Source organism: Gelidibacter maritimus (genome assembly GCF_014062315.1).
In the GTDB taxonomy this organism is placed as follows: Bacteria; Bacteroidota; Bacteroidia; order Flavobacteriales; family Flavobacteriaceae; genus Gelidibacter; species Gelidibacter maritimus.
In genome coordinates this window covers 1-57,671 of record NZ_JACGLT010000020.1, presented here as the reverse complement: position 1 = coordinate 57,671, position 57,671 = coordinate 1, and the positions used below count along the sequence as shown (strand labels likewise).

The window sequence follows — 57,671 nt, the reverse complement described above, 5'->3', positions numbered from 1 at the left end:
GGTATTACTGCTAATGACCAAGATTTCTAACTTAGTAAGTTTTTCTACAGACATTGGAATAGTGCCACTCAAATTATTATTATACAACTCCAAGGTTTTCAAATTTGATAGATCTCCTATCTTATTAGGAATTTGGCCTGACAATTCATTCATAAACAGTTTTAAGGTTTCCAATGACGACAGGGTTGTCAATTCAGTAGGAATATGACCTTGAAGTTTATTAAATGCCAAATTGATTTCCTTTAAACTTGTCAATTTCCCGAGGTTTGATGGAATTGTTCCAGAAATCGAGTTTCTAAATAAACTTAAATGTTCAAGATGAATTAAGTCGCCTAATTCATTTGGCAAAGTCCCTTCTAAATTATTAAAGTCCAAATTAAGCGAAACCACCTTGTCGTCAACAACTTTCACGCCGTACCATGTCTCTACAGGCGTCGTGAGATCCCAAGACTGAAGCCAAGCATGGCCTTTTGTAGCATTGGAAAGCTCTATAAGCGCATTTTTTTCTTTGGGAGAAACTTGACCAAATGCGAAGACGGTCATTAATAATAACGAGAAAGTAAGTTTGATAGTTTTCATAAAAATAAATTTGGTTGGCGCATTTACACGACGAATGTATAATATTATCGATGAAAAACCAATTATTTTCGATGAACTACATAATTTGAAAAGACCCCACATTGCAAAAGTCTAATAACCAATCCGTTATAGGTCTGTAAGGTTTTTTAAAAGTTAAGAGTATTAAAAATAAAAAAAGACGAAAAAATTTAAAATATCATCCCCTGAATTATTCCTTTTTAGATGCAGGTGGATATCCTGATAAGACCTTTTCAACCACGGCTCTAAATTGAGATTCTTTTACTTCTGGTTTGGCGTTTGGTCGGTATCCACTTTCACTAATCGCTTGCCAAAACAGTCCGGATCTATTTGCATCAACAAATTCGAACACAATTTCTCTGTTGACCTTTGCCTGTCCAACGGGAACACCTATGGAAATCCCACCGCCTACATTGCCACCGCCACCACCAACACCTACGCCCATATTACTGCGTTGCGCTTCTTGATAGGTGCTACTATTGATATTAATCAAAAAATCGGGGGAATCAGACAAACTCAAGCCTTTGGCGTGCAAACCGGCGTCTAAAGCATCCAAAAGTCTTTTTGAATCCAGTTCGCTCATTCCCATATTCATATCATTATAGTAATTATAAGATTTATAGACGTTGAAATCTGTGCCTCTTTCATAATCATAGTTGACGCGAACAGGCGCACAGGAGAAAATAATTAAGAAGAGCCCCAATAGAAGGAGTAATTTTTTCATGACTTTCTTTTATTTTAAAGGTAATAAAAAATGTGCCTCTTTAACATATCCCAAGGGTAAAAGACCTGAAATCGCAAGAGGCACTTTATATAAATTCCAATACTATGGCTCTATTTACTCGGCGGCATGGTAGGCCTTACCTCTATTTTACTTGGTAAGGTGCGTTCGTTCATTTTTAAAAGATCAACTATCAGTTCACCAATATCTTCACTTTGGATTTTCCAGGCATCACTTGGGTTTGGCTCATTGCCATTGAAATATGTTGACACTGAACCTGGCATAATCGTACTGACTTTGACATTATGTTGTCTTAAATCTAACATGACCGACTGTGTGAAACCCGTAACTCCAAATTTGCTGGCATTATATGCTGAACCACCTGCAAAAAAGTTGGTTCCCGCCAAACTGGAAATACTAATAAAATAGCCTTTGGATTTTTTTAGTGCATCAACGCTTGATTTAATTGTGTAGAACACTCCTGACAGATTTGTATCTATCGTTTCTTGCCATTGCTCTGGAGTCAGGTCTTCAATAGACGCAAAATGCCCCAATCCTGCATTAGCCACCACAATATCCAACTGTCCAAATTCAGACAAGACTTGTCTTACCGCATTTTGTTGGCTTTCATAGTTTCTGACATCAGCCTCAACACCAAATGCTTTTGCAGTTGTTTTACAATTCTTTGTTAGTTTTTCAGCTGCATCCTTAGCGCTTGCTTCATTTCTACTTGTTATGGCCACATTAACGCCTTCATTCAATAAACTCATTGCTACACCGTAACCAATTCCTTTACTGCCACCTGTGATTAAGGCAACTTTATCATTTAAATTTTTCATTCTATATCGTTTTTATCCAAAGTTACGAAACGAAAAATCCAAGACTACATAAGAATTATTAAAATTGTATTAAATGTCTGGCTATAGTAACCAATTTTAAATCTGCAGTAAATAGTATACCAGAAGTAAGGATGTAAAATGAAGATGGAAATGGATGTAATACGAAACACCTTGATTATTCAAAATATCGCTATGACATAAAATCAAAAACCTCAGAATCAACAAACCCAAAAATAGAAATAGAACTACCTAAATACAAAACAGATCTTAAGACCATTTAAGCGTCACCCTAAACATGCAGCATCTTCCAAAGTCTGTCCTTCAATTCAATAATTCCCTTTTGGGCCACAGCGGAGAAAAACATATAATCTATAGGTAGAGTTTTATCGAGTTCAGCCTTTAGTTCGGCTTCAAGCTCAGCATCAAGGAGGTCACTTTTTGAAATGGCAATCAAGCGTTCTTTATCCAACATTTCGGGGTTGTAACGACGTAATTCGTCCAATAAAATTTCATATTGCTCAAGGATATCATTAGCATCTGCTGGAATTAAAAACAAGAGAATTGAATTTCGTTCAATATGCCTTAAAAAATAGTGCCCAAGGCCCCTTCCCTCTGCGGCGCCTTCAATAATACCAGGGATATCGGCCATGACAAAAGTCTGAAAATCGCGATACTCCACAATACCTAAATTCGGCTTAAGTGTTGTGAATTCATAATCGGCAATTTTCGGTTTTGCCGATGTGATCACCGACAATAAAGTTGATTTTCCAGCATTTGGAAAGCCTACCAAACCAACATCGGCAAGAATTTTAAGCTCCAAAAGAATATCACGTTCCTGTAGCGGAATACCTGGCTGTGCATAACGTGGTGTTTGATTTGTGGAGCTTCGGAAATGCCAATTTCCAAGACCGCCCTTTCCACCTTCTACAATTATTTTTTCTTCGCCGTGTTCAGTAATTTCAAAAATAACTTCATTGGTTTCGGCGTCTTTAACCACAGTCCCCAATGGCACTTCTACATAAACATCTGCACCATCAGCACCGGTACTTCTTGAGGCACTGCCATGCCCCCCATGTTCAGCCCGAATATGCTTTTTAAACTTTAAATGAAACAAGGTCCACAGGTTTTGATTGCCTCTCATAATTACATGACCACCACGACCACCATCACCACCATCAGGACCACCTTTGGTGATATATTTTTCGCGATGCAAATGCATGGAACCTTTCCCTCCGTTTCCAGATTGAACGTTCATTTTTATATAATCAACAAAATTTCCTTCGGTCATATTCCCTTCCCAAGACAATGGGAGTCTTTTTAATTAACATCAAATATCTACAAGCGTCCAGTAAGAAATAGCTTAGCATTTTACACTAATAAAATCCAAAGCTCTGGAGCAGCCTGCTCAGCTATCTATAAAGCATCGATCACCTTGTTCAGGCGCTCTGTAATTTCTGAGATATTTCCAACGCCATCCACGCCGCAATATTTTTCCTGAGCCATATAATACTCTTTTAAAATAGCGGTCTTGTTATAGTATTCCGCAATACGGTTTCGGATAATTTGCTCATCAGCGTCGTCAGCTCTTCCACTCGTTTTACCACGACCCAAAAGGCGCTGGACTAAAACCTCATCATCCACCTCAAGAGCAATCATAGCGTCAATCTGCGAATCCTTACTTTCCATCAACTCATCTAAAGCCTGGGCTTGAGCCGTAGTCCTAGGAAAACCATCAAAAATAAAACCATTGGCATCGGCATTTTTCTCAACCTCAGCATTTAGCATATCAATAGTTACTTTGTCCGGAACCAATTGGCCTTTATCCATAAAGGATTTGGCCAGCATCCCCAAAGCGGTTTTGTTTTTGATATTATACCTAAACACATCACCAGTAGAAATATGCACTAGATTATAGGTCTCCTTTAAAAAATCAGCCTGTGTTCCTTTCCCTGCACCTGGAGGACCAAATAGCACAAAATTAGTCATATGTTGAGTCGTTTTTAGTTGATATACTTCTGGCAAATCCCTTCCCAATCCGTCATAATCCAGTCCATATCCAACAATGAACTTTTTAGGGACATCAATACCTATATAATGTAGTTTAAAATCCTTTTTGTAAGCTTCCGGCTTATGAAACAGCGTTGCAATTTTTAATTCCTTGACCTTTTCATTTTTAAAAATACGATGAACCTCCTCTAAAGTGTTTCCTGTATCAATAATATCCTCAAGTATCACAACGGTTCTGCCCGTCAAATCTTGAGTCAATCCAATCAGGCGTTCAATATCTTCCGTTGATTTGACACCTTCATAGGAAGCTAATTTTATAAAGGTAACTTCACAAGGTTTAGGATATTTTTTTACAAAATCACTCACAAACATGAAGGAGCCGTTCATAACCCCAACAAACACGGGAATTTCATCTTTGATATCATTCGCTACCTCGTCTACCATTCTTTGAACGGCGGTATCAATCTCCTTCTCAGATATAAAAGGTTTAAAATATAAATCGTGAAGCTTAATCAATGCCATTGGTTTTTAAAAGATGCAAATATACGCTTTTGATTTAAAATTTACTCTTGAAATTTCAGGATTTCCTTGACATCTTTCAGAGTTTAAGCGTATTTTTGCTGTATTAACGACCTAAATTTAACAGATTTCTCCCGCAATCACCTTAAACATGAATTATTTTTCTTCAAACTTTAAACTCGGTATTTTAGGCGGAGGCCAATTGGGCAAAATGCTACTTACAGAAACTCGAAAATTCGATATTTACACCTGCGTCCTTGACCCCAGTGCCGAAGCACCTTCTAAAATTGCCTGTAATGAATTTACCCAAGGCGATTTGATGGACTATGAAACCGTTGTCAATTTTGGAAAAGATGTTGACGTACTCACCATTGAAATTGAAAATGTCAATGTCAATGCTTTAGAAACTTTAGAAAAACAAGGGGTTAAAGTATTTCCGTCGTCCAAAACGTTAAAAATCATTCAAAATAAGGCGAAACAGAAGTTGTTTTATGTGGACAATAATATTCCAACAGCCAATTTTACTCGATTTGCCTACCTCTCACAAATTGAAGATGCCATTGATAACGGCGGACTCCATTTACCTTTTGTTTGGAAAGCTGCACAGTTTGGATATGATGGCAACGGCGTTAAAGTGGTGCGAAGCAAAGCTGATTTAACCGACCTACAAGACGGCGAATGCATTGCTGAAACCCTAATTCCGTTTAAAAACGAACTTGCGGTTATTGTCAGCAGAAATGTAAAGGGCGAAGTAAGCACCTATCCCGTGGTAGAAATGGAGTTTCACCCAGAAGCCAACCAAGTGGAATATGTTATCTGCCCAGCAAGAATAGGCACTAAAATCGCCCATAAGGCGCAGGACATTGCTTTAGAGGTTTCAAAGGCCTTTAATCACGTAGGACTACTGGCCGTTGAGATGTTTCAAACCCAGGATGACCAAATATTGGTAAACGAAGTGGCACCAAGACCGCACAATTCTGGGCATCATACGATAGAATCCAGTTTCACTTCACAGTTTGAGCAACATTTAAGAAGCATTTTGGATCTCCCATTAGGAAAAACGGACAATAAAGTTGCAGCAGTGATGGTCAATTTAGTGGGCGCCGAAGGCCATTCTGGCGATGTCATTTATGAAAACATAGAAGATATCATGGCGATGGACGGGGTAACACCGCATATTTACGGCAAGAGACAAACCAGACCATTTCGAAAAATGGGCCACGTAACAATTGTCAATGAGGATTTGAATGAAGCGCGACAAATTGCGGAGGATGTAAAGAATTTAATAAAAGTGATTAGTTAATTAAGAATCTTGGGGGTATTAAAACCCACTGTGAGAATTAATTCATAACAAATTAATAATTAGCTTTCTCTTATTATCAGAGAACTAAAAAATTTGCAGTTTATAAAATTATGAGCAAAATAGGAATCATCATGGGAAGCAAAAGCGATTTGCCAGTAATGCAAGACGCGATCGACATATTGAAACAGTTCAATATTACAGTTGAAGTTGATATTGTCTCCGCCCACAGAACACCAGAAAAACTATTCGATTACGGCAAAAATGCCCATACAAGAGGATTTTCAGTAATTATTGCCGGTGCCGGAGGTGCCGCACATTTACCAGGAATGATTGCTTCATTATCGCCATTGCCAGTTATTGGAGTTCCGGTGAAAAGCTCCAATTCCATTGACGGATGGGATTCTGTGCTTTCTATTCTTCAAATGCCAGGCGGGGTTCCAGTGGCAACAGTAGCCTTAAACGGAGCGAAAAATGCTGGTATTCTGGCAGCCCAAATTATTGGTAGTTCCGACGCTCAGGTTCAAGAAAAAATTATTGCTTATAAAGAAGATCTAAAAACGAAGGTTATTGCTTCTTCTCAAGATTTGACATAGAAAACCCCGACATAAGTCAGGGATTTCGTGCTATTAATCAACTATAAAAGGGTTTATCTAAACTTCTTTACAATTGCAATGCAAAGATAAATATATTCTGAATACAGAAATGCAAAAAGTAAGTTAATTGTCAGATCTACAGTAATATATTAACAAATTTATACTACATAGTTTTTAAAACAGAACTTTATCCAATGAATATTCTAAATACATATTTCAACACCACTTATAATACAGCACCTTTTTCTAAAATTAAAGACACTGATTTCTTACCGGCGTTCAAAGCTGCAATTGCCGACGCCAAATTGGAAATTGAAGCAATCACCAACACAGAGGATGAACCATCTTTTGAGAATACGATTGAAGCTTTAGAGTTTACCGGTCAACAATTAGATCGGATTTCCAGTATTTTTTTCAATCTGAATTCTGCGGAAACAACTGATATCATTCAGAAAATTGCGCAAGAAGTTTCTCCTTTAATCACTGAATTCAGTAACGACATTACTTTAAATGAAGCACTATTCAAAAAGGTAAAAGCGATTTATGATCGGAAAGACACCTTAAGTCTAACAGTTGAACAGCGGACGCTTTTGGACAAAAAATATAAAGCTTTTGCACGAAATGGCGCCAATCTTCCCGAAGAAAAAAAGAATAAACTTAGAGCTATTGATAAAGAGTTAAGCCAACTTCAATTGACTTTTGGTGAAAATGTATTGGCCGAAACCAATAACTTCGAAATGCTGATCACTAATCAAGAAGAACTTGCCGGTCTGCCGGAAGGCGAATTGGAAGCGGCCAAGCAATTGGCAGAGAGCAAGGGCAAAGATGGCTGGTTGTTTACATTGGATTACCCAAGCTACATCCCCTTTATGACCTATGCGGACAACAGAGCGCTCAGAAAAAAATTAGCCATTGCTGCAGGGAAAAAAGCCTTTAAAGGTGATGCTTTGGACAATCAAAATAATGTTTTACAAATTGCAAAATTACGATTTGAACGCGCCCAACTTTTAGGCTATAAAACCCATGCGCACTTTGTTCTCGAGGAACGCATGGCCAAAACGCCTCAAAAAGTAGAAGACTTTTTGGAAGAGTTGTTGGTGAAAGCAAAACCAGCGGCAATCCGTGAATTTAAAGAGCTTCAAGAATTTGCTAATAAGTTAGATGGCATTGACCAATTACAAAAATGGGATTCAGCTTATTATTCTGAAAAACTAAAACAAAACCGTTTTGATTTGGATGATGAAAAACTAAAACCCTATTTCAAACTTGAAAATGTTATTAATGGCGCTTTTAAGGTGGCTCAAAAATTATTTGGATTGGAGTTTGAAGAAATTACGACCATCGATAAATACCACGAAGAGGTTTTAACCTATAAAGTAACTGATAGCAACGGCGAATTGGTAGCCATTTTTTACGCCGATTTTTTCCCAAGACCAGGAAAGCGTAATGGTGCATGGATGACCAGCTACAAACCTCAATTTATTAAAGGGGACAAAAATGAACGCCCGCACATTTCCATTGTCTGTAATTTCACAAAGCCTACCAAAACCAAACCCTCATTACTGACTTTTAATGAAGTTACCACCTTGTTTCACGAATTTGGACACGCCCTACATGGCATGCTGGCCAATACAACCTATCCAAGTTTATCGGGAACCAGCGTGTTTTGGGATTTTGTGGAATTGCCAAGTCAAGTATTTGAAAACTGGTGCTATGAAAAAGAAGCTTTGGAATTGTTCGCTACGCATTATAAAACTGGCGAATTGATCCCTATGGATTTGGTTCAAAAAATAAAGGATTCCGCGGCCTTCCACGAAGGGATGCAAACCTTACGTCAGTTAAGTTTCGGACTCTTGGATATGAGCTGGCATGGCATCGATCCAACTTCAATTACTGATGTCAAAGCGCATGAATTAGAAGCCTTTGAAGGCAGTCAATTATTTCCGGATGTGAAAGAAAATTGCATGAGCACCTCCTTTTCCCACATTTTTCAAGGCGGTTATTCCTCTGGTTATTACAGTTATAAATGGGCCGAGGTTTTGGACGCCGATGCGTTTGAGTTTTTCAAGGAAAAAGGTATTTTTGATAAGGAAGTCGCTACTAAATTTATGGAAAATGTACTTTCACAAGGTGGTATTGAAGATCCAATGGTACTTTATAAACGCTTTAGAGGGAAAGAACCTCAACCTGATGCTTTATTGAAACGTGCGGGATTAATGCCGTCGAATTAGCTAACCGCAGCTAAATTTAATTAGCGTAACGCACGGGGTTGTTGTGGACCACCTGAACAATGGAAATCACAAACGCTAAACACCAATGGCATCTTATGGTTTGTAATTTAATATTTATAGTTTTTTATCCACTAGCCAATGAACATAAAATGTCAATAGCGTTTTAATTTAATTCCCAAACACTTTTATTGCGATGGCACCAAACCTTGTACACCATCTCCAACCTCAATACACGGGAAATTGTACTTCGGACATCTATAGTATTCGGTAAGTACGGAGACGCTCTCATCTCCTTAAAAAAATTGGAGAGTTTCGGGCAGGGGCAGCAACAATAGGAACGGAAACTGAACTTATACTTGAAAATAGTAACGTAATTCAAGAATGATTTCTGGAAAATGGTTTCAAATTTAAATATAAGAACATCCAAAACGCTTTGGTTAATTTGACCGACTATTAAAATTTATTTACTTAATTTTGATATAAATTGCTATACAACAGATGTCAAATCATCAAATCAACCCTAATAGGTGGATTGAACTTTATTCGGATTATCTCTTCAATTACACGATCAGCCGGGTCAATGACCGTGAAATTGCTAAAGACATCATCCAAGACACCTTTTTTGCCGGTTTAAAGTCGATGAAAAATTTCAAAGGCGAAGCGAGCGAACGCACTTGGCTCATTTCTATTTTAAAACGGAAAATCATCGATTATTATCGTAAAATTAATTCCAAGAAAGGTCAGGCCGAAGTCCGGATGACATATAATACCGATGAAAATGAAGGGGATTGGCTTGAAGAACGCGTAGAAGATATGACTTATTTAAATGCTCAAGACATATTAGAAAACACAGAGCTTGGTGATGCTATTTACGATTGTATGAGTAAACTGTCAGACAGACAAGCCACGGTATTTAAAATGAAAACCATTTTAAATTACGAAACAGAAACAATTTGTAATGAACTCAACATCACTGCGTCTAATCTATGGGTCATAATTCATCGTGCACGTATAGCATTGGCAGAATGCATGGAGAAAAATTGGTTTAAATCATAGCAATGTTAAGATTATTTATTATTTCAAAAGAAGAGGCCTTTCATATCTGTGACAAGTCGCAATATCATGAATCGACCTTATGGGAGAAAGTCAAATTAAGCTTCAGGTATCTTTGGTGCCGCGCCACACGATTATATGTCAACAGAAACACAAAATTGACAAAGACCTTAAAATCTTCCAAATTGACATGTTTAGAACACAGCGAACGTAAACTTATGGAAGATCGTTTAAACGAACAGTTAAAAAACCAAGTGTAGAACCAGCCAAATTATCGGCACACTTTCCACCCAAAAAGAACTGTAATAATCGCTCTTTTTTTTATCGGCAAAAACTATACACAACAAGGTTATTAATGTAATCGTCAAGGTTAGCAGAATCAGCTTCTGACTCAATTGATTCTTCAAAAATTCTATACCAAAGAAAACCACGCCCCCCACAACACCCATAATTTTTGTGTTTTTGACGCCCATTTTCTGAGGAATTGTAGCCAACTTTAAGCTGTCATATTGTAAATCTCTTATTTCAAAAGGCAGCATCAAAAGCATGACCAATAAAAATCGTTGTATTGCGGTAAGCCAAACATCCCAAGTAAATACTCCATTCTTATCAAGTACAGGGAGTAAAACCGTAACCCCAGCCCAAACTAAAGCTATCACATACACTTTAATACCACCAATATTTCTTAAGTTTTTTTGTTGATCCAGAAAAAACCGTTTCGGCAAAAATGGAATGGCGTAAAAAAATGTGACTACTCCAAAAACAAGAATATAAATGATTGTTTCTGGCGTTAATTGCCACATAAAGTAAAGCATCAAAAGGAAACACATCAAGGAAAAAACTTGAATAATTTTCAACCTTCCCGCCAGTCTCCGATGGTGAAACTTTGCCATTCCAAAATACTTGACAAAATTATATCCTGTGATCGTGGAAAAAAAGACAAAGCAAAACAAAGGCCAATCTGTGGGTAAACCGAGTTCCAATAGGGTCACATAAGTCATTGAGAACACAGCCAAAGCCACGTGTATGCTACTATTGATATAAAAATCAAACAATTGCCTAACCTGCTTCATATTACAAAAATAGACAATGTGTTAATAAGACTTTGTATTGGTTGAAAACTTTAGGTTTCCTTAACTAAAAATGGTCAATATTTGCGTAAATTCGCGGTTGTAAAAAAGCGCCTAAATTCTAAGAGAATATAGTGCATAATAAATTGACTTTCACGCGCACGTGTGAATCTAACACAACACTATCTTAATGAACACAAACAGTTTTGCTCTTCGCCATATTGGTCCAGACGAAAATGACCAAAATTCAATGCTTAAAGCCATTGGAGTGGACAGTTTAGATCAACTGATCTCTGAAACAGTTCCCGACAATATCCGATTGAAAAACGGATTGAAGCTGGATCCACCAATGTCTGAGTATGAATACAACAACCATATTCATGAGCTTTCAAAAAAGAATAAAATCTTTAAATCATATATTGGCTTAGGCTACCATCCTACCATTGTCCCTGCGGTTATTCAGCGTAACGTTTTGGAAAACCCAGGTTGGTACACAGCATATACGCCATATCAAGCAGAAATTGCACAAGGAAGATTAGAGGCGCTCTTAAACTTCCAGACCATGGTCACCGATTTGACCGGTATGGAAATTGCCAACGCGTCTTTACTTGATGAAAGTACAGCTGCCGCAGAAGCAATGAGCCTTCTATTTGCAGTGCGTGAACGTGATCAAAAGAAAAATAAGGTCAATAAGTTTTTTGTTTCTGACGCTATCTTACCACAGACCTTGTCTTTATTACAAACCAGATCTGCGCCTATTGGTATTGAGCTGGTCATCGGAAATGAAGATGAATTTAGTTTTTCATCAGAGTTTTTTGGTGCGATTTTACAGTATCCTGGGAAAGACGGTTTGGTAAGTGACATTAAATCATTCATAGAAAAAGCAAATGCAAATCAAATAAAAGTAGCGGTGGCTGCGGATATTCTAAGTTTGGTGAAATTGGAAGCTCCAGGTAAATTTGGGGCTGATGTGGTGGTTGGAACTACCCAACGCTTCGGAATCCCAATGGGATATGGAGGTCCACATGCAGCGTATTTTGCAACAAAGGAAGACTATAAACGTGATTTGCCAGGACGGATTATTGGGGTAACCAAAGATATGAATGGTAATAGGGCATTACGCATGGCCTTACAAACCCGTGAACAACATATTAAACGCGATAGAGCCACCTCTAATATATGTACAGCACAAGTACTCTTAGCGGTAATGGCGGCAATGTACGCTGTTTACCATGGCCCGAAAGGCTTACAGTTTATTGCCTCTAAGGTTCACAATACAGCGTCAAGCGTGGCAAAAGCATTGAGCCAATTGGGCTACAAGCAAAAAAACGTATCTTTCTTTGATACGATTAATATTGAGGCCAATGCTGATGCAATAAAAACCATAGCGGAACGCCATGAAGTCAATTTCAACTATCCAAATGTAGATACGGTTACTATTTCAATCAACGAAACCACCTCTTTGGAAGACGCCAACGAAATCATCGCTATTTTCGCTGAAAATCGTCAAAAAGACACGGTTGTCCTATCAGAAATTGAAGCTGCCAATAACATTGACAAGAACTTACAGCGCGAGTCGGAGTTTATGACTATGGAAGTATTCAACAAGCACCATTCGGAAACAGAATTGATGCGTTACATCAAAATGTTGGAGCGTAAAGATTTATCCCTAAACCATTCTATGATTCCTTTGGGCTCTTGTACAATGAAACTAAACGCTGCCGCAGAAATGTTGCCATTGAGTTGGCCAAATTGGGGCACCGTACACCCATTCTGCCCAGTTGAGCAAGCAGAGGGTTATCATACTGTATTAAAAGCCCTGGAAGACCAACTGACTGAAATCACAGGTTTTGCTGGTACATCTTTGCAACCAAACTCCGGTGCACAAGGTGAGTTTGCAGGCTTGATGGTCATCAAAGCTTATCACGAATCTCGTGATGAAGGTCATCGGAATATTTGTTTGATCCCATCTTCCGCCCACGGTACCAATCCAGCAAGTGCGGTGATGGCAGGAATGAAAGTAGTGGTCACAAAATCGACAGAGGAAGGCAATATTGATGTTGACGATTTACGCGAAAAAGCGCTTAAGCATAAAGACAATCTCTCCTGCCTGATGGTAACTTACCCATCAACACACGGTGTTTATGAGTCGGCCATAAAGGAAATCACTCAAATTATTCATGATAATGGTGGCCAGGTCTATATGGACGGGGCCAATATGAACGCTCAAGTTGGTTTAACAAATCCAGGAAATATTGGTGCAGATGTTTGTCACCTCAATTTGCACAAAACATTTGCCATTCCGCATGGTGGTGGTGGCCCAGGTGTTGGCCCAATTTGTGTAGCTGAACAATTAGTTCCGTTTTTACCAGGAAACCCTATTATTAAAACCGGTGGAGAGAAAGCCATAACAGCTATTTCTGGAGCACCATTTGGGTCGTCATTGGTTTGTTTGATCTCTTACGGATACATCAAAATGTTGGGTGCAGAAGGGTTGAAAAAAGTAACACAAACCGCCATTTTAAATGCCAATTATATCAAACATCGTTTGCAAGGGCAGTTTGACACTTTATATTCTGGAGAACGCGGACGCGCAGCCCACGAAATGATCGTAGATTGCCGACCTTTTAAAGACAATGGCATTGAAGTTAGTGACATTGCCAAACGTTTGATGGATTATGGATTCCACGCACCAACTGTGTCTTTCCCGGTAGCAGGAACTTTGATGATTGAGCCTACGGAGAGTGAAAGCAAGGACGAAATGGATCGGTTCTGTGACGCGATGATTTCAATTAGGAAAGAAATTGACCAAGCTTCAAAAGATGATCAAAATAATGTGCTTAAAAATGCACCACATACTTTGGCAATGTTGACTTCAGATCAGTGGGAATTTCCATACTCAAGAGAAGCAGCAGCATTTCCGTTGGAGTATATTCGAGACAATAAATTCTGGCCGTCAGTAAGGCGTGTAGATGATGCTTATGGCGACAGAAACCTGATATGCACGTGCGCGCCAATTGAAGAATATATGGAAGCATAGAATTCATATTGGTACAGTCACAATCTAAAGCGCTCTTTTAATTAGTAAATGAGCGCTTTTTTATTGTTTTTTATTTGTACTTGTCATTTTTTTGATAATTTGGCAAAAATTTCTAATAAAGCCAACAATAGGCGACAATCAAAACGAATATTAAGTACATTAGTAAATCGATTATAATAATAAATAAAAATGGCGATAAAGATTACAGGAACGGGTAGTTATATACCAAGTACCGTTGAGAAGAATGAGGATTTCGGGAAACACCATTTTCTAAATACTGATGGGTCGAGTTTGTCCCATCCCAACTCGGTAATCATTGAAAAGTTCAAAGCGATTACGGGCATTGACGAGCGTCGATATGCGTTTGATCATTTGACCTCTTCGGATCTTGCTTTTTTTGCAGCCGAAAAGGCTATTGCTGATGCCAAAATCGACCCAGAAACATTGGATTATATCATTATGGCCCATAATTTTGGTGATGTCAAGCACAACACCATCCAAACTGATGTATTACCATGCTTAGCATCTCGCGTCAAACACAGTTTACGAATTAAAAGCTCTAAATGTGTTGCTTACGATATCCTTTTTGGCTGTCCGGGCTGGATTGAAGGTGTCATCCAAGCCAATGCTTTTATTACAGCAGGTATCGCTAAAAGATGTTTGGTCATTGGTTCTGAAACGCTTTCCAGAGTGGTGGACAAGCACGATCGTGACTCCATGATATATAGTGACGGTGCTGGTGCGACAATCGTTGAAGCCACTGACGAAGAAGGTGGGATCTTAGCCCATGAAACCGGGAGTTTCACCTATGATGAAGCCTATTATTTATACTTCGGAAATTCCAATAATAAAGATCTGTGTGAAGACACCCGGTATATAAAAATGGACGGTAGAAAAATCTACGAATTTGCACTTAATAACGTCCCAGGTGCCATGAAAACCTGTCTGGATAAAAGTGGGAAGGACATTAAGGATGTCAAAAAAATCTTCATACATCAGGCCAATGAGAAAATGGATGAGGCCATATTAAAGCGCTTCTACAAATTATACAATACTGATATTCCTGAAGGCATCATGCCCATGAGCATTCATGAATTGGGCAACAGCTCTGTGGCCACTATCCCCACCTTATATGACCTGGTCAGAAATAACAAATTAAAAAATCATTCGCTTACTAAAGGGGACATTATTATGTTTGCCAGCGTTGGCAGCGGCATGCACATCAATGCGATAGTTTATCAATATTAGAAATCATCTTTTTAATATAAAATTTGATTCATCTTGAAAAGACCCTAAGCAAATCCACCTAGCATGTACGAAGGAAATTTACCATTTAAAAGGTACCGACTGACCTTGGAGTTTTTAAAAAACCACATCAGTCCATCCGAGAAAATTTTAGATTTAGGAGTTGACAATCCCTTTTCTAAAATCATGAGAGATCATGGATATGATATTAGAAATACAACAGGCGAAGATTTGGATATGGATACCTCAGCACTTGAAAACTCAGAGTGCGAGGTAGTAACCGCCTTTGAAATATTTGAACATTTACTTTCTCCTTTTACAGTTTTACAAAAAATCAATTCCAATAAACTGGTTGCCAGTGTTCCATTAAAACTATGGTTCGCATCCGCGTACCGAAGCAAAACAGATATGCGCGACAGGCATTTTCATGAATTTGAAGATTGGCAATTTGACTGGTTGCTCGAAAAAGCAGGATGGACCATTAAGTCTCGACAAAAATGGACCAATCCTACTAAAAAGATTGGCATTAGACCAATATTTCGCTTGTTTACACCAAGATATTATATCGTTTACGCTGAAAGAGTTTAACTTAGATCTCAAATCATCAGCTGTTGAATTTCTATATCATAATACCTGCCCACAACGAACAGGACTCCATTGGTTTAACATTGGAGTCGTTGGTCAATCAAACCTTGATTCCTAAAAAAGTAGTGGTCGTTGATGATCATTCGTCTGATGAAACCTCAGCAATTGTGCAGCAATATGCGAGTAAATATACTTGGATTTCCTTAATCAAAAACACCTCCTCCGACCAACACCTGCCCGGATCAAAAATCATAAAGGCCTTTAATAAAGGTTACGAGCAACTTGATGACAACTACGATGTGATTTGCAAATTTGACGCTGATTTAATTTTTCCTCATAATTATTTAGAACGCTTAGTGCATCACTTTACAACCAATCCGAAACTTGGCATGGCTTCAGGCTTTTGTTATATCGAACAGAACGGACATTGGGTATTGGAAAATTTGACCAGAAAAGATCATATTCGTGGCGCTCTTAAAGCCTATCGAAAAAAGTGCTTTATTGAAATTGGAAAATTGAAACCATCTATGGGTTGGGACACTGTTGACGAACTCCTGGCAAAATTTCATGGATGGGAGATCTTAACAGATTCAGAACTTCAGGTGAAACATTTAAAACCTACGGGAATCAGCTATAACAAAGCTTCAAAATATTTGCAGGGTGAAGCCATGTTCAAAATGCGATATGGTTTTTTAATCACCTTGATATCTGCTTTGAAATTAGCTTACAAAAAGAAAAGCCTTTCCTTATTCAAAGATTATATGTCTGGTTTCTTCAAGGCTAAAAAAGAAGGACAGGAATATTTAGTGACCAAGAAGCAAGGTCAATTTATCCGTGCTACCCGTTGGAAGGGCATGCTTCAAAAATTTAGTTGAAACTCCATTCTTTAAAATCAGATAGTGCCTCCAATCGATCCTCTAAATGATCTTCCAATTCTGGAAAAAAATCAATTCCAGTAAGTACCTCCACTGAATCCACGGATACCACAAAATCATATAAGGGTTCATCTGTATTTTTATTCGGCATCAAAAAAGCAATCATCTTTTGGTTGTCAGGATCATAGATGATTTTATAGAACAATTCTGGAACTGCTACCTTTTCGTTGCCTATCGTTTTCAGATCGTCTTTCAACACACCACCGGTCACCACAAAAACACCATCATATTTCCTCGCCCAATATCGCACCTTCTGCTCTAATGTATTCCAAATGCCGGCATTAAAGTCACGATCTTGCGGACTGATGTTACTGGTCAGGAAAGTTTCATCATAGGCTCGTTTATCGTAGGCTCTATCTGCTGCAGGAACCAAATGGCCTCGATCATATCCGGAGTTCTTATAATTCCGCCAACTTGCGGCACCTGTTTTAATTGCTTTGTCAATTTCAAAATATGGTCGTTGGAAATTGGACCTTGCGAGATGTTCTTTTTTTAATTCATAAGCCACCCATTCTGCCTGTTCATGTGGCTCACTATAGGAAAGCGAATATTCTTGATGATGTACCACCTGTCCTGTTGTACTTGAAGGCAAAAAGAAGGTTCTCGTATCAGATTTGACACGTTCGCCTTCTTTTATATACTCCGAAGCTTCTTCTTCCTTTAAGAAATGTTCGTAACCATAGACGCCCAAAACAAGAATAATAGCAACAAGACTGTAAAGATTTCTTTTGCTCACACGAACTATTCTAAAACAAATTCTAAAGGTTGACCAGTGGCCGCATTGGGAAAGCTAATGCCCAATATGGCCGACATGGTAGGCGCAATATCCGTTATATGCGTTTTCTTTAAAGTCTGACCGTGCTTAATACCATTCCCAAAAAGTAAAAGTGGCACATGTGTATCATAATTAAACGAAGACCCGTGGGAGGATCCTGTCAAACTATAAGAAAGAACGGCAGGATCATAGACATAAATCACATCTCCTGATCGTTTTTGACTGTATCCGTTTTGAATCAATTCTGCAATACCTTTAGTATAGGAAGATTGGGTCATTGACATTCCCGTATAGGCCTTATCGATATGCTCGTAAGTAATAATTTCATTGATGATGGCTTGTTGAACGTCTTCAAGCTTCAATCCCATCTCGTATAATTTAGATCTATTCAGGAATATTTGGTTGTTACTGATATTTTCTACAAGCTCATCAGCTTTAAAAGTGGTTTTCATAAAGGCATACACTTTTTCCCTGAGCGCTCTACTGTTAACATAACCTGCCGGAATTTTCAAACTTTGCAAGTAAGATGGCACCTCAACCGCAGCATGATCTGCAGTTAAAAAAACCGTGTAATTTCCTTTCCCTACTTTAGCATCCAAACCTTTGAACAAACGCTCTAAGTCTTTATCCAGTCGTAAATAAGTGTCTTGAACCTCTTTAGAGCTCACTCCAAAATTATGACCTACATAATCTGGACTTGAGTAACTTATTGCCAAGACATCGGTAAATTCATCTTGGCCAAGTGCTTCGCCATCAATTGCAGCTAACGCAAAATCGGTGGTTATATCATTCCCATAAGGCGTTGCTTTAAGAATCTCAAAGCCACCATTCTGATCTTTCAATGCCATCAAATCATAAGGGAAAGTTGCGGTTTCCTTACCTTTAAACCCACCCTCGAAGGTGTTGTGGTCAGGAGCACTTTCGGTATAAGTTGAGATATCATATAAGGTATTCCATTCTTTAAAATAGGATTCTACTTGATTAGAGTTATTAAATTTTTCTACCCAATCAGGTAATTCAGTCATATAAAATGTACTTGAAATCCATCGGCCTTCGTCAGCACCATGAAACCAATAAGCAGCGTTGGCGGTATGCCCAGCTGGAAGGATAGCGCCTCTATCTTTAAGTGCAATTCCAATGGTTTTTCCACGCATTTGGGTAAACAGCCTGTTTTCGTCAGCAAAAGTGGTGGTTTTCATGCGGTGTGGCGACATTTTTCCTGCCTTATGTGTGGTACCAATAGATTCTACACTATCATCACCAGCACAATACACTGACGATTTGATTTCTTTATCGTACCAATTATTTCCAATAATGCCATGGTACTTTGGTGTTGTACCGGTATATACAGAGGTATGCCCAGGCCCCGTATAGGTTGGTACATAATTAAAATGATTGTTCTTACAATTGAAACCCTCATTCATCATTCGTTTAAAACCACCATCACCATATTTATCGTAAAAACGGGTCAAATAATCATAGCGCATTTGATCTACAACAATGCCAACAATTAATTTTGGTTGCGTTTGAATAGTATTATCTTTGTTGGTCTTGTTTTTGGAATTCTTTTGTTGTGCTTGAAAAGTAGAGATGAAAAACAACGAGATAAGAATACCAGAAAATAATTTTTTCATTTTTTATTAAATTGAATTCAATATCAAACATACGGCTTTTTCAAATATCTAAATTCAAATAAAGGTTAAAAACGTCGCGGTTTTTTTTACATTAGCAGTAACAAAATTTTATATGAGCTACCTACATAATATTGGTCAATATTTTTTGATGATAAAAGCAATGTTCCGCAAGCCTACCAAATGGTCTGTTATGCGGCATTTAATTTTTAAGGATATCGATGATTTGATCATTAATTCTTTAGGCATTGTAGCGTTTATTGCGTTTTTTGTTGGAGGTGTTGTGACCATCCAAACGGCACTGAACATGACCAGTCCACTCATTCCGAAAACATTGGTTGGTTTTGCAACCCGACAATCAGTTATTTTAGAGTTTGCGCCAACCTTTATCTCTATTATTATGGCAGGAAAGGTAGGCTCTTTTATTACCTCTAGTATTGGCACCATGCGTGTTACTGAGCAAATTGATGCTTTGGAGGTAATGGGCATCAATGCCATAAACTACTTGGTATTTCCTAAATTTGTGGCATTGATGTTATATCCGTTTTTGATTTCTATTGCCATGTTTTTAGGAATCCTCGGCGGATTAGCGGCTTCTGTTATAGGAGGTTTTGTGTCTTTAGATGATTATATTGCGGGTATTCAACTGGATTTTATTCCGTTTCATGTTGCGTATGCTTTTATTAAGACTTTTGTTTTTGCATTCTTATTGGCTACTATACCATCCTACTATGGGTATTATATGAAAGGTGGAGCTTTAGAAGTTGGTAAAGCAAGTACCACATCCTTCGTATGGACGAGTGTGGCGATTATTCTATTAAATTATATATTAACCCAAATGTTGCTAAGCTAATGATTGAAGTCAATGACATCCATAAATCTTTTGGTGATTCCAAAATTCTAAAAGGCATTAGCACCACGTTTGAAAAAGGAAAAACCAATCTGGTCATTGGACAAAGTGGATCGGGAAAGACCGTTTTTCTAAAAACATTATTAGGCTTATTTGAGCCCGATCAAGGCTCAATTATTTATGACGGTACAGATTATTCAGATTTAACGCCAGATGAGAAAAGTGATTTAAGGTCAAAAATGGGCATGGTGTTTCAAGGTAGTGCACTTTTTGACTCGATGACGATTGCTGAAAACGTAAAATTCCCGTTGCGAATGTTTACAAAGCAGAGCAAAAGTGAAATGAATGATCGCGTAGACCTTGTCCTAAAAAGAGTTAACCTTGACGATGCGCACAACAAATTACCAAGTGAAGCTTCTGGCGGGATGCAAAAGCGAGTAGCTATTGCAAGAGCCATTGTTAACCAGCCTCGTTTTTTGTTTTGTGATGAACCCAATTCAGGATTGGATCCGAGAACGGCAACCGTTATTGATAATCTGATTCAGGAAATTACCCACGAGTACGATATCACGACAATTATCAACACCCATGATATGAACTCTGTAATGGAAATTGGTCAAAAAATCATCTTCCTGAAAAATGGAATCAAGGAATGGGAAGGGTCCAACAAAAACATTTTTAAAACTGATAATGAGGCGGTCACCGATTTTGTGTATTCTTCTGATTTGTTTAAACGTGTACAAAAAATGTATTTAGAGGAGGATATGTAGTTCTCCGTTGACAGTCTGCAGTTTGCTGTATTCAGTGCAGTCCACAATCATCGGGCACCGGTCGCCCGTCTTCTAATCCACTCCTCCTACTCCCCTATTGACGTCTCACCACCAAAGTGTCTAATTTATATTTTTGCTTGAGCCAGAGTCTTAATTTTTTCTGTTCCTTACCAATGACTTCTTCCTTCACATCATCCTTCCACTTTACGGTAAATTCCGCAACAGTATCTAATTTTTTAAAATTGGATGAGATCACACTCGAATAAGACAATCTCTCAATATCCTCATAATTGATCTTCACCTCTTTGGTCAATTCCTCAAAAGGAATTTGCAGGGCTTCATATTTCCCCAGTTTTCTGACCATATCCTCAAGAAAAACAATTCTCTCCGCCTGGGATAACAAGTCTAATGAGTCACGTAAACGCAATTGCGACATGTATCGCATATTATCCAAATTTCTTGAGCGGTTTTGATTAAAGATCAGTTTCGTATTAGCGAGAGCCGGGTAGTCTTTTAGACGCCCCCTTATCACCGAAATTGTGTTATCAGGAATTTGATCAAGGCCGAAGCTGTTCAATTCCAAGGTGGATGGCACCCCTTTTCTATTGGAATAAGTCGGAATGGCATTCGACTTTATAAAATCAGAATGGGGCAGCTCTTCAAGTTCCTTATTGATAAATGCCCGAGCTTCATTTTCAAATTTACTTTGTCCCCAGACATCAATAAAGGTAATTATTGCCGGAATCATAACAATTACTGCAACCGCTGTTGCAATTCGTGAAATTCGTTTTCTTTTGGCTGAATTTGCATATTTAAGCATTGGAAACCCTAATATCTTCACCACGATAAAGGTTGCCAAGGCTATAAAAATTGTATTGATGGTAAACAAATACATGGCGCCTAAAAAGTACTCCCAGTTGCCTTTTGCCAAGCCATATCCTGCGGTACATAATGGTGGCATCAATGCGGTTGCAATGGCTACACCAAAGATTACTGAGGCTATGGTTCCTTTTTTAGTTCGGGCGATAATGAGTGCCAAACCACCAAAAAAAGCAATCAGCACATCGCGGATATCTGGTTTTACCCGTCCTAATAATTCGGAGGTGTCCTCACTGAGCGGAAAGAATTTAAAGAATAGAAAAGCTGTAGCCAAACTCAAAACAATCATGATGACCAAATTGATCATTGATCGTTTCAAGGTATCAATATCATTGATGGCAATAGAGAGCCCGACCCCCAAGATAGGTCCCATTAAGGGTGAAATTAACATGGCACCAATAACTACCGCTGCCGAATTAGCGTTTAACCCGATGGATGCCACAAAAATAGAGCAGATAAGAATCCAAGCTGTTGCCCCCTTAAACGGAATGTCACCTTGAATGGCCGCAACGGTGGCATCTCTATCGGTGTCCTCACGGAAATCCAACAAATCGCTAAAGAAGGTGTTGATGCTCATCCAAAGACTTTTGGCTTCCTTTTGCACAGCTTTTTTTGACGCTTCTACAGCCTTATCTTGGCGACTCGTTTTTTCTTCCTCCTCCTCAGAGAAATTAAATTTGCTTTCTTGATCGTTACCCATAGTTTTCTCCAAACTTAACTTTTACCTTTTGCAGCGTTTCTTTGATATCTTGTTCTTTTGATTTTGGAAATATAAGCAAAACTTCGTCTTTGTCAACAATTATATAATCATTCAATCCATCAATGATCACAATTTTATTATCCTTCGTCCTGATCATATTTCCTTCTGCATCATGTATTAATGTTCGTGCATTAACCACAGCATTCTGGTGTTGATCTTTGTCAAGCTTATCGTATAAACTCCCCCAGGTCCCTAAATCATTCCAATCAAAGTCTGCCGGCAGGACATAAACATTTTCAGATACTTCCATGATAGCATAATCCACTGAAATATTTTCCGATTTTGCATAGTTTTCTGCGATAAAAAAAGCTTCATCGTCTGTATTGTAAAGATTAATCCCTTTTATGAAGAGCTCAAATAATTTTGGTTGATGTAACTGAAATGCCTTCACTACACTTTTGGCACTCCACATAAAGATTCCTGCATTCCATAAAAAATTCCCCTGACTGATAAAGGATTTTGCCGTTTCATAATCGGGTTTTTCCCTAAATTGGAGTACAGGTTTTATAGCCTTATTTGATGATTGGTCATATTCTATATAACCAAAGCCAGTATTTGGAAAGGTGGGTTGGATACCAAGCGTCATCAGCGCATCATTTGATTCACAAAAATCAAAGGCCTGTTGGACATTTTTAGTGAATTTGGATTCGTCTTCAATCCAATGGTCGCTCGGGGCAACAATCATCACCGCTTCTGGGTTTTCCTTTTGGATCTTTAACGCGGCATACAAAATACAAGGTGCGGTATTGCGCATGGCAGGTTCCAACAAGACCTGTCGTTCTGTTACACCTGGCAATTGCTGAAAAACCAGATCTTTATAAATAGCATTAGTCAGAATGAAAATATTCTCTGCGGGAATCAATTTTGCAAGTCTCTGGAATGTTTTTTGGATGAGCGTATCGCCACTTCCCAACATATCATGGAATTGTTTAGGAAAATCCTGTGTGCTCACGGGCCAAAATCGTGACCCTACTCCTCCGGCCATTAATATGGCGTAGTAATTATTATTCATTGTTTTTCTTTTTATGATATGTGAAAATGAATTTTAACCCTTTATTTGCAACGAATGATTGCAATAAATGATTGCTTAATCCGACTGCAAACTGCCGACTAACTCCACCTCGGCATTTGGGTTGAAAAGATACAACTTTCCTGACACAACCTCTACACCTTCATGTCGTGTACGTCGTTTAACCCCTTTTCTAAAAACACGACCATTATAAAGTCTGAACTCGCTCCCCAGTGGCACTTCAAAAATATAAGTTTTATCGTTTGGTGGGTCATATTTTTTTAAAGCCAATGCCAGATTGACATCGGTATCACTACTCGCTTTCGGGTTTCTAAAGTGTCTCGCCAAAAGCGGTAGTAACTCCTTAGGAAATATCTTGGGATTTAAAAACGGCAACATTAATTGCTGAAATGTGTGCTTCCACTCTTTGCCATGCGGCTTTATATAATTCCCATAATTTTTATAAGCTTCATAATGAGCAATCTCATGAATCAAGGTCATCAAAAACCGATAATGGTTCAAATTTGAGTTCACTGTAATTTGATGTTTGTTATTTGGGAGTTTCCGATAATCACCGTGACGTGTTTTGCGTTCGTTCTTGATTTTAACCACCAAATTATCATGATTTAAAAGCTTGATGACATCAGGAATTGCCTGATGCGGAATGTATTCTTGAAGCGTGTTGTGCATAGAGGCAAAAATAAGAGATTTGATGAGATTGTATAAAGATTTTTGTAAATTTAGAAAACAAAAATTTAGGGATGGGCTAGATATTGTGAATGTATAGAATCTAAATGACATTCCAATGTACTGACCGAATAGCTAAAACATAAAACCATTAAAATTAATTTTTGCAAAACTCAAATCTCTTTAAAAAGAACATATAACAGATGGCATTTATAGACTATTACAAAGTATTGGGCGTTTCCAAATCGGCCACTGCCGCAGAGATCAAAAAAGCATATCGAAAATTGGCAAGAAAACATCACCCGGACGTCAATCCGAATGATAAAAATGCCGAACGTAAATTCAAGGAAATCAATGAGGCCAATGAAGTGTTAGGTGATCCTGAAAAGCGAAAAAAATATGACAAGTATGGCAAGGATTGGCAGCATGGAGAAGCTTACGAGCAGGCACAGCGCCAGCAACAATCGCAAAGACAATATCAGCAACAAGCAGGTGGAGGCTTTGGTGGAGGCTTTGGTGGTGGTAATTTTTCAGAAGGTGACTTTTCTGACTTTTTTGAATCGATGTTTGGTGGTGGCCGTGCTTCAAGAGGTCATGGCAGATCGGCAGGCTTCAGAGGACAGGATTTTAATGCGGAATTGCACTTGGACCTGAGAGATGTATATGACACCAATAAAAGAGTTCTGACAGTCAATGGCAAAAATATAAGACTGACCATTCCAGCAGGTGTAGAGAATGGACAGGTCATTAAAATTACAGGTAAAGGTGGGCCTGGAGCCAATGGCGGCCCCAATGGCGACTTGTTAATTCAATTTAACATTAGCAATAGCACGAAATTTAAGCGTGATGGATCAAATTTATATTCCAACGAAACGATTGATCTCTATACGGCAATTTTAGGGGGCGAAATTACAGTAGATACCTTTGATGGTAAAGTGAAATTAAAAATAAAACCTGAGACCCAAAATGGCACCAAGGTGAAGTTAACGGGAAAAGGTTTTCCAGTTTACAAAAAAGAAGGACGTTTTGGAGACCTCTATATAACCTACGATATTCAAATGCCGACCAATCTATCTAATAAAGAGAAAGCATTGTTCAACGAGCTTAAAAATTTAAAATCATGAGTACAGAACCCTACATTCCGATAGCAACCTTGTGCACGTATTACAAAGTGGAAACCTCATTTTTTCATGGCTTGAATGACTATGGATTGATAGAGATTACCACCGTCGAAAAATTGCCATGCATACATCAAAAACAGATTAAAAATCTGGAATCGATAGTGCGGTTACATCAAGATTTACATATTAATTTTGAAGGTATTGATACGGTATTAAACCTTTTGGAAAAAATTCACGATCTACAGGATGAATTGAAAGCAGCCAAAAACAAATTGCGGATATTTGAGGATTAGAAACTAGTAAAATACAGATCTCTTCTGCCGAAGATAAATGATAAGAACAGTATAAGTTCTTATTCTAAAAAGCATCTAATAATTTGTAAGTGTTTTCAGAACCAACCGAAAACAGGCCATCACTCATCACCACGAGTAGCCTCATTAACTATCGTAATATCTGTAGCAATTGATTTTGTTTTTTAGGAATCATAGTGTGGACATTTGTTTCTAATGATAAAAATAACGATCATACCATCCATAGGCTGCAATAAATAGTCTAAACACTTTTTAATTTCTTAATCTTTTAAGTTTCAATCCACAGGTATTGCTAGCAACATTTACCTATATCAAATAAGCTTAGTCCCTTTCCTAAGTATTTGCCGACCAGACACATCTGATTTCCATATCCTATTATAGAGATTTCGATTAACTTCTCCACATCTCAATCATTTATTCCATCTATTTTCAACCATGATATTTATCATAATCTAAGGATAAAATAATCCCCAACTTTGTATCATAATACTAAAACAAACAGTTATGATTACTATTAAAAACATCACCAAAACTTTTTTGAGCTTAGTGTTTCTGCTCATTGTATCAACGCCACAAGTTTTCTCACAGACTTATAACTTGAATAATCAAGCATCAAAACTTACTGTGTCCGGCACCTCAAGTCTCCATGACTGGGATATTGATACCGAGCAGCAAAAAGGTCAGATTGTGCTCAATACGACAAATGAATTACGGATAGAAAAACTAACACTTGATGTGACCACTGAAAGCCTTAAAAGCGGTAAAGGAGGAATGGACAAGAACACGTACAAGGCCTTAAATTCAAAAAAACATAAATCTATTACTTTTCAACTTACTGATGTAAAAGAAATTAAATCGTCAGGCAATGACAATTATAAAGTTGAAGTGGTCGGGAACTTAACCATAGCTGGGGTGACCAAAAAACAAAACATCAGTTTTGACATGCTTGCATCTGCTAACAAAGTGACATTAAAAGGCAAAAAGGCCTTTAAAATGACCGACTTTGGAATTGATCCTCCAAAAGCGCTTCTGGGAACAATTTCCACCGGAGATGATGTGACCATTACATTCAGTACTGTCCTAAATAAATAAAAGAAATAAAAACAAACCCAATGAAAAAACTAATTAAAAATTCGGTAATCGCATTATTACTTCTCGTAGGAGTGACTATGAATGCGCAAAAAAACAACAGAAGTATTGATAATTTCAGAGAGCCAGACAAAGGAGGCATTAATGTCTTTGAAGCTCCTAAAGATACCATTTCAACTTTTGAAAATGTGAAAGTAAGAATTGGAGGCTCATCAACCTTACAATTCCAAGCCATTGATCACGAAAATTCTGGCGGAGTTGGCTTGATTGATATTGGCTCAAACTTCAACTTGGCAACAGCAAATCTTGATTTGGATGTTGTCCTGTACGACGGTATTAGAATGCACTTACGCACCTATTTATCTTCGCGTCATCATCCAGAACCTTATGTAAAGGGCGGTTATTTCCAGATTGACAAGCTCGAATTCATAAAACCAGGCTTTATGGAAGATATCATGAAGTATGCTACTATTAAAGTTGGACACATGGAAAACAACTATGGAGATGCACATTTTAGAAGAACTGATAATGCACAAGCAATTTACAACTCATTTGTTGGAAACTTGATCATGGACGGGTTTACCACAGAGGTAGGTGCCGAAGTGTACTATCAAAGAAATGGATTCATCGGAATGGTTGGTTTTTCCAATGGAAAATTAAATCAATCTGTTGACAAACCTGATACCGGTGGCGCCTCTTTTTTAGCAAAGCTTGGTTATGACAAACAAATTAATGACGATTTACGTTTCAGACTGACTGGATCTATTTACAACACGGGTAAAGTGGCCAATTCATACCTTTATAGTGCAGATAGAGCAGGATCAAGATATTACTTAGTACTTGAGCCTACAACTGCTACAACTTCAGGTGCTTTTAGATCTGGACGCTATGATCCACGATTAAGCAATCAGATTACCGCAATCATGTTTAACCCTTTTATTAAGTATAAAGGATTAGAGTTCTTTGGAACCGTGGAATCAGCAAAAGGAAAAGGTGCCGCTGAGTTAGAAAAAAGAGTTGCGAACCAATATGCAGCTGAATTGATCTACAGATTTGGAGATACTGAGAACTTTTACTTTGGTGGACGTTATAATAAAGTAGATTCGGAAGATATCAGTGGAAGCGACGTGGATATTTCAAGATTCCAACTAGGTGCAGGTTGGTTTTTGACCAGAAACATCCTACTTAAAGCGGAGTATGTCAATCAAAAGTATGATGGTTTCAACACTGGAAGTATCTTTAATGAAGGTAAATTTAATGGACTAATGGCTGAGGCTGTAATTAGTTTCTAAAAAGCAAAAATAGTGTTATTAGCAGCTAACCTCATTTATTTAGTAGTCCACTAAGTGAATGGGGTTAGTTTTTTTAAATATATTGTAATCGTATAATAAAATAGAACAATGAAAAGATTACTTTTTATTTTACCGTTTCTCATTTTGGTTTCATTTTCCAAAAAAAACACAGTAACACACAGTAAGACCGTACGCATTACATCTGATAGTAAATTACAGATTAATGGCACCAGTAATGTTAAGGATTTTACATGCCAATACAACATACAAAACCTTCATGAGCCCATTCGTATTCATTTTGAAAAAGAACAAGATGTTATAAAGTTTGAAAAGTCAGTACTCACATTAGAAAACAAAGGCTTTGACTGTGGAGGAAAAGGAATCAATAGTGATTTTCATGGTTTACTGCAATCAGATGTCTACCCCCAAATAACGCTGGAGTTGAAAGAAATCAAACTGAGGCCACATGAAAAAAATATTGCGGATGCTTTAGTAGAGATTGAAATAGCTGGTTTAACAAATGCTTACCAGATGACAACTGAGTTTTATTTCGAAGAAAATTGGTTGATTTCAGGAAAACTCAAATTGAACATTAAGAATTTTGATCTTGAAGCACCGAAAAAAATGTTTGGACTTATAGTGGTTTCGGATGAAATTGAAATCGATTTTAATCTGGTAATTGAAGCCCATTAGAGGCGCATATTTAATCCATTATGGACCAAAGATAGTCGTTTGAATAATTGTTCTTATAGAGCGTCTTTTTATCCCTTACAACACAACACCAATCCTTAACTGGATTGGTGTAATATTTTAGTTTTCATCATTTATGATTTAGACCTTTGGTTTGATTTCAGATAATTTTGCCAATGAATAAGCCGCTATGGCCATTACAATATCTCTTACGGCAACATCGAGGTAGCTGGCGCTAACTATTAGAGTCAGCGCAATAAGCAACAACCAAATTGAAACGAGGTATGCACCAAACCTAGTTTTTGCGAATACCAAGATTCCTGCTATAATTTCAACAACCCCTACAATCATCATAAATACTGAAGGCTCAAACGGTAGCATATCCACCAAACCACTTGAGAGGTATTGGGTCCAATCAGTCAATATATTGGTGAATTTATCCAATCCTGCCACCACTGGTACCAGGCCGAAAGTGTATTTTAAAATAGTTTTTACTAACTGTACATTTGATTCCATGATTTAATGTTTTTTAATATTTGTTACAATCTTTTGACAGAGAATCTTAAAAAAGGATACAAAATTTTGTAACTTTTTATGGTTTTCTCTATCTAAAACAAAAATCATGTAACGATGGAAGCAACACAGATTAACAATTTTAACCGTCATAAAATATCAGAAGCAGAAATTATCAGACGGATTATTTCTGGAGAAAAAGAGCTTTATGAAATTTTGGTGAGGCGGAACAACCAGAAACTGTATCGCGTTATTAGGAGTTACTTCAATGATGAAGCCGAAATTGAAGACATCATGCAGAACAGCTATATCAAGGGATTTACTAAACTTTATCAATTTAAATTTCAAGCGTCATTTTCAACTTGGCTCATCCGGATTGCTATTAACGAGGCTTTGGTGAGATTAAAAGAGAAAGGAAAGCTGTATCATATTGATGAGCAAGACGAACAACTTAATAAAAACTCCATCTTAGAAATACCAGATAACAAGCAATTGAATCCGCAACAAAAAATGATACAACACGAAGCAAAACAATTAATAGAAAATGCCATTGACCAACTGAAGCCAAAGTATAAAATAGTTTATATGATGAAGGAAGTGGAAGGCATGAGCTTAAATGAAACCGCCTCGGCTTTAGATCTGACCTTGGCTAATGTAAAGATCCGATTGCACCGTTCGAAAGATATGCTAAAAAACAAGCTTTTTGAAATCTCAAAAGACCAACAAATTTTTGAATTTGGTTTTGGCAGGTGCGACAGGATTACCGAGTGTGTAATGAGCAGAATATAATTAATAAACCTCAACCCATAAAATAACAATCATGACAAAATTTAAAGTTGGAGACCATGTCAAATGGAATTCAGAGGCAGGACATGTCACCGGAAAAATCATAAAAGTCCACCATTCCAATTTCGATTATAAAGGTTATACACACCATGCGAGCAAAGACGAACCGCAGTACGAGATTGAAAGTGACAAAACCGACCATATTGCTGCGCATAAAGGTTCTGCACTGACAAAAATTAAATAAAAGAGGTTAGGCCTCTATTATTTTTTAAAAACAAAATCATAATCGGACATCAACTATGCCTAAGCAAGAAATTTCAATCTATCAATTTTAAGAGTTGGGACATGTCATCAAACGTTAATGTGGCATTTCCATCAAGCTCATTATGGTAATCATGTGCAGTGAAACCAAAAACATCAAAGCCACCGTTTAAGGCAGCGTTTACACCGCTCATGCTATCTTCAATAACCAAGCATTCTTTTGGATCGAATCCCATAGTTTCTGCAGCCCATAAAAAGACAGCGGGATCCGGTTTCCATTTTTTAATTGTAAAGCAACTGAAGATATTTTCTTCAAAATAAGGTAAAAGCCCTGTCAATTCTAAATTGAGCCGAATCTTATTTTCAGGACCGCTTGATGCCACACAAAACGGCATATCTAAGCTTTTTACAACCTCAGTCACACCTTCTACCGGTTGAATATTTTTTTTAAACGATTCAAAACTTCGTTCCCTGAAGTTAGGCATGAAGTCGTCTGGCAGTCTTTCTGTGGCCAATTCAGCAACTTGTGCATAGCACTCCTGCATGGAGTTACCTTTAAAGTTTTTTAAAGCATACTCCAAATCGATATTGGCGCCATATTCATTTGCCATATCAACTAAAACTTGACCAGCAATAGGTTCACTGTCAACAAGAACGCCATCACAATCAAAAATAATACACTTATATTTAGACATTATTACGGGGTTGAATTAGAAACTTGAAGCAATTTTCCGTTATAGAACTTCTGTCCTTTCAACGAAAAATCAACAATATAATCTGCTATTTCTTCTGGGGTAATTGGAGCCTTATATCCTGGAAACGCCTCTTCTAACATTTCGGTTTGAACAGCGCCCAAAGCCAATACATTAAATGAGATCCCAGAGTCTTTATATTCCTCGGCCAGTAATTCGGTTAATGTAATTACCGCAGCTTTACTAGAGCTATATGCCGCCAATCCAGGAAATTTCATACTACCTTGAACGCCACCCATAGAACTCATGGTAATTACATGGCTATTTTTTGCCATAAATGGGATTAAGCGTCGCGTCAATTCTGCCATTCCAAAAACATTGGTACGATATACTTCCTCAAAGTCGCTGACCGTAGTTTGCGCAAAGAGCTTATTGAGTACTTGCCCGGCATTGTTGATCAACACATCGAGATGACCCCAATGTTCTTTAATATATTCTTCTACCTTTTCATAGGCTTCAGCATCTCCTAGATCAAAACAAAAAGCTTTAACATTTTTCAATTTTAATGCTTTTACCGGTCGGTCATTTCTCGACAACGCCAGGATCTGATGACCTTTATTAGCGAATAATTTCACTAATTCATAGCCAATCCCTCTACTTGTTCCTGTGATAACTATATGCTTACTCATACATTTGAATTTCTTGGGTTGTTGTGTTGCTCATGGCTTCATAAGCAGGAATTAATTTATTCACCAAATCAGCCATAAACTCATAATTCATCAATTCTGCTTCATCGCCTACTTTATGATAATGATCAAAATTAGTAAAATCAAAAGTAGAAACGGCATGGCTTGGCTTGTTGAAAACCTTAAAAAACGGATAGTTATCCGAACGGTAAAATAACTGAAATTCTTTAGCCTGGGGCAATTGATCCAGTAGCTTAAAATTCACATAATCGTTCATTTTGACAGCCATATTAGACAAATCAAATCCTGTAAAATAAGCCTCATAATCTTTATCCACCATAGGCACACCCATCATTTCAAAATTGGTCATGGTATAGAGATTAATATTATCTTCCTGTAAACGCTCTGCCAAATGTTTTGAGCCCAACAAACCAATCTCTTCTCCAGAGTAAAGTGTGAATAAAATGCTACGTTTATTGTTTTTCTTATCAGCAAAATACCGTGCCATCGCCAAGACGGCGGCTACACCTGAGGCGTCGTCATTGGCACCATTTGCAATAGAATCGCCGTCAACTGCTTTCACTACGCCGATATGATCATAATGTGCACCTAAAATGATAAATTCCTTTTTCAATTCAGGGTCATTACCTTCAATATACCCAACCACATTGGATGCATCCATACCCTTTGCTTTATAATGATCTCGGTAGGTTTCGAAATACGGAGCCACATTATAGGATTTGAATTTATCTTCAATATAAACCGCGGCTTTTTCAATACCGTCTGAACCTGTTGCACGACCTTTCAACTCATCTGACGCCAAATAGTAAACGGTTTCTTTAAGCTCAGCACTAGTGACAAAGTTTAACGGCTCAATAGCCGACTCAATTTCCACTACTGCAAGATCGTTATTACTGTTTTGCGTAGTTTTCTGCGACTGGTTCTTACAAGATACCATGATTAAAAGGGTACCAATTAATAAAATGTTTTTCATCTATACTGCGGTTTATTTTTAAATATTTTACTAAAATAGCGCAACAACGCCTATTATTATCGGGCCAACCAATATATTCCAATGCGCCTCCGGTTTTTGGAATATGCCTGCCTGTTGACAGACAGGGGTTTCACTAAAAAAAAACCTGTTTCTTAAATCTGAAACAGGTTTTTTATATTTTAATGACTCATATCTATACTTCTCATCTCAACTTGTGTTAAGCATACAAAGCGCTCCATCCAACAAGTTCATTTACTTTATAATTAAACCAACATTGAAATTGGATTTTCAACAAACCCTTTTAAGGTTTGTAGAAACTCAGCACCAGTAGCGCCATCTACCGTTCTATGGTCACAAGCCAAGGACAGTTTCATGGTATGGCCCACAACAATCTGACCATCCTTAACCACTGGTTTTTCAACAATGGTACCGACTGATAAAATAGCTGAATTGGGTTGGTTGATGATAGACGTAAAGCTCTCAATGCCGAACATTCCTAAATTGGATACTGTAAATGTACTTCCCTCCATTTCCTGAGGTGTCAATTTTTTGTTTCTTGAACGTCCCGCAAAGTCTTTGACTGCTGCTCCAATTTGAGACAGGCTCAATTCGTTTGCAAATTTAACCACCGGCACAACCAAGCCGTCCTCAACCGCTACCGCAACACCAATATGAACGTGATTATTTAATCGCATTTTATCTGCAAACCACTGCGAGTTAACCTGTGGATGTAGTTTTAAAGCCAAGGCACAAGCCTTAACAATCATATCATTGAACGAGATTCTTGTTTCTGGTATGGCATTGACCTGCTCTCTAAAAGCAATGGCCTTTTCCATATCAAACTCTACGTTCAAATAATAATGAGGCGCTGTAAATTTAGATTCTGCCAAACGTTTTGCAATCACCTTACGCATTTGAGAATTTGGTTTTTCATCAAAATCCTCTTTTCCGGTTACCGCAACAGCAGCTGCTGCAGCCGGCACATCAGCTTTAGGCGTATAGTTTTCAATATCTCTTTTGATGACCCGTCCATTTTCTCCAGATCCTTCGACGTCAGACAAGTTTATACCTTTTTCTTCGGCCATTTTTCTGGCTAAAGGCGATACAAATATGCGACTCCCATCTGAAGATGATGAACTTGAAGTAGAGGCCTTCTTTTTAGCATCCTTTGACTCGGTTTTTGATGGTTCTTTTTTATTTGAATCAGCACTTTCCTTCTTAGGAGCATCTTCCTTTTTAGTAGCGCCTCCCGATTCGTGGTTTTTAGCAATGGCAGCAGCATCTGTACCTTCAGGACCAATAATGGCCAATAAAGAATCCACTTTGGCTGTTTCACCGTCTTCTAATCCTATATAAAGTAAAGTCCCAGATTGGAAGGATTCAAATTCCATAGTGGCCTTATCCGTTTCAATTTCTGCAAGGATGTCGCCTTCTTCAACTTTATCTCCTACTTTCTTTAACCATGTTGCCACGGTACCTTCTTCCATCGTGTCACTCAATCGCGGCATGGTTACTACTGTAACGCCTTCGGGTAACTCACCAGAGCTGCCCTTCTCATCAGAAGTTTCATCCTCGTCAGATGTGCTTTCTGAATCATCCTCATTTTTAGATGCTTTATCAGAAGATGTATCCTCTGACTTATCTGCCTTTTTATCCGAAGCTTCGCCATCAATCAAATCAGATATATCTTCACCTTCCTCCCCAATAATGGCAAGCAATTCGTCAACCTTGGTAGTTTCTCCTTCTTGGATACCAATATAAAGCAATGTGCCTTCATGAAAAGATTCAAACTCCATCGTCGCCTTATCGGTTTCAATCTCAGCCAAAATATCGCCTTCCTCTATTTTATCTCCTACTTTTTTTAACCACGTTGCCACGGTTCCTTCTTCCATGGTATCACTCAGACGCGGCATATTAATTACTTCTGCCATAGCTTATATTTTGTGTTGTATAAATGGATAATCTTCTTGCTCATAAACGGCATCATACATGACGCTTGTCTCTGGATATGGTGACTCATCTGCAAACTTCTCACATTCTGCTACCCGCTCCTTGACACTTTTATCAATTTTTTTAAGATCGTCTTCTGTGGCGTATTTTTTCTCAAGAATAACCTCTTTCACTTGTGTGATTGGGTCAATTTTTTGATACTCCTTAACCTCATCTTTGGTTCTATAGCTTTGGGCATCACTCATGGAGTGACCTCTATATCGGTAAGTTTTTAATTCCAAGAATGTTGGTCCGTCGCCACGTCGCGCACGCTGAATGGCTTCATCAAATGCTTCTGCTACCTTTACCGGATTCATGCCGTCAACAGGTCCGCAAGGCATTTCATAACCTAATCCTAGTTTCCAAATTTCTGTATGGTTGGCAGTTCGTGCTACTGAAGTTCCCATGGCGTACCCATTGTTTTCACAGACAAAGACTACCGGTAATTTCCATAACATAGCCATGTTGAATGCTTCATGCAAAGAGCCTTGGCGCGCTGCACCATCACCAAAACAACATATAGTGACACCATCAACACCGTGATATTTATCACCAAAAGCGATCCCGGCACCTAAAGGAATTTGGCCTCCTACAATACCATGACCACCATAAAAACGATGCTCCTTTGAGAAAATATGCATGGATCCACCAAGACCCTTAGAGGTTCCTGTGGCCTTACCATACAGTTCTGCCATAACACGTTTTGGATCTTCGCCCATACCTATTGGCTGAACGTGATTACGATAAGCTGTAATCATTTTATCTTTTGTCAAATCCATAGCGTGCAATGCTCCTGCCAAAACAGCCTCTTGTCCGTTATATAAATGAAGAAAACCTCTGACTTTCTGTTGAATATAAACTGCAGCAAGTTTGTCTTCAAACTTTCTCCAGAACAACATGTCTTCATACCACTTAAGGTAAACCTCTTTTGTTATCTTTTGCATCCGAAATAATTTCTAAAAATTAAATACATTATTTAGTCCCGAGTTTAGAGTGCTGAGTATCCCGAACAAAGCGGGAATGGTTCAACGATCAATTTCTGGTTCTTTTTTAAACTCCCAAAAGCCGTACTTTACTAAACCGATAACAAAAGTAACACATTAACCATTAATGAAAAAACTGAAAATCGTAAAACTTCTACGAAATCGTTATAGAACGGTTTTATCAAACACCAACGGGAGAAGATTGGCCAACGAATGTGATTGTACCACCTTGCCCTTCTCGCCCATATAATAAATTTCAATGGGTGCATCTTGTTTCACTTCGTATTCAGCTATAGATTGTCGACATGCGCCACAGGGTGGAATTGGGGTTTCGGTAGTTTTTAATTTTGACCCTGCAATAATGGCCATTCGTTTTATTTTAACATCAGGAAATTGTGCGCCTGCATAAAAAATAGCAGTTCGTTCAGCACAAAGACCAGATGGATAGGAAGCATTTTCTTGATTGCTACCAGTAATCACCTCATCATTTTCCAGAAGGATTGCAGCGCCGACGCTAAAATTTGAATATGGTGAATAGGATTTATCTCTTGCTTCTGAGGCTTTCTGCATTAATGAAATCACATCTTTAGGAAGTTCATCTAATGAATCATAAACGGTCAGTACGGTTTCAATTTTAATTTCCTTCATCGGTTAATTTATCTGTTTAAAAGTACGACACTTTTTTAGACAAAAAAACTATTGCTTTATAATGGCAATAGTTTTTTATAATTTATTTTACTATTATTTAGTATTCCCTATAAGTCTCATCTCCAAAATTGAAAGTCAAAGAAAAACGCAGAGTTCCTTCCAACGGACTTTGAACTTTTGAAGCGGAGAACAAGTAGGACATATCGATGTTAATAGTGGTATATTTAAATCCCGCTCCTAAAGCAAAAAATTTTCGTCCACCTTTGTCATCACTCTCATTAAAGTAACCGCCTCTAAAGGCAAAAGAATCTTGATATCTATATTCTGCACCCAATGCCCACGTAAACTCCTTCAACTCTTCATTGAACCCTCCCGGAGCATCACTAAATGACTGGAACATCCCTTTAAGGAAATTAACATCTTGCGATTTGCCTTCCACAATTATAGTTGGCTCATTTCCGTCTTGTCTTCCATTGCCATTTTCATCAACATAACCAATTACTGGTGGTGTTGGGACCAACAGTTTAGTTACCTCTGCGGTAACCGCCAAAGTGTTGTATTCATCGAAAATAAAATCAAAACCACCACCAAGTCTTAAGTTTGTTGGTAAAAAGTTTTCTCTCCCACCATCATCATATTTAATTTTCGGTCCGATATTTTGAATGGCAAAACCTAAACGAGTTCTTCCATTAAAGTTGTCATAAGCTTGCTCTTCACTTTGATAAAATCCGGAAATATCTGCCGCAACCGAACTCGCAGCCTGGGCATCATTATCCAAGGCTTGAATTTTTAAATCAGAACGCAAATATCGCAATCCAACGGCCATTGAAAACTGAGTCCCCAACCTTAAAGCATAAGAGGCATCAATAGTGAGCTCATTCGGCTTTGCAATCGTTGCTTCCGAAAATTCATCTTGCACCAATTCTATTTCGCCCAAACTAAAGTATTTGAAACTTGCTGCAAAAGCACTGCCCTCATTGATTCTATTGAAATAAGTGACATTTCCCAAGAAAATATCATTGACCAACTTACTTAAATAAGGTGTATAACTCATCGCTATTCCTGATTTGGTCTCAGAAAAAGCGTATTTTGACTGGTTCCAATGCTGGGAAAAAGCATCTACGGAAGTGGCAACGCCCATATCTCCCATAGCCGCAGCACGAGCATCCCCAGCGATTAATAAGAATGGAGTTCCCGTGGTTATGACTCTACTTGCATCTGGTTGAATGATAACAGTTTCCTGCGCAGAAGAAAAGTTATAAATTAATAACGTGATTATGGCTAGTGCGTATTTTTTCATAAGGTTGTTTCGTATTATACACGGCGCTTTAGCACCTAAAAGTATTTAGCAAATATAAATTATTATTGTTGTTTTTTTTATAGTATGACAAGTTTCTGAATCTTCTCAACCTGTTTATTAAGCTGATTGGATCTTACTTTTAGCTTGTAAACATAGACGCCTTTTCCTATTTTATCTCCGAAATCATCACGGCCGTCCCAAACAATGTCTCTTGATAGTGACGAGGCTCCTTCATTGCAACATCCACCTGCATTGGTTTGACTATTTATAGTCTTAATCAACTTACCGGAGATGGTGAATATCTGTATAGAAACGTCTAAAGGTTGCGAACTATTGTGATTGAACCAAAATTCTGTGTAATTAATGAATGGATTAGGGTAATTTAGAACGTTTTCAATCTTCAGTTCTTGATCTTTATCATGCACCACAAACTGAATTTCGGCAATTCCAGAATTGTTATAAACATCCCAAGCTTTTAAGGTCAAGGTATGAAGTCCTGGCTCTAAATCACGAAAAGGATAAGTAACCTCTCCTTTGGTATAGTCATCTACCTGAGCTCTATAATAATCATTCAGCACAAATGGATTGGTTTCATCACCATCAATAATGGCAACAATATCGTGGCCAATGCCACTGGCTGTATTGATACCATTACTATCCTCCAATTTTGCCAAAAGCGTGGGCGCCTCATTGGTTATACCGCCCGAAACAAAACTTTCGTCATTCATATAAAGTTTTACAATAGGACCTGTGTTATCGGTTTCAGCATTTTCATTGATGCCTCCCACCAAAATATCAAAACTCGCTCCCGCCTGATCTTGCAGCGGCGCTTCTGATTTTGCATAAAAACTGACCTTTCCTTCTCCCACAGGCACGCCAATATCTCTCGGAACGACAAACTCAAAATCAAAAACTCCATTGGTTACCGAAACTTGGCCTATAAATATTTTCTCACCCAGAGTCATAAAATCCATTTTGATCAATTGTCCATTGTCGTGTATATTGTTATTCCCTAAGGTTTGGCGTTCAATATTTTTGTCGAAAATTGTTGCAGTGAGCAATCCGTTGTATCCGGTCATTAAGTTTCCAGCTGGATCTAACACCTCACCGGACATTTTAATTTTACTCAACGCTTTTAAAGTGTCATTGGTTTGACCCAACGGGACGTCATTGATTTTGGTAAGCTGAATATTAGGTTTTGCGAACGCCAATTTCATGGCCGGATCACCAATAAAAAACACCAAGCGCCGTTGTTGGATACCAGAAACGGAAGGATCTGTTTTTGTGAGTCGCAACGCTTCCGCCATCGTTGGATATTCGTTTGCCCCAAACCCAAATAGGTATTTTTCCAATTTTATATTAAAAGTCACACCAACACTTACAAAAATTTGACGTGTGGTGGTAATCAATGCAATGGCACCACCTTGGGTGTTCCAATAGGTATATTCTCCCGCAGTTGGACGAAAAGGGTTGTCAAATCGGGTATATTCGCAAGTCACCGTGACGAAACAATTAAACTTGCAGGTATTTCTTATTTCTTGTGAGTCGTTTTTATCAAAAATACGTTCAGAAGCCAATCCGTCTTCACCACCATGCCCAAAATAATTAACCACCAATGCCCCTACTTCAATGGCATCTTTAATGACTTTGTTTACTGCCGGATAGCGTTCGCCACTTGCTGAAGACTCTTGCTGATAAGCATCTGAATGAATTTTGACCACATTTAAAAACGGCTTTTCGGCGGTAATGGATCGTCCTATCTCATCAGTAGTTTCCTGTAGGATCTTTTCCCATGCAAAATCAACATCGTCAGACATGACTACAACATTGTTTCTCCAACTTCCGTAGGATTCATCTTGGTAGTACAAATCAATTTTATCAACCATTTCCTTAGCCCGTTGAGGATTTTCGGCTAAAATTCTTCCAACGGCAATATCCAGCTTGTTTGAAGCGCTCATATCACCTTCATTAAAATCCATCATCCCAAAAAAATCATCCGAAACAAAAGCGTTGGTCAAACTAAAGCTATCCAACGAGTGCCAAGATGGGACGATATTGGTATTGTTCGGGATTCTATCCTTATAATCAAATGAGGCATCTCCAAACAGACATAAATACTTTATCCGTTTATCCGGAGCACTCGCATTATGGTAAACGTAGCGCACTAAATTTCTAATGGCAGACACATCCTGATTTCCCGAACTGAATTCTTTATAGATCTCATCTAAAGTCAACACTTTTACAATAAGGTTGTTTTGCGTTCTGTTGATTTGCGCCAATCGCTCGGCTTGAGAAACCAAATTATTAGGGGAGATGATAAGATAATCAATATCCTGAAATTGCCCCTGCTCATCATTAAATACGGTTCCTTTAATATTTTGATTACTAACACTTGTATTGCTTTCTCTTAATGGCTGGTAGTAGTCTGATGGTGTAACTGCCAAATAGGTTTTGGCAATTCCGGAAATGGATTTAAAATTCATTACCGAATTTCCTTCAGCATTGGCAACAGCGGTCACATCATATTTATTACTGATATCCCAAATTTCTGAAACTGACGCTGCGTTGGACATACTATACTCAACAATTCCAGGGGTGTTTGCCACCTGGTTGTTCTTAAATACAAATTGCTCGCCTTCAAAAACCAGGCCTCGCGTGGCTTCAATTGCTATATAGTCTAAATATCCATGAGATGTAGGATTACCAGAGTTGTTGTAGTTGAGATTGACAACAACATCGGGCGAAGTCAGCATAACCTCATTATTAAAAAACTTACCATCTGCCAAAATGGGCGAACCAATTGGCGTAAAAGCAAAATTTGCAACGACATTTGAATTGACCTTCACCTCCATGCTCGTCGCTACTTCGGCAGTTGAGGCTGCATAAACCTTAACACGCGCCGGTTCGGAAAGTACAAGATTAGGGAAATTAAACTCAAACTCCTGTTCATTTTCAATATCAAAACGCTCACCAAACCATCGTCTTCCAACCCTTACAATGTTTATCTCATCAACTTCATGAAACTGATAATCTTGAAATGTATCTACCACATAAGTTGAAGCGCTTGCAGGCTGAGGCATATTTTGGATGCGTTTACCGGCACCACCACTTACATTGACATAATAATAGCTCTTATCAGTAAAAATATTATTATTGGTGTTACTTTCGGCATTATATCCAGTGGGCCCTTCAGCATAAAACAGGATATAGTCATTATTATTAAACTCGCCGTCTTCTTCACCAACAAACTTTATGGCATTTTCAGTAAGGTCAATAGGGTAAGGTTCCGAATTTGACAAAGGCAACATAGCACCACCATTGCCATAAATTTTAATAGTACGCGGATCAACCGTGTTTGTATTGACACCAAGTGAATTCAAAAAACTCCGCGACAATTTAAAAACACCAGACTTATCGACATAAAAGCGATACCAATTTCCTGAACTGAGCACAGAGTTACTGATGTTATGGGTTTGATAGGCATAGGTAGTGGACGACCTATTGGCCGTCCTATTATAAGAAACTGTAAACGAAGTGATTTTTTTATAAACGCCATTCTCCTTTATAATAGGCGATAGTTCAAGATAAGCGTGCGATTTGTCTCGTGCTGTTGTATTTTCAAAATGCAATATCGGTTCTGTAGGAATGGTTTCCACAGGAATTGATTGTAACGCTTCCGCAGAAATATTTGTATACGATACGTTGGTCAGTCTTACGGAGTTTTTGTTGATATTTCCGTCAGACACCCATTCTGCAAAAAACCTCATGCCGTTATTTGTATCAAAGCTAAAGTGATCTTTATCAAAATAAGGCACTGTAATGGCAGAAGTCTCAGTTTCAAGTAGTAGGTTACCTTGCCATACGATCTCGAAGCGCTTTTCTTGCGAAAAACCTAAAGTTGATAGTAATACAAAAAGCAATAGTAAGTTTAATCTCATTAGTCTGTATAAATCTTTTTCAAAAACAACTGCAATTTAATACTATTATCATCAACTAAAACAGCTCATTATATAGAAAGAATAACGTTTGCCCGCGTTTGTTAGTATAAAGTGTCTCATGTTTCTACAAAACTACAACAATAATAACTTTTTTACAGCGTTATTGAAATACTGAAAACACCGATAAAATCGATAAAAGTCCGACGTTGTGTTCAAAAAAAGGGATGAAATGCAACTTTTTTTCAATCTATTTGATAAAAACGCTTGTTACTTTCTCTTTAATTACTATATTGCGTCACTAAATTTAATCAGCTTACTTAAAAAGTATGGATATGAAAAACATCATTAATATAAGGATTGCATTTGCCCTAATGCTCTCTTTAGCAATGGTTGGATGTAAAAGAACCTCTTCGTCAAACCAATCCAGAGCTACTGGATGGAAGATAAATGACAAGAATGGAGGCTTTCAATACAACACCAATTTTAAGGAACAAGAAACTTCCCCAGGTTTAGTTTTTGTTGAAGGTGGAACCTTTACCATGGGAAAAGTGCAAGATGATCCTATGCACGACTGGAACAATACACCGAGTCAACAACACGTTCAGTCCTTTTATATGGATGAAACTGAGGTGACCAATAAAATGTACTTAGAGTATTTAGATTGGCTCAAGCGCGTCTATCCACCAGATGACCCTAATTTTAAATTGGTTTATCAAAGTGCGCTACCTGACACTTTAGTTTGGAGAAACCGTCTTGGTTATAGTGAAATGATGACGGAGAACTATTTGCGTCATCCAGGTTATGGCGAATATCCTGTGGTTGGTGTAAGCTGGATCCAAGCAGTGGATTTTGCCAGTTGGAGAACAGATAGAGTTAATGAACTTTATTTGGAACAAGCTGGTTTCTTAAAGAGAGATGCTCGTGTAACCGATGTCAATGCTGACGCTAATTTTAACACAGATACTTATATTAATTCTCCAAGCTCTACCTATGGCGGAAACGCTGAAATTCTTGAAGGTGGAAAAAGAAGACAACAAACTGATGCTGACGGCAACCCTATTAATGTCTATGCCAAAAGAGAATCTGGAATTATATCTCCAGAATACCGTTTACCTTCAGAGGTTGAATGGGAATATGCAGCACTTGGTTTAAATGAACTGAGAAACTACAATACTATTCGTGGGAGAAAGAAATACCCTTGGAGTGGCCAATATACCCGTTCTGGTAAAAGAAAGACCAGAGGCGATCAATTAGCCAACTTTAAACAAGGTAAAGGTGATTATGGTGGTATTGCAGGATGGTCTGATGACGGTGCTGATATTACAAACAAAGTAAAATCATACCTGCCAAACGATTTTGGAATTTATGATATGGCCGGTAACGTTGCCGAATGGGTAGCTGATGTTTACAGACCTATTGTTGATGATGAATTTAACGACTTCAACTACTACCGTGGTAACGTTTACACCAAAAATGCTATAAACGAAGATGGCACAGTAAAAGTTGTAACTACAGAAGATATCGTATATGACACCTTGAGCAATGGACAGGTTGTTCCGAGAAACCTTCCAGGTACAATTTTACAGGTACCAATCAACGGTGAAGACGCTTATTTAAGAACAAACTTTGACGCCAGTGATAACAGAAACTTCAGAGATGGCGACAGAAGATCATCACGTTACTATACTGATAATTTTGATGAGGATGAGGACGGATCAAACACTAAGCAGATGTACAACTCACCAAGACACGAAGTAACAGTTGATTCAACGGGTGCCATTGTAAGAAATATTGATAAATCAAATAATAGAACTTCTCTAATCAATGATAATGTGAGAGTCTATAAAGGTGGTTCTTGGAAAGACCGAGCGTATTGGATTGATCCAGCGCAGCGTCGATATTTCCCACAAGATATGGCCACTGATTATATTGGTTTTAGATGTGCCATGTCAAGAGTTGGTTCAAAATCTCGAGGAAGCAACAAGACCAGACACTAATATCCATTTCTTTAAAATTTATAAAAGTCCTAACCTCGAGTTAGGACTTTTTTATTACATTTATTTTATGAACATCAAACAACTTTACCAGCATTTTAAAGAATGTAACGGCATTTCCACGGACACTCGAAATATCGAAAACAACAGCCTATTTTTCGCCTTAAAAGGAAATAACTTTAATGGCAACCACTTTGCACGCCAGGCTTTGGAAGCAGGTGCTAAATATTGCGTTGTTGACGAAGAAAAATATGCACTAGACTCCCGTTATTTGGTGGTGGAAAACGTTTTAAAATCCTTGCAAAACCTTGCTACTTTTCATAGAAATGAATTAGCGATTCCTATTATTGCACTTACTGGAAGCAATGGAAAAACCACCACCAAAGAATTGACCAATGCCGTATTGTCAACAAAATTTAAGACAACAGCCACTCTGGGCAACTTAAACAATCATATAGGCGTGCCGTTGACCCTTTTGCAAATGACTGACGCCACTGAAATCGGTATTGTAGAAATGGGCGCGAACCATCCTGTAGAAATAACTTTTTTGTGTACCATTGCGCATCCAGATTACGGATTGATCACCAATTTCGGCAAGGCACATCTTGAAGGTTTTGGAAGTATTGAAGGGGTTATCAAAGCAAAATCAGAATTGTATGATTACTTAAAAGCAAATCACAAAACCATCTTTGTCAATGAAAACGATCCCCTCCAAATCAAACAGACATTAAATTACGATAAGGTCTTTAAATTCGGATTGCGCACCTCCACAGACACCATGCTGGAAATGGTCAACACACAGCCTTACGTCACCCTTAGCTATAACGGATCGGAGATTAAAAGCAAACTGACTGGGAGCTACAATTTTAACAATATTGCTGTTGCCATTGCAGTAGGGTCATATTTTAAGGTTGAGTCAGATGATATCAAGAATGCTATTGAAGCTTATACCCCGACCAATAACCGATCGCAGATACTCAAAAAAGGAAGCAATACTATCATTATGGATGCCTACAATGCCAATCCAACAAGTATGATGGCGGCTTTAGAAAATTTCGAGCAATTGGTTCAAGCCAAGAAAGTTGTTTTTTTAGGTGATATGTTCGAGTTGGGAGCAACTGCAGAAATTGAACATCAGGCCATTGTAGATTATCTAGAGCAAAATAAGCTTGGAAAGACGTATTTAATTGGTAAGAATTTTTATAAAACGACAGTTAAACATCCAAGTCTTCAGAAATTTGAAAGTTTCGACGCATTAAAATCACATCTTCAAAATCACGAAATTAAAGATGCCTTTCTATTGATCAAAGGTTCACGAGGCATGGCATTAGAACGGATTTTGGAGCTTTTGTGACTTCCTTCACTAAATCTTTGTATTGGATTAACTGCGTTGATCCAGATAAAGTTAACTCCTGCAAACCTGCCCGCAGTAGGCGGGTACAATCCCGCGCGCTTAGCAGCGCACTGCGGATTGTTGTTTCGGAAAAATCCTCAAGTCTGCGACAGATAATTATTAAATAGGATTAACTGCGTTGATCCAGATAAATCAACTTCTGCAAATACAATCCCGCGCGCTTAGCAGCGCACTGCGGATTGTTGTTTCGGAAAAATCCTCAAGGCTGCGACTTGGGATTTTTCCAAAACAACAATCCCGATGCTCTCGCATCGGGATTGTGCTTGATGTGGTCCATACTGGATTCGAACCAGTGACTTCCACGTTGTCGACGTGACACTCTGAACCAACTGAGTTAATGGACCTATTTTAATTTATCATATTACTAAACACATCTCAACTTGTGCCATACTGTCCCGAAGCTTCGGGAGAACCAGTGACTTCCACGTTGTCGACGTGACACTCTGAACCTCCCGATAGCTTTCGGGAGAGTTAATGGACCTGCTGACTATAAAAAAAGTCCATACGATGTATGAACTTTTGTGGGCGATGAGGGGTTCGAACCCCCGACCCCCTCGGTGTAAACGAGGTGCTCTGAACCAGCTGAGCTAATCGCCCTGTTACGGGATTGCAAATATAGATTAGTTTTTGATATCGCAAAAGCTTTTTTTAAAAAATATTTAAATTATTTCAGCTACAACAAAAGTACTACCTCCTATATAAATAACATCGGCTTTAGTAGCACGCTGTTTAGCACTGCTTAAAGCCTCATTCACACTGTTATAAGCGCTCCCTTTAAAACCGTTCGCTACGAAAACATCACATAACACATCAGCATCTAAACCACGAGGAATATTGGGCTTGCAAAAGTAATATAACGCATTCTTGGGCAATAGAGATAATACAGATGCTACATCTTTATCTTTGACCACTCCAAATACCATGTGGAGCTCTTTATACGGTTCTTTTAATAATTGAGCCATGGCAAATTGTAGCCCTTCTTTATTATGAGCTGTGTCACAAATAATCTTTGGTTGCTCTTGCAAAATTTGCCATCTTCCTTTTAACCCTGTATTCGTAATCACACTAAGAAAACCATTCTTGATGGCTGCTTCTGAAATATCAAACTCGTTCTTCTCCTGTAGGATATGGATTGCGCATAAAGCAGTGGCTTTATTTTTAATCTGATAGTCTCCTTTCAGATCACTTTCATAATCATTTATGACTGCTACCTGATCAGCAAAGTAAATTTCGGCACGACGTGCAGTTGCAACCTCCTTAAATACATTTACGGTTTTTGGTTGGGTCTCTCCTATTACCACAGGGACGTTAGATTTTATAATTCCAGCTTTTTCAAAGGCAATGGCCTCTAAAGTGTTTCCTAAAAACTGGGTATGGTCCAAGCCAATATTTGTAATTATGGATAACTCTGGAGCGATGATATTGGTCGAGTCCAAACGCCCACCCATACCTACTTCAACAATTGCAATGTCAACTTTTTCTATAGAGAAATAATCAAATGCCATTCCTACAGTCATTTCAAAGAATGATAATGAATGGGTTTCAAAAAACGATCGATGCTTTTCAATAAATTCAACAACGAAGGTTTCACCTATTTCCTTTCCATTGATTTTAATGCGTTCTCTGAAGTCCTTTAAATGGGGCGACGTATATAGTCCAACCTTATAGCCGGCCTCTTGTAAAATAGACGCCAACATGTGGCTCGTAGAGCCTTTTCCGTTGGTTCCAGCAACGTGGACACTTTTAAAATTATGTTCTGGATGATGAAGATGTTCTGCCAATTGCAGGGTATTGTCCAGATTGGCCTTATATGCAGTCTTGCCTTGGTTTTGATACATTGGTAACTGCTGAAACATCCAATTGACAGTATCTTGATAGGTCATTTTTAATCAGTCGGCGTAAAATTTATACTTATCTTACCATATTGCCTTGTTGGAGCATTTTGATTAGGGGGCCATTTATAGGTATAAGCCATTTTTCGTGCAACTTCAATTAAGCAGCTTGTTTTATTAGTAGTTCCCTGAGTACCTGCCGTTACTCCAACCACATCCCCATTTCGGTTCACAACAATGTCAACGACAACTAAACCGTACTCATTTTCACAACCCTCCAATTTTTCAAATTTTGGTTTACCTCTTCCATTGAGGCCGTAACCAATTCCTCCTGATCCTGATCCGGGTAAGCGAGTATACGGAGCATACGGATCGCCGTCCAATTGTCCCTTATCTCCAGGCTTACCATCGTCACCTTCTCCACCAGTGGTCGTACCTTCTGATTTTTTCACACCTCCAATTAAAGCATCCAACTTTGCCTTTTTCTCGGCTTCCTCTTGACGCTTTTTGGCCTCAGCAGCCTCCTTTGCTTTTTTGGCACGCTCAACCTCTGCTTTGGCTTTTGCTTCGGCCTTTGCCTTTGCATCTGCTGCCTCCTTCTGCTTTTTCATTGCAATGGCTTCAGAATTATCTTCGGTCAATACTTTTTCAGCCGGTTGTTCTGATTTTGTAGGTTCTGTTTTTTCTATTTCAACTTCGGTTTCCTTAACCACAGGCTCGCTCACCACTTCTTTCGGTTCAGACTTTACAGGTTTTAATGGTTGAACATCACCACTACCTACATCCGAATCACCAAAATTAACCGCAACCCCATATTCTAAAGGAGGATCCATATAAGGGGGCCCAACCACAAATAACAACAACAGGATAATTACCACAATAAGTGTGGTAATTTTTGCTGAATTGCGTTCATGTTTGGTTTCTAAATATTTCATCTTAATTAGGCTTTACAGCCAAAATAACTTTAAATTTATTCCTATTGGCAATGTCCATCACTTTGACCACATTATCTACAGGTACCGATTTTTCTGCTCTTAAAACAATAGTTGGTTGATCCTGATCAGTGAGTACATTTTTCAATTCAAGCTCCAGAACACTTTCACCAACCAATTTCTCGTCAATATAATAATTTAAATCCTTCGTAATACTGACTGCTATAGATTGTTTGTTCTCTGTTTTTCCATCTGCCTTTGGCAACAAAATATCAATCGCACTGGTGGTCACCAAAGTGGATGCCAACATAAAAAATATCAATAACAAAAACACAATATCTGTCATTGAAGACATATTGAATTCTGGTGTTACTTTATTTCTTCCTCTTATATTCATAATTAAGTATTACTCAACATTAGCATTATTGCAATGGTTTCAAATGATGCTTGATGACAGACTCACTATATTTATGCGTCCAATTACTTCTTACGCATCTGTCTTTTGAAAACTGTTTGCTATCTGTCCAATCCAAGTGTTTTCTACACGCAGAAAACTACATTAAATCGGTTCGTTCAAGTGATCTAAAAACTCCAATGAATTGGCTTCCATTTGATGGACCACCTTATCGGTTTTAACTACCAAGTGATTATAGGCCATATAAGCGACAATACCAACAATCAACCCTCCAACGGTGGTCGTCATTGCCGTATAAAGTCCGTCGGCCAGCGATTTAATATCAATTTGTCCCCCGGCATTTGCAATTTCAAAAATAGACAGGATCATCCCGATAACCGTTCCCAAAAAGCCAATCATTGGTCCCACGCCCGAAATAGTAGCGAGAACACTCACATTTCTTTCCAATTCATAAACCTCCAATCGTCCAGCGCTCTCAAGCGCTGTACTAATATCTTCCAACGGTTTACCAATACGACTGATGCCTTTATTAATAAGGCGCGATACGGGTGTATTCACCTGAGCACATAATATCTGTGCCGAATCTGTTTTACCATTGGTCACATGATCCTTAATTTGGTTCATGAAATTTGAATCTATTTGTGATGCTGCCTTTATGGCAAATAACCTTTCGAAATAAATGTAAATCGCAAAAACCATCAACACAAACAAAATGGCAATAATCACCATTCCGGCAGTTCCTCCACTTCCTATCAATTCAATAATTGAAAGGGTCTTTTCAACGGATTCTGTTTCCGGAACAACTTCTACTCCATCTTGAATAGTATTCTGTAATATCATATTAAATCTTATTAAAATTGATGTAATTAGTGTGTAAACGTACAAAACTTAACTTAAGTATATTTTTAAATCATGTTCTTGCAATCCTAAATCTTTCGGCAACTAAGCGGAGAAATATATCCTGCTATAAACGTGATCTTTTCAAGTCTGATTTTTCCATGGCAAATATAAAAAACTAAGCATCGCTTTGAATCAATTTGACAATATTTTTAGGGATAATATATCTGACCGGAACTATGGTCCATTTTAGCACCTGTCACACTACTGAGGCAGTTATTTTCATTTCGAAGTCTAAGTACACCTAAAAACGCAAAGATGAGTGCTTCTTTATAATTTACGATTAACTTATCTGGAATAATGATGACATTTTGGGTTTTGTCAGATAAACAAGCCATCAAAAACGTATTAAAAGCACCGCCACCGGTAGCTAATACTGACACATCAATTTTTGAATTGATTTCTTGAGAAATTTGAATAGCAATATGCTCAATAAATGTTCTTAAAACATCACTGCCTTCCAAAGCAAAAGAATCAATCAAGGGGAATATTTCTGTTTTGACCCATTCCAAACCTAACGATTTTGGATATGGAGTTTTATAAAAGCTCAATGCATTCAATTGGTTCAACAAAACCTGATGAATGGTTCCTGAAGCTGCAATTTTCCCCCCATCGTCATAATCTAACCCCAATTTATTGGCATATAGATTAAGTACAATATTAACTGGGCACACATCATAGGCAATCCGCCGTCCGTTTATTTCTGAAGAAATGTTCGCAAATCCTCCAAAATTCAGACAAAAATCATATTGTGGAAACAAAAGCTGATCTCCAATAGGGACTAATGGCGCACCTTGGCCACCTAATGCGACATCTGCAACCCTGAAATCGCATACGACAGTTTCGTTTAAAATCGTGGCGAGTTGCGCTAAGTTGCCAATTTGATAGGTCAACCCACTTTGTGGTTGATGCAATGCGGTATGGCCGTGAGAACAGACGGCGTCCAACTTGGAAAGCTTATGTTTGCTTATAAATTGCTGAATGGCACTTCCTAAAAACCGGGTGTATTCCTCGTCCAAATGCAATAACTCGGCCTCGGACATAGTCACCAGGTTTTTCAACTTCTCTACCCAAGCGGATGGATAATCATAGGTTTCTGCCTGCAATATTTCAAAATTCCATTGATGGTCATGTGTAAAAGAACAATGCGCTATATCTATCCCATCCAAGGATGTGCCTGACATTACGCCTATAACGTTGTAGTAATTTTTAATCATAGATGTAAAAATAAGTATTCAAATTGATAAAATAGCAGTAAAACCTTATCTTTGCGTTCGTTTTTAAATGAACCAACAATTATCATACAACATGGATTTTAAGTTAACCGAAGAACATAAATTAATACGTGATGCCGCTCGTGATTTTGCTAATACAGAATTGCTTCCTGGTGTTATTGACCGAGATAATAAACAAAAATTCCCAAAGGAATTGGTCAAAAAAATGGGAGACCTCGGTTTTCTTGGCATTATGGTAGATCCTAAATACGGCGGAAGTGGAATGGATGCTATTTCCTATGTTTTGATCATGGAAGAATTATCCAAGATAGATGCGTCAGCTTCGGTTATTGTTTCTGTCAACAACTCTTTAGTCTGCTATGGATTAGAGGCATTTGGGAGCGAAGACCAAAAACAAAAATACTTGACAAAGCTTGCCACTGGCGAGTTTGTAGGTGCCTTTTGCTTAAGTGAACCTGAGGCTGGAAGTGACGCGACGTCTCAGAGGACAACTGCGATTGATAAAGGTGATCATTATATAATTAACGGTACTAAAAACTGGATTACAAGTGGAGGTCGCGCTGACGTTTATATTGTTATCGCACAAACCGATAAACATAAGGGGTCTCATGGAATCAATGCTTTTATTGTCGAAAAAGGGACTCCTGGCTTTGATATTGGTCCGAAAGAAGATAAATTAGGAATTAGAGGAAGTGATACGCATACCCTTCAATTTAACGACGTGAAGGTGCCAAAAGAAAATAGAATTGGCGATGATGGCTCAGGATTTCGTTTTGCCATGAAAACACTTTCCGGCGGACGTATTGGTATTGCGGCACAAGCTTTAGGAATTGCTGCCGGTGCTTATGAGTTGGCATTAAAATATTCAAAAGAACGTAAAGCATTTGGCACAGAAATTTGTAATCACCAAGCCATTGCTTTTAAATTGGCGGATATGTATGTAGATATTGAAGCCGCGAGGCATTTGGTGATGAAAGCTGCTTGGGATAAAGACCAAGGGAATAACTACGATGTATCAAGTGCCATGGCAAAACTATTCGCCTCTAAAGTGGCAATGGAACATACTGTGGAAGCGGTTCAGATTCATGGAGGAAACGGGTTTGTTAAAGAATATCACGTAGAAAGATTGATGCGTGATGCAAAGATTACACAAATTTATGAAGGGACTTCGGAGATTCAGAAGATTGTGATTTCTAGAAACCTCATTAAAGAATAATATTTCTTATATAATAAGTACAAAAGACTCGACCTGTGTTGGGTCTTTTTTTTGTGAAATAAATTGGCTCATGCACTAATATATCTGAAGTCCCAGAAGCCATTCCAAACACTGTTATTTCTTATGCATCCGATCTGGTCGTTAAATGGCTAGACGTGCAACTCGACCTGTTGCGCATCCCGCTGGCAAAAGGCACAGGCCTACATACGCGATGTGATGGGCCACACGTCTTGGAACGCTTTATTTAATACACCTGGCCATCCCGAATTTCCTGCGGCGCACGCTTATGTAAGTGCAGCTTTTGAAAGTGCACTCACCAGTGTGTTTGGAGATAATTTTAAGTTCACTCTTAACAGCTATGGTTATTTGGGCTTGCCTGCAAGAACTTATAATTCCTTTGCAGAAATGTCTAAGGAAATGGCAGATAGCCGTGTTTTTGAAGGTATTCACTATCAAGCGTCTTGTGATAAAGCAAGGATTGCGGGTAATAAAGTAGCCCAGAATATATTGTCACAAATAGAATTTTAAAACAAGAAACTATTTTATTTTATTCCCTTTGGATATATAATACGCTTACAAGAGCTTCGATTATTTTCGAAGCTTTTGTTTTATTCAGAAATAGAATTAAGAACTAACCTAATGTCATTATAACTGTACTTATCATCTAATTGCCGTTTTAAATCGGATAGATTTTCGAATTTATGCTTGGGAATAAGTTCTGTCAGCTCTTTGAAATGTGCTTCAGAAATTAAATCGGTCACTTTCACTTCTCCTGAATCTACAAATTTAGATAAATGACCGAAAACAGTTGACTCAACTAATTCCCTTTCGGTGGCAATTTCTGAAATCGATTTTCCAGATTGAAACAACTCCAAAGAAATTTTAGCTGATTCTCCTTTCTTTAATGGTTTCATAGGCGCTGGGGTCTTTTCAAGGTCGATGCTATCGTCAGTTTCAATAGCATTCTCCTCACAATAGGCTTTTATGACCTCAAGAATTTGGGTCCCATATTTCTCGACCCGAACTTTTCCAAATCCATTGATTTCTAAAAGTTGCTTTTTAGTTACCGGAAGCACTTCACAGAGTTCATATAATGATTTTTGAGTGAAAACTTGATAACGGATCAGGTCATTTTCATTCGCGATTTCATTGCGCAATTCTCGCAACAACTCAAATAACTCCACATTTACCGTCCCCTCAATAACAGATGTTCTCGATTTCTTCGGTTTATCCTTAGTTAAGAATACCGCTTTAGCTCTTAACTCCAGAAATTTCTGGGTAGAAAACCCTTCGGATAATCCATTAAAATAAGAAAGTTTGGTAGCTAAAAGCTCTTCAATAGTATCTAAGCTTTTAATTAAATCGTTTTCAATAGCCTTATTGTCTGTGGAATAACTGAGAGCTTTTAAATTCTCTACAATACATTTTTCAGTTTCAGTTTTAAAATAGGCTATGGCTTTTTTAAAGCGCTCTTGAATCTGATTATTTGTTTCAGGTAAATGCTCATCATTTGAGATATCTTGCAATTGGTTATTAAATCTATGCCCTACCTTTAAGAGGTTCGTAACGCCATCTTTCAGGCTGATTAATGGAGCTTCTACATGACCTTGGATACTGCCCCTATTTTTGTAGAATATATCAAGCAACCGATTAATAGGATATAAAAATCCATAATAGTTAAATATATCATTAATGGAATCCAATTGAAATGTTTTTTTGGCCAATTCCAACGCTTCCTCATCCGGTTGGTTCTCAGCCGATGATTGGGTGAATGAACTGACCTGTTGATCGTTAATGATTTGGCTGGAGTCAATTTTACTTTTTAAAACAAGCCCTTCCAACGATTTACATCGACTTAGTGCGACATAGGTTTGTCCGTGGGCAAAAGCACCTTGGGCATCCACTATAGCCTTCTCAAAGGTTAAGCCTTGACTTTTATGAATGGTAATAGCCCAGGCCAAACGCAGTGGGATTTGAGAGAAAGATCCAATTTTATCTTCCGTTATTGCCTTGGTTTCGGCATTTACAGAATAGGTGATATTCTCCCATTCTTCAGGCGTGGTGTTAATATTATAATCGTCATCAGGACATTTCACTACAACTTCGGTCTTATCCAAAAAAATTACCTTCCCAATTTTTCCGTTAAAATAGCGTTTTTCGGGGGAGCTGTCATTCTTAATGAACATCACCTGTGCGCCTACCTTTAAATGGAGCTCCTCCTTATTTGGAAACGCATGGTCAGGGAACTTTCCAGAAACTTTAGCCCTATAGGTATATACCTTCGTAGTTAAAGCGTCCAATTCTTTTGTATTGACCTGTTCTGCTCTATTATTATGTGTAGTCAGCGCGATATAGCCTTCTTTCGGGTCAGGTTTAATATTTTTTATATAGCGTTTGTTCAATTCATCAGCGGACGCTTGGGATAAACTATTGTTCCGAATTTCATTGAGGATTTCAATAAACTTCGGATTTTCCTGTCTGTAGATATGTTTTAGCTCAATAGTAATGGCATTGCAACTTTGATAAGCCAGACTACTAAAAAAATAGCCGGTTTGATAATATTGTTTTAAGAGTTGCCATTCGTTTTCTCTGATCACTGGCGATAATTGCTGCAAGTCGCCTATCATCAAAACCTGCACGCCCCCGAATGTCTTATTCCTATCTCGAAAGCGTTTTAGGGTTTTATCGATACCGTCCAATACATCGGCCCGCACCATACTAATTTCGTCAATAATAAGTAAATCCATCGATTTAATAATATCGATTTTAGTCTTGCTGAACTTTCTATTGAACCCTGAAGATCTGTTGATGTCTGCATCTGGAAGGATAGGACCAAATGGCAACTGAAAGAAGGAGTGGATCGTGACCCCCTTGGCATTAATTGCTGCTACACCGGTAGGTGCTACAACAACGATGCGTTTTAAAGAATTGTGCTTTAAGTTATGTAAAAACGTCGTCTTTCCAGTACCCGCTTTCCCGGTTAGGAATACACTTTGATTGGTAGAGTTCACAAAATTCCAAGCTAACTCAATATCTTTATTTGTTTCCATATTCAGCCATTTGTTAACAGCCATTGAAAATACATAAAATCGAGATGATTCAGAGCATCATTCTGATGAAAGAACGTTACGGACAGTTCGCGACCTGTTTGTACAGGGCAAAAAAAAATCCCTTCATGTTTCCATGAAGGGATTCTCTAAAAAAGGCGGCGACCTACTCTCCCACGAGATGCAGTACCATCGGCGCAAACGGGCTTAACTTCTCTGTTCGGAATGGTAAGAGGTGAGCCCCGTCGCTATAACCACCTTAAGCTTTATCCCGCACCTGATGCGGGATCTCTTTCTTTAAAAGAAAGACAAATATCGTGACATATTGAAAAAAGCACACTTGGTGTGTCTATACATAAAAAACTGTTGTACTCTAAAAAACAGGCGTACAATAAGCCTATGGGCTATTAGTACCACTCGGCTGTGACATTGCTGCCTTTACACCTATGGCCTATCGACGTGGTCATCTTCCACGGCCCTTTAAAGAAATCTCATCTTGTGGTGGGTTTCGCGCTTATATGCTTTCAGCGCTTATCCCTTCCGAACGTAGCTACCCAGCAATGCCACTGGCGTGACAACTGGTGCACCAGAGGTTCGTCCAACTCGGTCCTCTCGTACTAGAGTCAGATCCACTCAAATTTCTAACGCCCACAGTAGATAGAGACCGAACTGTCTCACGACGTTCTGAACCCAGCTCGCGTGCCACTTTAATGGGCGAACAGCCCAACCCTTGGGACCTTCTCCAGCCCCAGGATGTGACGAGCCGACATCGAGGTGCCAAACCCCCCCGTCGATATGAGCTCTTGGGGGAGATCAGCCTGTTATCCCCGGCGTACCTTTTATCCTTTGAGCGATGGCCCTTCCATGCGGAACCACCGGATCACTATGCTCTACTTTCGTACCTGATCGACCTGTTTGTCTCTCAGTCAAGCCCCCTTATGCCATTGCACTCTGCGCACGGTTACCAAGCGTGCTGAGGGAACCTTTAGAAGCCTCCGTTACTCTTTTGGAGGCGACCACCCCAGTCAAACTACCCACCAAGCACTGTCCCCTTTGTCCAAGGGTTAGACTCTAGACAAGCAAAGGGTGGTATTTCAACAATGACTAACCTACGCCTGGCGACGCAGGATCGAAGTCTCCCACCTATCCTACACATTACTTATCCAAAACCAATACTAAGCTATAGTAAAGGTGCACGGGGTCTTTTCGTCCCACTGCGGGTAATCGGCATCTTCACCGATACTACAATTTCACCGAGCTCATGGCTGAGACAGTGTCCAGATCGTTGCACCATTCGTGCAGGTCGGAACTTACCCGACAAGGAATTTCGCTACCTTAGGACCGTTATAGTTACGGCCGCCGTTTACTGGGGCTTCAATTCAGATCTTCTGCGCCGAGGCGCATAAACCCTCCTCTTAACCTTCCAGCACCGGGCAGGTGTCAAGCCTTATACGTCATCTTTCGATTTAGCAAAGCTCTGTGTTTTTGATAAACAGTCGCCTGGACTCTTTCACTGCGGCCCCCCCGGAGGGGGGCGACGCTTCTCCCGAAGTTACGCGTCTATTTTGCCTAGTTCCTTAGCCATGAATCTCTCGAGCACCTTAGAATTCTCATCCCAACTACCTGTGTCGGTTTGCGGTACGGGCTGCTTCACTCGCTTTTCTTGGAAGTCGCTTCTCTGGATTATCACCTTGGCCGTAGCCTCGGTGTACTATCGCGGCATTGCTGCTCGCTTCAACGTGCTATTCCGTCAGCACGCACCAAATATACGCCTCCGTCACTTTTAACGTGAGCAGGTACCAGAATATTAACTGGTTGTCCATCCACTACCCCTTTCGGGTTCGCGTTAGGTCCCGACTAACCCTCAGCTGATTAGCATAGCTGAGGAAACCTTAGTCTTTCGGTGTGCGGGTTTCTCGCCCGCATTATCGTTACTTATGCCTACATTTTCTTTTGTAGCTTCTCCAGCATGACTCACATCACACCTTCGACGACACTACAATGCTCCCCTACCATCCGCACGTGGCGGATCCATAGCTTCGGTAATATGTTTATGCCCGATTATTATCCATGCCGAACCGCTCGACTAGTGAGCTGTTACGCACTCTTTAAATGAATGGCTGCTTCCAAGCCAACATCCTAGCTGTCTGTGCAGTTCGACCGCGTTATTTCAACTTAACATATATTTGGGGACCTTAGCTGATGGTCTGGGTTCTTTCCCTCTCGGACTTGGACCTTAGCACCCAAGCCCTCACTGCTGATCAACATCCTGTAGCATTCGGAGTTTGTCAGGAATTGGTAGGCGGTGAAGCCCCCGCATCCAATCAGTAGCTCTACCTCTACAGAACTATAAATCAACGCTGCACCTAAATGCATTTCGGGGAGTACGAGCTATTTCCGAGTTTGATTGGCCTTTCACCCCTACCCACAGGTCATCCGAAGACTTTTCAACGTCTGGCGGTTCGGTCCTCCATTTAGTGTTACCTAAACTTCAACCTGCCCATGGGTAGATCACACGGTTTCGCGTCTACCACTACCAACTAAAGCGCCCTGTTCAGACTCGCTTTCGCTACGGATCCGTGGCTTAACCACTTAACCTCGCTGGCAACGGTAACTCGTAGGCTCATTATGCAAAAGGCACGCCGTCATCCCGATAAATCGGGACTCCGACCGCTTGTAAGCGTATGGTTTCAGGTTCTCTTTCACTCCCTTATTCAGGGTTCTTTTCACCTTTCCCTCACGGTACTGGTTCACTATCGGTCTCTCAGGAGTATTTAGCCTTAACGGATGGTCCCGCCAAATTCGTACAGGGTTTCACGTGCCCCGCACTACTCAGGATACCACTATCTCAACATCAATTGCCCATACCGGGCTATCACCGTCTATGGCCACGCTTTCCAACGTGCTCTGGTTCTTGATGCATCGAACATTGTGGTCCTACAACCCCGACATTGCCGTAACAAGGCCGGTTTGGGCTAATCCGCGTTCGCTCGCCACTACTTACGGAATCACTTTTGTTTTCTTCTCCTCCGGGTACTTAGATGTTTCAGTTCTCCGGGTTTGCTTCCATTGCTGGATACCATATCTTCAATATGGTGGGTTGCCCCATTCGGATATCTGCGGATCGACCTGTATGTGCCAGTCCCCGCAGCTTTTCGCAGCTTATCACGTCCTTCATCGCCTCTGAGAGCCTAGGCATTCCCCATACGCTCTTATGTAGCTTATTGTACTTTTTGTCTTTTAATGAGTTTGCAATCATCCCTTAGCTCGTAAACCAGGAATGACTACGTGTTACTA

The 57,671-nt window shown here is 38.8% G+C and carries 48 protein-coding genes, 2 tRNA genes and 2 rRNA genes (1 of these 52 running past the window's edge); 22 read left to right on the top strand and 30 right to left on the bottom strand.

The genetic code is table 11. The annotated features are described in order from the left end of the window. The 5 genes from H3Z82_RS17630 to H3Z82_RS17610 form a co-directional block, all read right to left on the bottom strand. Window positions 1-579: the 5' portion of a leucine-rich repeat domain-containing protein gene (locus H3Z82_RS17630; RefSeq protein ID WP_182206823.1), read on the bottom strand. Its footprint begins 327 nt before the window's first position; the window shows 579 of its 906 coding nt (coding positions 1-579); it begins with the start codon at window positions 577-579; its stop codon lies off the left edge, out of view. A 208-nt stretch (window positions 580-787) separates the two neighbouring features. Beyond that, window positions 788-1,321 carry a DUF4136 domain-containing protein gene (locus H3Z82_RS17625; RefSeq protein ID WP_182206822.1) on the bottom strand — a complete coding sequence of 178 codons (534 nt, stop codon included), beginning with the start codon at window positions 1,319-1,321 and terminating at the stop codon, window positions 788-790. A gap of 110 nt (window positions 1,322-1,431) precedes the next feature. Further along, window positions 1,432-2,157, bottom strand: a complete 726-nt coding sequence (locus tag H3Z82_RS17620) for an SDR family oxidoreductase (RefSeq protein WP_182206821.1) — start codon at window positions 2,155-2,157, stop codon at window positions 1,432-1,434. 289 nt (window positions 2,158-2,446) lie between these two features. Further along, window positions 2,447-3,445, bottom strand: a complete 999-nt coding sequence (obgE, locus tag H3Z82_RS17615; RefSeq protein WP_182206839.1) for a GTPase ObgE — start codon at window positions 3,443-3,445, stop codon at window positions 2,447-2,449. Window positions 3,446-3,570: 125 nt separating this feature from the next. Next, window positions 3,571-4,680 (bottom strand): adenylate kinase, encoded by a 1,110-nt coding sequence (locus tag H3Z82_RS17610; protein ID WP_182206838.1) that lies wholly within the window; start codon window positions 4,678-4,680, stop codon window positions 3,571-3,573. Between the two features lie 154 nt (window positions 4,681-4,834). Here H3Z82_RS17610 and H3Z82_RS17605 point away from each other — a divergent pair, with 154 nt between their 5' ends. The 5 genes from H3Z82_RS17605 to H3Z82_RS17585 all read left to right on the top strand — a co-directional run bounded on the left by H3Z82_RS17605 (window position 4,835) and on the right by H3Z82_RS17585 (window position 10,123). Continuing rightward, the gene (locus H3Z82_RS17605) at window positions 4,835-5,986 is read left to right on the top strand and encodes a 5-(carboxyamino)imidazole ribonucleotide synthase (protein ID WP_182206820.1); all 1,152 of its coding nucleotides are present in this window, start codon (window positions 4,835-4,837) and stop codon (window positions 5,984-5,986) included. 110 nt (window positions 5,987-6,096) lie between these two features. Further along, window positions 6,097-6,579 (top strand): 5-(carboxyamino)imidazole ribonucleotide mutase, encoded by a 483-nt coding sequence (gene purE, locus H3Z82_RS17600; RefSeq protein ID WP_182206819.1) that lies wholly within the window; start codon window positions 6,097-6,099, stop codon window positions 6,577-6,579. Window positions 6,580-6,773: 194 nt separating this feature from the next. Next, on the top strand, window positions 6,774-8,810 hold the full coding sequence (locus tag H3Z82_RS17595) for a M3 family metallopeptidase (protein WP_182206818.1): 2,037 nt from the start codon (window positions 6,774-6,776) through the stop codon (window positions 8,808-8,810). Between the two features lie 498 nt (window positions 8,811-9,308). Then, window positions 9,309-9,866 (top strand): sigma-70 family RNA polymerase sigma factor, encoded by a 558-nt coding sequence (locus tag H3Z82_RS17590; protein ID WP_182206817.1) that lies wholly within the window; start codon window positions 9,309-9,311, stop codon window positions 9,864-9,866. A gap of 2 nt (window positions 9,867-9,868) precedes the next feature. Then, window positions 9,869-10,123: a hypothetical protein gene (locus tag H3Z82_RS17585; protein WP_182206816.1), complete on the top strand. Its 255-nt coding sequence runs from the start codon at window positions 9,869-9,871 to the stop codon at window positions 10,121-10,123. Here H3Z82_RS17585 and H3Z82_RS17580 read toward each other — a convergent pair. Next, window positions 10,106-10,936: a UbiA prenyltransferase family protein gene (locus H3Z82_RS17580; RefSeq protein WP_182206815.1), complete on the bottom strand. Its 831-nt coding sequence runs from the start codon at window positions 10,934-10,936 to the stop codon at window positions 10,106-10,108. The two genes, H3Z82_RS17585 and H3Z82_RS17580, sit on opposite strands and share 18 nt — an antisense overlap. Before the next feature lie 187 nt (window positions 10,937-11,123). Between H3Z82_RS17580 and gcvP the strand changes: the two genes are divergently transcribed. From gcvP to H3Z82_RS17560, 4 genes are all read left to right on the top strand, one after another. Next, complete coding sequence (gcvP, locus tag H3Z82_RS17575) at window positions 11,124-13,973, top strand: aminomethyl-transferring glycine dehydrogenase (protein ID WP_182206814.1); 2,850 nt, start codon at window positions 11,124-11,126, stop codon at window positions 13,971-13,973. A gap of 189 nt (window positions 13,974-14,162) precedes the next feature. Beyond that, a complete protein-coding gene (locus H3Z82_RS17570) occupies window positions 14,163-15,221 on the top strand; it encodes a 3-oxoacyl-ACP synthase III family protein (RefSeq protein ID WP_182206813.1) in 1,059 nt (352 codons plus the stop codon). 63 nt (window positions 15,222-15,284) lie between these two features. Next, a complete protein-coding gene (locus tag H3Z82_RS17565; RefSeq protein WP_182206812.1) occupies window positions 15,285-15,806 on the top strand; it encodes a class I SAM-dependent methyltransferase in 522 nt (173 codons plus the stop codon). A gap of 23 nt (window positions 15,807-15,829) precedes the next feature. Then, window positions 15,830-16,678 carry a glycosyltransferase gene (locus H3Z82_RS17560; RefSeq protein ID WP_182206811.1) on the top strand — a complete coding sequence of 283 codons (849 nt, stop codon included), beginning with the start codon at window positions 15,830-15,832 and terminating at the stop codon, window positions 16,676-16,678. Here the strand turns inward: H3Z82_RS17560 and H3Z82_RS17555 are convergent. Next, complete coding sequence (locus tag H3Z82_RS17555; protein WP_182206810.1) at window positions 16,671-17,474, bottom strand: DNA/RNA non-specific endonuclease; 804 nt, start codon at window positions 17,472-17,474, stop codon at window positions 16,671-16,673. The genes H3Z82_RS17560 and H3Z82_RS17555 overlap by 8 nt on opposite strands. Before the next feature lie 5 nt (window positions 17,475-17,479). Further along, complete coding sequence (gene pafA / locus H3Z82_RS17550) at window positions 17,480-19,147, bottom strand: alkaline phosphatase PafA (RefSeq protein ID WP_182206809.1); 1,668 nt, start codon at window positions 19,145-19,147, stop codon at window positions 17,480-17,482. Window positions 19,148-19,259: 112 nt separating this feature from the next. Here pafA and H3Z82_RS17545 point away from each other — a divergent pair, with 112 nt between their 5' ends. Together H3Z82_RS17545 and H3Z82_RS17540 are read left to right on the top strand one after the other, a co-directional pair. Continuing rightward, on the top strand, window positions 19,260-19,997 hold the full coding sequence (locus tag H3Z82_RS17545) for an MlaE family ABC transporter permease (RefSeq protein WP_182206808.1): 738 nt from the start codon (window positions 19,260-19,262) through the stop codon (window positions 19,995-19,997). Beyond that, a complete protein-coding gene (locus tag H3Z82_RS17540; protein ID WP_182206807.1) occupies window positions 19,997-20,764 on the top strand; it encodes an ABC transporter ATP-binding protein in 768 nt (255 codons plus the stop codon). Before H3Z82_RS17545 ends, H3Z82_RS17540 begins: the two co-directional genes overlap by 1 nt. Before the next feature lie 94 nt (window positions 20,765-20,858). Here the strand turns inward: H3Z82_RS17540 and H3Z82_RS17535 are convergent, their stop codons facing one another. The 3 genes from H3Z82_RS17535 to H3Z82_RS17525 form a co-directional block, all read right to left on the bottom strand. Beyond that, window positions 20,859-22,343 (bottom strand): DUF389 domain-containing protein, encoded by a 1,485-nt coding sequence (locus H3Z82_RS17535; RefSeq protein WP_182206806.1) that lies wholly within the window; start codon window positions 22,341-22,343, stop codon window positions 20,859-20,861. Beyond that, entirely contained in the window at window positions 22,336-23,415 is a 1,080-nt protein-coding gene (locus H3Z82_RS17530; RefSeq protein ID WP_182206805.1) for a mannose-1-phosphate guanylyltransferase, read from the bottom strand. The genes H3Z82_RS17535 and H3Z82_RS17530 overlap by 8 nt, the downstream gene beginning before the upstream one ends. Window positions 23,416-23,490: 75 nt before the next feature. After that, window positions 23,491-24,102 (bottom strand): SprT-like domain-containing protein, encoded by a 612-nt coding sequence (locus H3Z82_RS17525; RefSeq protein ID WP_182206804.1) that lies wholly within the window; start codon window positions 24,100-24,102, stop codon window positions 23,491-23,493. Window positions 24,103-24,302: 200 nt separating this feature from the next. On the opposite strand from H3Z82_RS17525, the gene H3Z82_RS17520 reads away from it, so the two are divergent. The 5 genes from H3Z82_RS17520 to H3Z82_RS17500 all read left to right on the top strand — a co-directional run bounded on the left by H3Z82_RS17520 (window position 24,303) and on the right by H3Z82_RS17500 (window position 28,605). Beyond that, window positions 24,303-25,223: a DnaJ C-terminal domain-containing protein gene (locus H3Z82_RS17520; RefSeq protein ID WP_182206803.1), complete on the top strand. Its 921-nt coding sequence runs from the start codon at window positions 24,303-24,305 to the stop codon at window positions 25,221-25,223. Then, entirely contained in the window at window positions 25,220-25,513 is a 294-nt protein-coding gene (locus H3Z82_RS17515; RefSeq protein ID WP_182206802.1) for a chaperone modulator CbpM, read from the top strand. The genes H3Z82_RS17520 and H3Z82_RS17515 overlap by 4 nt, the downstream gene beginning before the upstream one ends. Before the next feature lie 522 nt (window positions 25,514-26,035). After that, a complete protein-coding gene (locus H3Z82_RS17510; RefSeq protein ID WP_182206801.1) occupies window positions 26,036-26,623 on the top strand; it encodes a YceI family protein in 588 nt (195 codons plus the stop codon). A 20-nt stretch (window positions 26,624-26,643) separates the two neighbouring features. Beyond that, window positions 26,644-27,912, top strand: coding sequence for a hypothetical protein (locus H3Z82_RS17505; RefSeq protein ID WP_182206800.1), 1,269 nt, complete (start codon window positions 26,644-26,646; stop codon window positions 27,910-27,912). 108 nt (window positions 27,913-28,020) lie between these two features. Next, complete coding sequence (locus H3Z82_RS17500) at window positions 28,021-28,605, top strand: YceI family protein (RefSeq protein WP_182206799.1); 585 nt, start codon at window positions 28,021-28,023, stop codon at window positions 28,603-28,605. Between the two features lie 138 nt (window positions 28,606-28,743). Here the strand turns inward: H3Z82_RS17500 and H3Z82_RS17495 are convergent, their stop codons facing one another. Further along, entirely contained in the window at window positions 28,744-29,118 is a 375-nt protein-coding gene (locus H3Z82_RS17495; protein ID WP_182206798.1) for a DoxX family membrane protein, read from the bottom strand. Between the two features lie 114 nt (window positions 29,119-29,232). On the opposite strand from H3Z82_RS17495, the gene H3Z82_RS17490 reads away from it, so the two are divergent. Together H3Z82_RS17490 and H3Z82_RS17485 are read left to right on the top strand one after the other, a co-directional pair. Next, on the top strand, window positions 29,233-29,904 hold the full coding sequence (locus tag H3Z82_RS17490) for an RNA polymerase sigma factor (RefSeq protein WP_182206797.1): 672 nt from the start codon (window positions 29,233-29,235) through the stop codon (window positions 29,902-29,904). A gap of 31 nt (window positions 29,905-29,935) precedes the next feature. Beyond that, a complete protein-coding gene (locus H3Z82_RS17485) occupies window positions 29,936-30,145 on the top strand; it encodes a hypervirulence associated TUDOR domain-containing protein (protein WP_182206796.1) in 210 nt (69 codons plus the stop codon). 73 nt (window positions 30,146-30,218) lie between these two features. Here H3Z82_RS17485 and H3Z82_RS17480 read toward each other — a convergent pair whose 3' ends face one another. The 8 genes from H3Z82_RS17480 to porU form a co-directional block, all read right to left on the bottom strand. Continuing rightward, window positions 30,219-30,857: an HAD family hydrolase gene (locus tag H3Z82_RS17480; protein ID WP_182206795.1), complete on the bottom strand. Its 639-nt coding sequence runs from the start codon at window positions 30,855-30,857 to the stop codon at window positions 30,219-30,221. 2 nt (window positions 30,858-30,859) lie between these two features. Then, entirely contained in the window at window positions 30,860-31,543 is a 684-nt protein-coding gene (locus H3Z82_RS17475; RefSeq protein ID WP_182206794.1) for an SDR family NAD(P)-dependent oxidoreductase, read from the bottom strand. After that, window positions 31,536-32,534, bottom strand: coding sequence for a M28 family metallopeptidase (locus H3Z82_RS17470; protein WP_182206793.1), 999 nt, complete (start codon window positions 32,532-32,534; stop codon window positions 31,536-31,538). The genes H3Z82_RS17475 and H3Z82_RS17470 overlap by 8 nt, the downstream gene beginning before the upstream one ends. 263 nt (window positions 32,535-32,797) lie before the next feature. Then, window positions 32,798-34,465 carry a pyruvate dehydrogenase complex dihydrolipoamide acetyltransferase gene (locus tag H3Z82_RS17465; protein WP_182206792.1) on the bottom strand — a complete coding sequence of 556 codons (1,668 nt, stop codon included), beginning with the start codon at window positions 34,463-34,465 and terminating at the stop codon, window positions 32,798-32,800. 3 nt (window positions 34,466-34,468) lie between these two features. Then, complete coding sequence (pdhA, locus tag H3Z82_RS17460) at window positions 34,469-35,467, bottom strand: pyruvate dehydrogenase (acetyl-transferring) E1 component subunit alpha (RefSeq protein ID WP_182206791.1); 999 nt, start codon at window positions 35,465-35,467, stop codon at window positions 34,469-34,471. Window positions 35,468-35,671: 204 nt separating this feature from the next. Continuing rightward, the gene (gene cdd / locus H3Z82_RS17455; RefSeq protein ID WP_182206790.1) at window positions 35,672-36,154 is read right to left on the bottom strand and encodes a cytidine deaminase; all 483 of its coding nucleotides are present in this window, start codon (window positions 36,152-36,154) and stop codon (window positions 35,672-35,674) included. A 97-nt stretch (window positions 36,155-36,251) separates the two neighbouring features. Then, entirely contained in the window at window positions 36,252-37,454 is a 1,203-nt protein-coding gene (gene porV, locus H3Z82_RS17450; protein ID WP_182206789.1) for a type IX secretion system outer membrane channel protein PorV, read from the bottom strand. A gap of 77 nt (window positions 37,455-37,531) precedes the next feature. Next, on the bottom strand, window positions 37,532-41,392 hold the full coding sequence (gene porU, locus H3Z82_RS17445) for a type IX secretion system sortase PorU (protein ID WP_182206788.1): 3,861 nt from the start codon (window positions 41,390-41,392) through the stop codon (window positions 37,532-37,534). A gap of 326 nt (window positions 41,393-41,718) precedes the next feature. Here porU and gldJ point away from each other — a divergent pair, with 326 nt between their 5' ends. Further along, on the top strand, window positions 41,719-43,389 hold the full coding sequence (gene gldJ / locus H3Z82_RS17440) for a gliding motility lipoprotein GldJ (protein ID WP_182206787.1): 1,671 nt from the start codon (window positions 41,719-41,721) through the stop codon (window positions 43,387-43,389). A gap of 67 nt (window positions 43,390-43,456) precedes the next feature. Beyond that, window positions 43,457-44,740 (top strand): UDP-N-acetylmuramoyl-tripeptide--D-alanyl-D-alanine ligase, encoded by a 1,284-nt coding sequence (locus tag H3Z82_RS17435; protein WP_182206786.1) that lies wholly within the window; start codon window positions 43,457-43,459, stop codon window positions 44,738-44,740. A gap of 329 nt (window positions 44,741-45,069) precedes the next feature. Here H3Z82_RS17435 and H3Z82_RS17430 read toward each other — a convergent pair. The 7 genes from H3Z82_RS17430 to H3Z82_RS17400 all read right to left on the bottom strand — a co-directional run bounded on the left by H3Z82_RS17430 (window position 45,070) and on the right by H3Z82_RS17400 (window position 50,093). Then, a tRNA-Val gene (locus tag H3Z82_RS17430) sits at window positions 45,070-45,144 on the bottom strand. Between the two features lie 178 nt (window positions 45,145-45,322). Beyond that, window positions 45,323-45,397, bottom strand: a tRNA-Val gene (locus tag H3Z82_RS17425). A 62-nt stretch (window positions 45,398-45,459) separates the two neighbouring features. Beyond that, a complete protein-coding gene (locus tag H3Z82_RS17420) occupies window positions 45,460-46,683 on the bottom strand; it encodes a bifunctional folylpolyglutamate synthase/dihydrofolate synthase (RefSeq protein WP_182206785.1) in 1,224 nt (407 codons plus the stop codon). Window positions 46,684-46,685: 2 nt separating this feature from the next. Beyond that, window positions 46,686-47,567, bottom strand: coding sequence for an energy transducer TonB (locus H3Z82_RS17415; RefSeq protein ID WP_182206784.1), 882 nt, complete (start codon window positions 47,565-47,567; stop codon window positions 46,686-46,688). Between the two features lies 1 nt (window position 47,568). Beyond that, window positions 47,569-47,961, bottom strand: a complete 393-nt coding sequence (locus H3Z82_RS17410; RefSeq protein ID WP_182206783.1) for an ExbD/TolR family protein — start codon at window positions 47,959-47,961, stop codon at window positions 47,569-47,571. A gap of 162 nt (window positions 47,962-48,123) precedes the next feature. After that, window positions 48,124-48,819: a MotA/TolQ/ExbB proton channel family protein gene (locus H3Z82_RS17405; RefSeq protein ID WP_182206782.1), complete on the bottom strand. Its 696-nt coding sequence runs from the start codon at window positions 48,817-48,819 to the stop codon at window positions 48,124-48,126. Window positions 48,820-49,028: 209 nt separating this feature from the next. Next, window positions 49,029-50,093 (bottom strand): anhydro-N-acetylmuramic acid kinase, encoded by a 1,065-nt coding sequence (locus H3Z82_RS17400; protein ID WP_182206781.1) that lies wholly within the window; start codon window positions 50,091-50,093, stop codon window positions 49,029-49,031. A gap of 91 nt (window positions 50,094-50,184) precedes the next feature. On the opposite strand from H3Z82_RS17400, the gene H3Z82_RS17395 reads away from it, so the two are divergent. Both H3Z82_RS17395 and H3Z82_RS17390 read left to right on the top strand, forming a co-directional pair. After that, window positions 50,185-51,327: an acyl-CoA dehydrogenase gene (locus H3Z82_RS17395; RefSeq protein WP_182206780.1), complete on the top strand. Its 1,143-nt coding sequence runs from the start codon at window positions 50,185-50,187 to the stop codon at window positions 51,325-51,327. 216 nt (window positions 51,328-51,543) lie between these two features. Beyond that, on the top strand, window positions 51,544-51,855 hold the full coding sequence (locus H3Z82_RS17390) for a phosphatase PAP2 family protein (RefSeq protein ID WP_182206779.1): 312 nt from the start codon (window positions 51,544-51,546) through the stop codon (window positions 51,853-51,855). An 80-nt stretch (window positions 51,856-51,935) separates the two neighbouring features. Here the strand turns inward: H3Z82_RS17390 and H3Z82_RS17385 are convergent, their stop codons facing one another. From H3Z82_RS17385 to H3Z82_RS17375, 3 genes are all read right to left on the bottom strand, one after another. After that, window positions 51,936-54,377 carry a helix-turn-helix domain-containing protein gene (locus tag H3Z82_RS17385; RefSeq protein ID WP_182206778.1) on the bottom strand — a complete coding sequence of 814 codons (2,442 nt, stop codon included), beginning with the start codon at window positions 54,375-54,377 and terminating at the stop codon, window positions 51,936-51,938. 150 nt (window positions 54,378-54,527) lie between these two features. Then, window positions 54,528-54,636 (bottom strand): 5S ribosomal RNA (rrf, locus tag H3Z82_RS17380). 125 nt (window positions 54,637-54,761) lie between these two features. Then, window positions 54,762-57,601: ribosomal RNA gene (locus tag H3Z82_RS17375) — 23S ribosomal RNA — on the bottom strand. Window positions 57,602-57,671: the final 70 nt, after the last annotated feature.

Coding starts and splice junctions, on each gene's coding strand:
- H3Z82_RS17625 (WP_182206822.1), bottom strand. CDS start 1,321: ATGAAAAAATTACTCCTTCTATTGGGGCTCTTCTTAATTATTTTCTCC.
- pafA (WP_182206809.1), bottom strand. CDS start 19,147: ATGAAAAAATTATTTTCTGGTATTCTTATCTCGTTGTTTTTCATCTCT.
- H3Z82_RS17515 (WP_182206802.1), top strand. CDS start 25,220: ATGAGTACAGAACCCTACATTCCGATAGCAACCTTGTGCACGTATTAC.
- H3Z82_RS17580 (WP_182206815.1), bottom strand. CDS start 10,936: ATGAAGCAGGTTAGGCAATTGTTTGATTTTTATATCAATAGTAGCATA.
- H3Z82_RS17535 (WP_182206806.1), bottom strand. CDS start 22,343: ATGGGTAACGATCAAGAAAGCAAATTTAATTTCTCTGAGGAGGAGGAA.
- H3Z82_RS17620 (WP_182206821.1), bottom strand. CDS start 2,157: ATGAAAAATTTAAATGATAAAGTTGCCTTAATCACAGGTGGCAGTAAA.
- H3Z82_RS17475 (WP_182206794.1), bottom strand. CDS start 31,543: ATGAGTAAGCATATAGTTATCACAGGAACAAGTAGAGGGATTGGCTAT.
- porV (WP_182206789.1), bottom strand. CDS start 37,454: ATGAAAAAATACGCACTAGCCATAATCACGTTATTAATTTATAACTTT.
- H3Z82_RS17470 (WP_182206793.1), bottom strand. CDS start 32,534: ATGAAAAACATTTTATTAATTGGTACCCTTTTAATCATGGTATCTTGT.
- H3Z82_RS17570 (WP_182206813.1), top strand. CDS start 14,163: ATGGCGATAAAGATTACAGGAACGGGTAGTTATATACCAAGTACCGTT.
- H3Z82_RS17485 (WP_182206796.1), top strand. CDS start 29,936: ATGACAAAATTTAAAGTTGGAGACCATGTCAAATGGAATTCAGAGGCA.
- gcvP (WP_182206814.1), top strand. CDS start 11,124: ATGAACACAAACAGTTTTGCTCTTCGCCATATTGGTCCAGACGAAAAT.
- H3Z82_RS17410 (WP_182206783.1), bottom strand. CDS start 47,961: ATGAATATAAGAGGAAGAAATAAAGTAACACCAGAATTCAATATGTCT.
- H3Z82_RS17510 (WP_182206801.1), top strand. CDS start 26,036: ATGATTACTATTAAAAACATCACCAAAACTTTTTTGAGCTTAGTGTTT.
- H3Z82_RS17520 (WP_182206803.1), top strand. CDS start 24,303: ATGGCATTTATAGACTATTACAAAGTATTGGGCGTTTCCAAATCGGCC.
- H3Z82_RS17490 (WP_182206797.1), top strand. CDS start 29,233: ATGGAAGCAACACAGATTAACAATTTTAACCGTCATAAAATATCAGAA.
- H3Z82_RS17545 (WP_182206808.1), top strand. CDS start 19,260: ATGAGCTACCTACATAATATTGGTCAATATTTTTTGATGATAAAAGCA.
- H3Z82_RS17605 (WP_182206820.1), top strand. CDS start 4,835: ATGAATTATTTTTCTTCAAACTTTAAACTCGGTATTTTAGGCGGAGGC.
- H3Z82_RS17500 (WP_182206799.1), top strand. CDS start 28,021: ATGAAAAGATTACTTTTTATTTTACCGTTTCTCATTTTGGTTTCATTT.
- H3Z82_RS17565 (WP_182206812.1), top strand. CDS start 15,285: ATGTACGAAGGAAATTTACCATTTAAAAGGTACCGACTGACCTTGGAG.
- H3Z82_RS17480 (WP_182206795.1), bottom strand. CDS start 30,857: ATGTCTAAATATAAGTGTATTATTTTTGATTGTGATGGCGTTCTTGTT.
- H3Z82_RS17435 (WP_182206786.1), top strand. CDS start 43,457: ATGAACATCAAACAACTTTACCAGCATTTTAAAGAATGTAACGGCATT.
- H3Z82_RS17415 (WP_182206784.1), bottom strand. CDS start 47,567: ATGAAATATTTAGAAACCAAACATGAACGCAATTCAGCAAAAATTACC.
- gldJ (WP_182206787.1), top strand. CDS start 41,719: ATGGATATGAAAAACATCATTAATATAAGGATTGCATTTGCCCTAATG.
- H3Z82_RS17390 (WP_182206779.1), top strand. CDS start 51,544: ATGGGCCACACGTCTTGGAACGCTTTATTTAATACACCTGGCCATCCC.
- H3Z82_RS17530 (WP_182206805.1), bottom strand. CDS start 23,415: ATGAATAATAATTACTACGCCATATTAATGGCCGGAGGAGTAGGGTCA.
- porU (WP_182206788.1), bottom strand. CDS start 41,392: ATGAGATTAAACTTACTATTGCTTTTTGTATTACTATCAACTTTAGGT.
- H3Z82_RS17400 (WP_182206781.1), bottom strand. CDS start 50,093: ATGATTAAAAATTACTACAACGTTATAGGCGTAATGTCAGGCACATCC.
- H3Z82_RS17495 (WP_182206798.1), bottom strand. CDS start 29,118: ATGGAATCAAATGTACAGTTAGTAAAAACTATTTTAAAATACACTTTC.
- H3Z82_RS17420 (WP_182206785.1), bottom strand. CDS start 46,683: ATGACCTATCAAGATACTGTCAATTGGATGTTTCAGCAGTTACCAATG.
- H3Z82_RS17385 (WP_182206778.1), bottom strand. CDS start 54,377: ATGGAAACAAATAAAGATATTGAGTTAGCTTGGAATTTTGTGAACTCT.
- H3Z82_RS17595 (WP_182206818.1), top strand. CDS start 6,774: ATGAATATTCTAAATACATATTTCAACACCACTTATAATACAGCACCT.
- H3Z82_RS17395 (WP_182206780.1), top strand. CDS start 50,185: ATGGATTTTAAGTTAACCGAAGAACATAAATTAATACGTGATGCCGCT.
- H3Z82_RS17525 (WP_182206804.1), bottom strand. CDS start 24,102: ATGCACAACACGCTTCAAGAATACATTCCGCATCAGGCAATTCCTGAT.
- H3Z82_RS17590 (WP_182206817.1), top strand. CDS start 9,309: ATGTCAAATCATCAAATCAACCCTAATAGGTGGATTGAACTTTATTCG.
- H3Z82_RS17540 (WP_182206807.1), top strand. CDS start 19,997: ATGATTGAAGTCAATGACATCCATAAATCTTTTGGTGATTCCAAAATT.
- pdhA (WP_182206791.1), bottom strand. CDS start 35,467: ATGCAAAAGATAACAAAAGAGGTTTACCTTAAGTGGTATGAAGACATG.
- H3Z82_RS17585 (WP_182206816.1), top strand. CDS start 9,869: ATGTTAAGATTATTTATTATTTCAAAAGAAGAGGCCTTTCATATCTGT.
- H3Z82_RS17505 (WP_182206800.1), top strand. CDS start 26,644: ATGAAAAAACTAATTAAAAATTCGGTAATCGCATTATTACTTCTCGTA.
- H3Z82_RS17465 (WP_182206792.1), bottom strand. CDS start 34,465: ATGGCAGAAGTAATTAATATGCCGCGTCTGAGTGATACCATGGAAGAA.
- cdd (WP_182206790.1), bottom strand. CDS start 36,154: ATGAAGGAAATTAAAATTGAAACCGTACTGACCGTTTATGATTCATTA.
- H3Z82_RS17405 (WP_182206782.1), bottom strand. CDS start 48,819: ATGATATTACAGAATACTATTCAAGATGGAGTAGAAGTTGTTCCGGAA.
- purE (WP_182206819.1), top strand. CDS start 6,097: ATGAGCAAAATAGGAATCATCATGGGAAGCAAAAGCGATTTGCCAGTA.
- obgE (WP_182206839.1), bottom strand. CDS start 3,445: ATGACCGAAGGAAATTTTGTTGATTATATAAAAATGAACGTTCAATCT.